Source organism: Gemella sp. 27098_8_92, from assembly GCF_041433685.1.
Taxonomy (GTDB): domain Bacteria; phylum Bacillota; class Bacilli; order Staphylococcales; family Gemellaceae; genus Gemella.
This window is the reverse complement of record NZ_JAPWBZ010000008.1, coordinates 1-57,671: the sequence shown is the minus strand read 5'-3', so window position 1 is coordinate 57,671 and position 57,671 is coordinate 1. Positions and strand designations below refer to the sequence as shown.

General features: G+C 30.5%; 51 protein-coding genes (1 of these 51 running past the window's edge). 10 read left to right on the top strand and 41 right to left on the bottom strand.

The features are described from left to right. The 3 genes in view from argS to O3802_RS06650 are tightly spaced (at most 17 nt apart) and all read right to left on the bottom strand, a layout consistent with a single transcriptional unit that may run on beyond the window. Nucleotides 1-129: the beginning of an arginine--tRNA ligase gene (gene argS / locus O3802_RS06660; RefSeq protein WP_371458833.1), read on the bottom strand. It extends 1,506 nt beyond the left edge of the window; only the first 129 of its 1,635 coding nucleotides appear in the window; its start codon is at nucleotides 127-129; its stop codon lies off the left edge, out of view. A 17-nt stretch (nucleotides 130-146) separates the two neighbouring features. Continuing rightward, complete coding sequence (locus tag O3802_RS06655) at nucleotides 147-527, bottom strand: hypothetical protein (RefSeq protein WP_371458832.1); 381 nt, start codon at nucleotides 525-527, stop codon at nucleotides 147-149. A gap of 2 nt (nucleotides 528-529) precedes the next feature. Next, nucleotides 530-2,443: an ABC-F family ATP-binding cassette domain-containing protein gene (locus O3802_RS06650; RefSeq protein WP_371458831.1), complete on the bottom strand. Its 1,914-nt coding sequence runs from the start codon at nucleotides 2,441-2,443 to the stop codon at nucleotides 530-532. Nucleotides 2,444-2,853: 410 nt separating this feature from the next. Between O3802_RS06650 and O3802_RS06645 the strand changes: the two genes are divergently transcribed. Together O3802_RS06645 and O3802_RS06640 are read left to right on the top strand one after the other, a co-directional pair. Then, nucleotides 2,854-3,519 carry a YdjY domain-containing protein gene (locus O3802_RS06645; protein ID WP_371458830.1) on the top strand — a complete coding sequence of 222 codons (666 nt, stop codon included), beginning with the start codon at nucleotides 2,854-2,856 and terminating at the stop codon, nucleotides 3,517-3,519. A gap of 69 nt (nucleotides 3,520-3,588) precedes the next feature. Beyond that, nucleotides 3,589-4,776: a VTT domain-containing protein gene (locus O3802_RS06640; protein ID WP_371458829.1), complete on the top strand. Its 1,188-nt coding sequence runs from the start codon at nucleotides 3,589-3,591 to the stop codon at nucleotides 4,774-4,776. A 61-nt stretch (nucleotides 4,777-4,837) separates the two neighbouring features. Here the strand turns inward: O3802_RS06640 and O3802_RS06635 are convergent, their stop codons facing one another. The 3 genes from O3802_RS06635 to O3802_RS06625 form a co-directional block, all read right to left on the bottom strand. Beyond that, entirely contained in the window at nucleotides 4,838-4,969 is a 132-nt protein-coding gene (locus tag O3802_RS06635) for a hypothetical protein (protein ID WP_371458828.1), read from the bottom strand. 167 nt (nucleotides 4,970-5,136) lie between these two features. Next, nucleotides 5,137-7,746 carry an FtsX-like permease family protein gene (locus tag O3802_RS06630; protein WP_371458827.1) on the bottom strand — a complete coding sequence of 870 codons (2,610 nt, stop codon included), beginning with the start codon at nucleotides 7,744-7,746 and terminating at the stop codon, nucleotides 5,137-5,139. A gap of 5 nt (nucleotides 7,747-7,751) precedes the next feature. Next, nucleotides 7,752-8,453, bottom strand: a complete 702-nt coding sequence (locus O3802_RS06625) for an ABC transporter ATP-binding protein (RefSeq protein ID WP_371458826.1) — start codon at nucleotides 8,451-8,453, stop codon at nucleotides 7,752-7,754. A 197-nt stretch (nucleotides 8,454-8,650) separates the two neighbouring features. Here O3802_RS06625 and O3802_RS06620 point away from each other — a divergent pair, with 197 nt between their 5' ends. Next, complete coding sequence (locus O3802_RS06620) at nucleotides 8,651-9,010, top strand: Spx/MgsR family RNA polymerase-binding regulatory protein (RefSeq protein ID WP_371458825.1); 360 nt, start codon at nucleotides 8,651-8,653, stop codon at nucleotides 9,008-9,010. 136 nt (nucleotides 9,011-9,146) lie between these two features. Continuing rightward, nucleotides 9,147-9,491 carry a 50S ribosomal protein L19 gene (rplS, locus tag O3802_RS06615; protein ID WP_371458824.1) on the top strand — a complete coding sequence of 115 codons (345 nt, stop codon included), beginning with the start codon at nucleotides 9,147-9,149 and terminating at the stop codon, nucleotides 9,489-9,491. 112 nt (nucleotides 9,492-9,603) lie between these two features. On the opposite strand, the gene O3802_RS06610 is transcribed toward rplS, so the two are convergent. The 16 genes from O3802_RS06610 to gnd form a co-directional block, all read right to left on the bottom strand. Beyond that, a complete protein-coding gene (locus O3802_RS06610; RefSeq protein WP_371458823.1) occupies nucleotides 9,604-9,903 on the bottom strand; it encodes a hypothetical protein in 300 nt (99 codons plus the stop codon). Next, nucleotides 9,903-10,595, bottom strand: a complete 693-nt coding sequence (locus O3802_RS06605) for an N-acetylmannosamine-6-phosphate 2-epimerase (RefSeq protein WP_371458822.1) — start codon at nucleotides 10,593-10,595, stop codon at nucleotides 9,903-9,905. Before O3802_RS06605 ends, O3802_RS06610 begins: the two co-directional genes overlap by 1 nt. A 4-nt stretch (nucleotides 10,596-10,599) precedes the next feature. Further along, on the bottom strand, nucleotides 10,600-11,427 hold the full coding sequence (locus O3802_RS06600; protein ID WP_371458821.1) for a carbohydrate ABC transporter permease: 828 nt from the start codon (nucleotides 11,425-11,427) through the stop codon (nucleotides 10,600-10,602). A 10-nt stretch (nucleotides 11,428-11,437) separates the two neighbouring features. Beyond that, entirely contained in the window at nucleotides 11,438-12,343 is a 906-nt protein-coding gene (locus O3802_RS06595) for a carbohydrate ABC transporter permease (protein WP_371458820.1), read from the bottom strand. Between the two features lie 73 nt (nucleotides 12,344-12,416). Beyond that, nucleotides 12,417-13,718 carry an ABC transporter substrate-binding protein gene (locus O3802_RS06590; RefSeq protein ID WP_371458819.1) on the bottom strand — a complete coding sequence of 434 codons (1,302 nt, stop codon included), beginning with the start codon at nucleotides 13,716-13,718 and terminating at the stop codon, nucleotides 12,417-12,419. A 73-nt stretch (nucleotides 13,719-13,791) separates the two neighbouring features. Continuing rightward, nucleotides 13,792-14,895: an ABC transporter ATP-binding protein gene (locus tag O3802_RS06585; RefSeq protein ID WP_371458818.1), complete on the bottom strand. Its 1,104-nt coding sequence runs from the start codon at nucleotides 14,893-14,895 to the stop codon at nucleotides 13,792-13,794. Nucleotides 14,896-15,491: 596 nt separating this feature from the next. Next, complete coding sequence (locus tag O3802_RS06580; RefSeq protein ID WP_371458817.1) at nucleotides 15,492-16,565, bottom strand: PTS sugar transporter subunit IIC; 1,074 nt, start codon at nucleotides 16,563-16,565, stop codon at nucleotides 15,492-15,494. Between the two features lie 318 nt (nucleotides 16,566-16,883). After that, complete coding sequence (gene eno, locus O3802_RS06575) at nucleotides 16,884-18,200, bottom strand: phosphopyruvate hydratase (RefSeq protein WP_371458816.1); 1,317 nt, start codon at nucleotides 18,198-18,200, stop codon at nucleotides 16,884-16,886. 65 nt (nucleotides 18,201-18,265) lie between these two features. Beyond that, the gene (gene tpiA, locus O3802_RS06570; RefSeq protein ID WP_371458815.1) at nucleotides 18,266-19,030 is read right to left on the bottom strand and encodes a triose-phosphate isomerase; all 765 of its coding nucleotides are present in this window, start codon (nucleotides 19,028-19,030) and stop codon (nucleotides 18,266-18,268) included. Between the two features lie 29 nt (nucleotides 19,031-19,059). Beyond that, nucleotides 19,060-20,256, bottom strand: a complete 1,197-nt coding sequence (locus tag O3802_RS06565; protein ID WP_371458814.1) for a phosphoglycerate kinase — start codon at nucleotides 20,254-20,256, stop codon at nucleotides 19,060-19,062. Nucleotides 20,257-20,353: 97 nt separating this feature from the next. Continuing rightward, entirely contained in the window at nucleotides 20,354-21,361 is a 1,008-nt protein-coding gene (gap, locus tag O3802_RS06560; protein WP_371458813.1) for a type I glyceraldehyde-3-phosphate dehydrogenase, read from the bottom strand. A gap of 21 nt (nucleotides 21,362-21,382) precedes the next feature. After that, nucleotides 21,383-22,420 carry a sugar-binding transcriptional regulator gene (locus tag O3802_RS06555; protein WP_371458812.1) on the bottom strand — a complete coding sequence of 346 codons (1,038 nt, stop codon included), beginning with the start codon at nucleotides 22,418-22,420 and terminating at the stop codon, nucleotides 21,383-21,385. A gap of 170 nt (nucleotides 22,421-22,590) precedes the next feature. Then, entirely contained in the window at nucleotides 22,591-23,220 is a 630-nt protein-coding gene (locus O3802_RS06550) for an exonuclease SbcC (RefSeq protein ID WP_371458811.1), read from the bottom strand. 83 nt (nucleotides 23,221-23,303) lie between these two features. Continuing rightward, complete coding sequence (locus O3802_RS06545) at nucleotides 23,304-24,266, bottom strand: asparaginase (RefSeq protein WP_371458810.1); 963 nt, start codon at nucleotides 24,264-24,266, stop codon at nucleotides 23,304-23,306. 161 nt (nucleotides 24,267-24,427) lie between these two features. Next, nucleotides 24,428-25,801, bottom strand: coding sequence for a glucose-6-phosphate dehydrogenase (gene zwf, locus O3802_RS06540; protein ID WP_371458809.1), 1,374 nt, complete (start codon nucleotides 25,799-25,801; stop codon nucleotides 24,428-24,430). After that, nucleotides 25,791-27,203, bottom strand: coding sequence for a decarboxylating NADP(+)-dependent phosphogluconate dehydrogenase (gnd, locus tag O3802_RS06535; RefSeq protein WP_371458808.1), 1,413 nt, complete (start codon nucleotides 27,201-27,203; stop codon nucleotides 25,791-25,793). Before gnd ends, zwf begins: the two co-directional genes overlap by 11 nt. Nucleotides 27,204-27,606: 403 nt before the next feature. On the opposite strand from gnd, the gene aldA reads away from it, so the two are divergent. Together aldA and O3802_RS06525 are read left to right on the top strand one after the other, a co-directional pair. Then, nucleotides 27,607-29,058, top strand: a complete 1,452-nt coding sequence (gene aldA, locus O3802_RS06530) for an aldehyde dehydrogenase (protein ID WP_371458807.1) — start codon at nucleotides 27,607-27,609, stop codon at nucleotides 29,056-29,058. 375 nt (nucleotides 29,059-29,433) lie between these two features. Then, complete coding sequence (locus O3802_RS06525) at nucleotides 29,434-30,777, top strand: sodium-dependent transporter (protein WP_371458806.1); 1,344 nt, start codon at nucleotides 29,434-29,436, stop codon at nucleotides 30,775-30,777. 110 nt (nucleotides 30,778-30,887) lie between these two features. Here O3802_RS06525 and guaB read toward each other — a convergent pair whose 3' ends face one another. The 16 genes from guaB to O3802_RS06445 form a co-directional block, all read right to left on the bottom strand. After that, nucleotides 30,888-32,351: an IMP dehydrogenase gene (gene guaB, locus O3802_RS06520; protein ID WP_371458805.1), complete on the bottom strand. Its 1,464-nt coding sequence runs from the start codon at nucleotides 32,349-32,351 to the stop codon at nucleotides 30,888-30,890. 7 nt (nucleotides 32,352-32,358) lie between these two features. After that, nucleotides 32,359-32,958 carry a xanthine phosphoribosyltransferase gene (locus tag O3802_RS06515; RefSeq protein WP_371458804.1) on the bottom strand — a complete coding sequence of 200 codons (600 nt, stop codon included), beginning with the start codon at nucleotides 32,956-32,958 and terminating at the stop codon, nucleotides 32,359-32,361. A 108-nt stretch (nucleotides 32,959-33,066) separates the two neighbouring features. Then, a complete protein-coding gene (hslO, locus tag O3802_RS06510; RefSeq protein ID WP_371458803.1) occupies nucleotides 33,067-33,942 on the bottom strand; it encodes an Hsp33 family molecular chaperone HslO in 876 nt (291 codons plus the stop codon). 121 nt (nucleotides 33,943-34,063) lie between these two features. After that, on the bottom strand, nucleotides 34,064-37,069 hold the full coding sequence (locus tag O3802_RS06505; protein WP_371458802.1) for a type I restriction endonuclease subunit R: 3,006 nt from the start codon (nucleotides 37,067-37,069) through the stop codon (nucleotides 34,064-34,066). 59 nt (nucleotides 37,070-37,128) lie between these two features. Next, nucleotides 37,129-37,716, bottom strand: coding sequence for a restriction endonuclease subunit S (locus O3802_RS06500; RefSeq protein ID WP_371458801.1), 588 nt, complete (start codon nucleotides 37,714-37,716; stop codon nucleotides 37,129-37,131). 32 nt (nucleotides 37,717-37,748) lie between these two features. Then, entirely contained in the window at nucleotides 37,749-39,026 is a 1,278-nt protein-coding gene (locus tag O3802_RS06495) for a restriction endonuclease subunit S (protein ID WP_371458800.1), read from the bottom strand. Beyond that, nucleotides 39,027-40,022, bottom strand: coding sequence for a virulence RhuM family protein (locus O3802_RS06490; RefSeq protein WP_371458799.1), 996 nt, complete (start codon nucleotides 40,020-40,022; stop codon nucleotides 39,027-39,029). It lies immediately after the preceding gene. Continuing rightward, nucleotides 40,015-41,592 carry a type I restriction-modification system subunit M gene (locus tag O3802_RS06485; RefSeq protein WP_371458798.1) on the bottom strand — a complete coding sequence of 526 codons (1,578 nt, stop codon included), beginning with the start codon at nucleotides 41,590-41,592 and terminating at the stop codon, nucleotides 40,015-40,017. Before O3802_RS06485 ends, O3802_RS06490 begins: the two co-directional genes overlap by 8 nt. 127 nt (nucleotides 41,593-41,719) lie before the next feature. Then, entirely contained in the window at nucleotides 41,720-42,493 is a 774-nt protein-coding gene (locus O3802_RS06480) for a type III pantothenate kinase (protein ID WP_371458797.1), read from the bottom strand. Nucleotides 42,494-42,683: 190 nt separating this feature from the next. Next, nucleotides 42,684-43,868, bottom strand: a complete 1,185-nt coding sequence (locus O3802_RS06475) for a helix-turn-helix transcriptional regulator (protein ID WP_371458796.1) — start codon at nucleotides 43,866-43,868, stop codon at nucleotides 42,684-42,686. A 33-nt stretch (nucleotides 43,869-43,901) separates the two neighbouring features. After that, entirely contained in the window at nucleotides 43,902-44,723 is an 822-nt protein-coding gene (locus tag O3802_RS06470) for an ABC transporter permease (RefSeq protein ID WP_371458795.1), read from the bottom strand. Then, nucleotides 44,723-45,943, bottom strand: coding sequence for an ATP-binding cassette domain-containing protein (locus O3802_RS06465; protein WP_371458794.1), 1,221 nt, complete (start codon nucleotides 45,941-45,943; stop codon nucleotides 44,723-44,725). The genes O3802_RS06470 and O3802_RS06465 overlap by 1 nt, the downstream gene beginning before the upstream one ends. Nucleotides 45,944-46,411: 468 nt before the next feature. Further along, nucleotides 46,412-47,821, bottom strand: a complete 1,410-nt coding sequence (locus O3802_RS06460) for a hypothetical protein (protein ID WP_371458793.1) — start codon at nucleotides 47,819-47,821, stop codon at nucleotides 46,412-46,414. Beyond that, on the bottom strand, nucleotides 47,814-48,686 hold the full coding sequence (locus tag O3802_RS06455) for an ATP-binding cassette domain-containing protein (RefSeq protein WP_371458792.1): 873 nt from the start codon (nucleotides 48,684-48,686) through the stop codon (nucleotides 47,814-47,816). The genes O3802_RS06460 and O3802_RS06455 overlap by 8 nt, the downstream gene beginning before the upstream one ends. After that, nucleotides 48,658-48,816: a hypothetical protein gene (locus tag O3802_RS06450; RefSeq protein ID WP_004633453.1), complete on the bottom strand. Its 159-nt coding sequence runs from the start codon at nucleotides 48,814-48,816 to the stop codon at nucleotides 48,658-48,660. Before O3802_RS06450 ends, O3802_RS06455 begins: the two co-directional genes overlap by 29 nt. A gap of 2 nt (nucleotides 48,817-48,818) precedes the next feature. Beyond that, the gene (locus O3802_RS06445; protein ID WP_004633454.1) at nucleotides 48,819-49,184 is read right to left on the bottom strand and encodes a GntR family transcriptional regulator; all 366 of its coding nucleotides are present in this window, start codon (nucleotides 49,182-49,184) and stop codon (nucleotides 48,819-48,821) included. 147 nt (nucleotides 49,185-49,331) lie between these two features. Between O3802_RS06445 and O3802_RS06440 the strand changes: the two genes are divergently transcribed. Next, nucleotides 49,332-49,898: a 5-formyltetrahydrofolate cyclo-ligase gene (locus tag O3802_RS06440; protein WP_371458791.1), complete on the top strand. Its 567-nt coding sequence runs from the start codon at nucleotides 49,332-49,334 to the stop codon at nucleotides 49,896-49,898. Beyond that, nucleotides 49,873-50,646 (top strand): class I SAM-dependent methyltransferase, encoded by a 774-nt coding sequence (locus O3802_RS06435; protein WP_371458790.1) that lies wholly within the window; start codon nucleotides 49,873-49,875, stop codon nucleotides 50,644-50,646. Before O3802_RS06440 ends, O3802_RS06435 begins: the two co-directional genes overlap by 26 nt. A 2-nt stretch (nucleotides 50,647-50,648) precedes the next feature. On the opposite strand, the gene O3802_RS06430 is transcribed toward O3802_RS06435, so the two are convergent. The 3 genes from O3802_RS06430 to O3802_RS06420 all read right to left on the bottom strand — a co-directional run bounded on the left by O3802_RS06430 (nucleotide 50,649) and on the right by O3802_RS06420 (nucleotide 52,062). Then, nucleotides 50,649-50,915 (bottom strand): UPF0223 family protein, encoded by a 267-nt coding sequence (locus O3802_RS06430; RefSeq protein ID WP_371458789.1) that lies wholly within the window; start codon nucleotides 50,913-50,915, stop codon nucleotides 50,649-50,651. A 10-nt stretch (nucleotides 50,916-50,925) separates the two neighbouring features. Further along, nucleotides 50,926-51,600, bottom strand: a complete 675-nt coding sequence (locus tag O3802_RS06425; protein ID WP_371458788.1) for a response regulator transcription factor — start codon at nucleotides 51,598-51,600, stop codon at nucleotides 50,926-50,928. Nucleotides 51,601-51,690: 90 nt separating this feature from the next. Further along, nucleotides 51,691-52,062 carry a VanZ family protein gene (locus O3802_RS06420; RefSeq protein WP_371458787.1) on the bottom strand — a complete coding sequence of 124 codons (372 nt, stop codon included), beginning with the start codon at nucleotides 52,060-52,062 and terminating at the stop codon, nucleotides 51,691-51,693. 334 nt (nucleotides 52,063-52,396) lie between these two features. On the opposite strand from O3802_RS06420, the gene O3802_RS06415 reads away from it, so the two are divergent. Beyond that, nucleotides 52,397-52,714 (top strand): DUF1904 family protein, encoded by a 318-nt coding sequence (locus O3802_RS06415; RefSeq protein WP_314039188.1) that lies wholly within the window; start codon nucleotides 52,397-52,399, stop codon nucleotides 52,712-52,714. A 564-nt stretch (nucleotides 52,715-53,278) separates the two neighbouring features. Then, a partial coding sequence (locus O3802_RS06410) for a peptidase (protein WP_371458786.1) occupies nucleotides 53,279-57,671 on the top strand: 4,393 nt, incomplete at its 3' end.

Below are 57,671 nucleotides of genomic sequence, written 5' to 3'. Positions count from 1 at the left end.
TTGCATTGCAACATTAGAAGAAAAATCACCATTATCAGTATTTTTAGGTGTCTCTACATAAATATCGATTCCATCTATTTTCAATGTTTTCAAGGAATCTTGTAGCAATTCTACTATTTTATTTTTCACTAAAGTAACCTCCTTACTTAACTACCAATATTTTTCACTAATATTTTCAATTTATTTTGTTGTTTTTCTTGATCAAAAAATATATTATAAATAATCTCATGCATAACTAGATTATTTCTTGCCAGTTTATTTATTTTCACAAGCTGAGTATTTAATTTTATAACACCATAAACAGTTGTGTAATCACTGCTTTTGCGACTATATTCTATAGACATTTTTGAATTGTCTTTCTCTATACTAACACTTTCTTTCATTTTGTCAATAAAAATTTCTATTTTTTTCTCATTTTTATCAATATATTGTATTTTTTCATAAGTATTTTCTACTATATACTCTCCTTCGCACTTTTCTTCATGTACTTTTTTATCATCTACATATGTTGTTATTTTAATTTCCATACTTATTGTATACTTTCTAATTCTTCCTCTATTTCTAACCACGAATTATTCTTTTCTTCTAGTTCTGAAGTTAATTCTTTTAGCTTTCCATTCCATTCTTGTGTTTTTACTACATCAGTATAGACTTCTTCTTTCATTAACTCTTCATTAACTATTTTAATCTTACCTTCTAATTCATCAATTTGAAAAATAAGTTCATCGCGCATTCTCTCTAATTTTCTTATACGACGTTTTTCTTCCTTACCTAAGACATAATCATTTACTTCTTTAACCTTTGTTTCAACAACTTTTTCTTCTTTTAATCTTTTAGCAATTTTCTCTTGTTCACGCTTTTCCAAGTAATAATCATAGTTTCCTAAGTATATATTGTATCCTTCTTCTGTGATATCAAAAACTTTATTAGCTATTTTATTAATAAAGTACCTATCATGGCTGACAAAAAGAATAGTTCCTTCGTAGTTTTCAAGCGCTTCTTCTAAAACTTGTTTACTAGTTATATCAAGATGGTTAGTCGGCTCATCTAGTATTAATAAGTTATTTTTTTCTAGCATTAGTTTTGCAAGTTGCAATCTAGCTTTTTCACCACCTGATAAATCTCTTACGATTTTAAGAACATCATCACCTCTAAATAAGAAGCGCCCTAGTACTGTTCTTACTTCCGCTTCTTTCATAAGAGGATATTCATCCCAAAGCTCATTTAAAATAGTCTTTGACGATTCAAATTCTGCTTGTTTTTGATCATAGTAACCTAACGATACTTTGCTTCCATATTGAATGTTTCCACCAAGTTCTTTTTGTTTTTTCGCAATAGTCTTAATCAGGGTAGATTTTCCTATACCATTTTTTCCTACAATAGCTAGTCTGTCTCCTTTATAGACTGAAAAATTATATTTTTGACCTACTTGTTCCTCGTAGCCAACCTGTAAATCGTTAACTATTAGTACATCACGTCCACTTTGTTCTTTAATTCTAAATTCTATATTAGCTGCTTTATCATCTTTTCTAGGATTATCAATAATCTCCATCTTATCCAAGACTTTTTGGCGACTTTTTGCCATCTTACTAGTAGAAGCTCTAGCTATATTCTTTTGAACAAACTCTTCAAGACGTTTTATATCTTTTTGCTGACTAACATATTCTTTTAAATTCTTTTCATAATCTTCTTCATATTGGTACAAGAAATTAGAGTAATTTCCTACATATTTCTTCAATTTACCAAATTCTAAATTATAAACAACATTGACCACCTCATCAATAAAATATCTGTCATGACTAACTATAACTATCGCTCCATTGTAAGATGATAAATAATTTTCTAACCATGCAACATTTTCCATATCAAGATGGTTAGTCGGTTCATCTAATATTAATAAATCTGGTTCACTTAAAAGAAGTTTCACCATTGATAACCTGGTTTTTTCTCCACCAGAAAAAGTACTTATTTTTTTATCAAAAACTTCTTTATCAAAATCTAATCCATACAAAACACTATCTATTTTACTTTTATAATGATAATCTTTATGTGTTAAAACTTGATTTTGCAATCTATCATATTTATCTAATAACCCTGGGTTGCTTTCTATATTTTCCGAAGTTAATTCATACGATATTTTCTCTAATTCTTTTTCAAGTTCTATAATCTCATTAAAACAAGTTATCATTTCTTCATATATAGATAAATCTTCTCTTACTATAAATTCTTGTGATAAATAACCTATTGTTGTATCTTTTGAAACAGTCCTTTCTCCATTATCAAAATCAATTTCACCAGAAATAATTTTTAGCAATGTACTCTTCCCTGCTCCATTGCGTCCTACAATAGCAACTCTATCTTTATCATTGATTTCCATTTTCACATTAGAAAAAACTTCATTAACTACGAAGTTCTTTGTTACATTGTTTAGCTGAATTAACACACTCTATCTCCTTTCTTTATTTTTCATTTTTCACCATAACTGAAATATTATATCATAATACGCTTTAAAACGCTAATATTCACAACACTTTTCCTCACATTTTAGTTTTATTTTAATTGATATTTATTCTCAGTTAATTTCTAGAAAGTCAATTTTATTTTTTATATTTCTAAATATAATTTTTATATAATTTTATTTAAGTTCTACTTAATATCTTTTTTTTAATAAACTTAATAAATACATCACTTTTTCTGCACATAGTTATAAGAAAATATTTATTGTTGGTTTTTCTCTTTATTCTAACTTAGTATGCTATAAACTTGTTATTTTCCCATATTTTATTGTTACAAACTTATTAAAATGTTATAATACAAATATAAAAATTATTATTTTTGGAGGAGTTTTTTATTATGAAACTTAAAAAATTATTATCAGTTTTTATAGCTGCAGGATTAGTTTTTACAGCTGCAGGATGCGGTAGCAAATCATCTTCAAATGAACCAGCTGACTTTGTAGCAGGGGTATCACTAGATAAACCATTAAAAGTTGATAAAGAAGCCGGAACTGTTACAGTTCTTACTAAAGTTAATGGTAAATATTTTAATGAACCTACTCGCCACAACTCTGTAGAACAAAGTGGAACAAATGGTGCTAAATCTGTTTTCACTGCATATGTTAAACCTGAAGATTTCTACAATGCTCTTATCGAAATCGGTGCTAAACCAGGGGAAAACATGACTATGAATAATGCTACTACTACTCACGTTGAAGGTACACCTATAAAAGTTGAAGTAACTTGGAAAGGGGCTGGAAAAAACTATGATATAAATGAAGTAGTAAAAGATAGCAACGGCAAACAAATCAACTTCCGTTTCGGCGGAAACTTAGCTATGGCTAAAGAAAAAAACACTGGTTGCTTATCTTGTTTAGATAGCTGTCCAGTAGGTATTATCTCTAATGATGCTTATACTTATGGAGCGGTAGAAACTAGAAAAGAAGTTAAATTCACTGGTATTGACAATGTTCTTCCTGAAGACGGAACATATATTGCAACTATTTACAGTATAAAAAAATAGACACCTAACAATAGTCAGAGTTGAATCAATACTCTGGCTATTGTATAAATAAAGCTTAGGAGAGATTTAATGAAACGTTTAAGATTATTATTTTATTTTACAAGTGTCGGTATCGCAATTGGATACTTCTTCGCATTTCTATTGTTCTTCTTTGTTCAATTTGAAATGTTAGCCGACCAAACTCTTGTTATATTTGTTTGGACAGTTTACGGAATTATGACCGGATTATACTTCAAACGTATTAATCGTAAATATACATTCTTTATTATAGAAGGTATTATTATTGGCGCTGCTCTTATTACTGGTAAAATTACCACCTTACTTTATATAGCGCGTGAAGTACTACACGCTGGTAGCCTGAGTCAGATAAAAGTTCCTTTCTTAATTGGTTTAGCAATTGTCAACTTAATCAATATTTACATTATTATGACTCTTCCTAAATACCAAAAAGTTTACACTAAAGAAGAAAGAAAAGCTTTAAAAGAAAAAGAAGTTAAACTTAGTGACCTTCGTGAAGTAAATCCAGAAGAACTTAAAAAAGAAAAAGCTCAACGCAAAACAGCTCGTTATATCACTATCGCTGCTTTCGCTATTTTCTTCTTAGTTTACTTTACTGTTCCAAGTTTCAAACAAGGTATTAATACAGCATTCGCTACTTTATCACAATTTGATACTAATGCAGTTATTGAATATTTACGAGGTTGGGGAGCTTGGGCTGCTGTTGTTTCTAGTATCCTTATGGTTTTACAATCTGTTGCCGCACCTATTCCAGCATTCTTAATTACTTTATCTAATGCTGCAATCTTCGGCTGGGTTATTGGAGCTATTCTTTCTTGGTCATCAGCTATGGTTGGAGCTGCTGTATGTTTCTACATTGCGAGAGGACTTGGTCGTGACGTTGTTGAAAGATTAACAAGTAAAGGAGCTATGGCAAGTATAGACGTATTCTTCGAACGTTATGGTGATAAAGCTATCCTTATCTGTCGTCTATTACCATTCGTATCATTCGACTTTGTAAGTTATGCTGCAGGTCTTACTAACATGGGATTCTGGAGATTCTTTATTGCAACAGGGATCGGTCAACTTCCAGCAACAATCGTTTACTCTTATGTAGGGGGAACATTATCTGGTGGTGTCCGTAACTTGTTTATCGGACTAATGTGCTTATTTGCATTATCTATCGTTATCGGTATTATGCAAAGGGTTTACAATGATAAGCATAAAAAAGAAGAAGAACTTAAAGCTTCTGAAAACTAATAAATTCAAAAAAGAATTCGAAGAAATCATAATTATTTCTTCGAATTCTTTTGTTCTTAATTTATATAGATAATCCTTTTTGTGTTAGTCGTTTTAAAAAGAAGAAATTCTCTAAATCGATAATTATCTCGTCTCCTTCAAAATTCAACCTAGGATCTATGTATACCTCAAAATCATCAATCTCATACTTCATATAAGTATCTCTAATAAAGTTTTCTATTGTTGAAACCTCAACAGTTCTATTTACTCTACCACCTCAGCAAAATTGCTCGTAATAGATACAAATTATTTGTTTTTTATTTTGTGCTTTTAAAAATTGCTGTGCTTTTTCTGTAATTCTTATTTCCATACTATATACCTCTATTCTATCGCTTTTAGCGATTCTACCATATTTACTTTTTTTAATCTTCTATGCATTATAGCCATAACAAATATTATTATTACTAATGTTACTCCAGTTGATAATGCATATACTGCAATAGGCACCCTACTACTAAACATCATAGTTCTACTTGCTAATTCTAATATTATTTTCAAGTATAGTCTGTACGCTATATAATTACCAATAACAATACCTATTATGCTCAAATAAAATATCTCCCTAAATACGTAAATTGTTACTTCACGCGGATAAAAACCAAGAACTTTAATTGTTGATAATTCTCTTTGACGTTCTGAAACATTAACATTTATTAAATTATAAAGCACCACAAGCGCAAGGGCTAATGAACATAAGACCATAACAACAACTATTATATCTAATCCACTAATAAAATTATCAAGATTTTCTTGGATTTTTGAATTATCACTCACATTCGCTACATAGGGATTATCTTGAAGTTTACTCGCCATTTTTTCTACTTCATCCGAATTATTCATTTTTATTATAAAACTATTGTCAGAGTATGTTTTATCAAATACTTTAGAAAAGTATTCTCTATCCATATATAAGATATTCCCAAAATAATTTTTATTAATAGCTCCTATCTTTAATGTATATTCTTTTTCATTTATAATAACTTTGAAATTATCACCTACTGATAAATTATATAAATAGGCTAATTTTTCATTTATTACAATGGAATCTTTAGGTAATTCTATATTACTTCTATTATCCATTAACGTTATATAATCTTTATAATCATTTCTATCTAAGGTTACTAATTGAGCTGTATCTAATACCTCATTATTTTTTTCTACTGTAGCTTTTTGAACATTGACCTTCGTAAAGTTTTCTACATTAGAATTGCTTCCTATTTCTTTAGAAATCTTATCGATGTCTTCTTTTTCTGCATAGGGGTTATACGTCGCTAAAACATCAATTTTATTAATTATTTTAAATTGTTCATTAGAAATATCTATAACACCAAAACGAATAGCAAATCCAATAAACATTAATGTCAGACACCCCATAACTCCAAATATAGTCATAAACATACGAACTTTATAACGAAAAATATTTCTAAAGGTTACTTTCCTTAAAAATGATAACCTCTTCCAAATAAAACTTACATTTTCTAAAAATATTCTACTTCCACTACTAGGTGCTTTAGGACGTAATAAATAAGCACTTCTTTCTTTAAGATTTTTCCGAAGTGGGATAAACACCGCCAATAATATACACAAAATAGATATTAAAAATGCTAAGGCTATGATGTGTAAATTATAAACTATATACGGTTCTTTCAGTGTGAAAAATCTCGAATATGAATTATATATTATTGGGACAATAACTAAATACCCTGCAATAATTCCTAGAATTGTTCCTATTACAGTTGACACTCCGCCGTAAATATAATATTTTTTAAAAATTTCTTTATTAGAATATCCTAATGCTTTCAATGTTCCTATACTGGTTCTATTTTCATCTACCATTCTAGTTAGGGTTGTCAACGATACTAAAATAGATACTGAAAATAAAAATATTGAAAAGACATTCGCCAAGAATGATAAACTTCCTGCTGAATCAATAAACTCTGCATAATGAACCAATCCTCTAATATTTTCGACATTAAATCTAGGATAATTAGTTTCCTCAAAAGCCCTTTTAGAAACTTCTAATTTTTTTTTATTATCTTGTAGTTGCTTTTTCGCTTCATTTAATTTCGAACTTTGTTCAGTATATCTTTCTGCATCGACATTTTTTAACAGTTCTAATCTCTCCAAATTAGAAGCTAATTCTTTTTCTATAGAAGCTAATCTTTTTTCGCTCTCTTTAATTTTTTGAGATGTATTAGACTTATAATTTTTTTCATCAACTAGTTTTCTTTCCTTTAATATATCTATAAGTTGATCGCGACTCTTGTTAACTTCTTCTATATATTTTTTATCGCTATATTTATATGATATACCTTTTAGCTTTATATTTACTCCTGTTGCGTTATTAAATTGGAAATTTTCTTTATTTATATATCCAAAATAACTATTATTTGTAGGATTATTATTAGACACTTCAATATGATCTGCACCATGGACATACCCTACAACTTTATATGAATAATTTCTTAATTTTTTTTCTTCACTTTTATCATCTACTAAATTTACCGTATCGCCGATTTTATAAATTTTTCCCAATGAATCTACTACGGCTATTTCATTGTTGTTTGTAGGTAATTTCCCCTTAATTACCTTCGGTGTAGCTAATTCTTTTGGTAGAGTCTCTATATCAATACTATTAGTACTATTTTCTAGCTTATAATTTTTTTTGTTATATGTTTCTAGTTTATCTATATTTTCTAATTTTCTTATTTCATCAATGTCACCATCATTGATTCCAAAGTCATTAGTTACCCTTAAATCATATATATTATGTTGTTCTAATGTCTTATTATAGGTATTTACCATCGCTGGCGTTGTTTCTTTAAGCCCTATAAAAACAAAAACACCTAAAAACATTATAATCATAATTGACACAAATTTAGATTTTGTTTTTGAAATTTCTCGTATTATATCTTTATTTAATGCTTTCATAACTTCTACCACTCAATTTCATCTATATTTTTTGGAGTCTGATTAATAAAAACATTTTTTACTTTAGCATCATAGATTTCTATTACTTTATCCGCTGTTTGAGCTATCGAACTATTGTGAGTAATTACTATAACTGTCTTTTTCTCATTCTTACAATATTCTTTTAAAATTTTTAAAATATGTTTTCCTGTTTTATAATCTAAAGCACCCGTAGGCTCATCACAAAGTAATATTTTCGGATTTTTAGCTATAGCACGTGCTATAGCTACACGCTGTTGTTCTCCCCCAGAAATTTGACTCGGAAAATTATTAACCCTATTCTCCAAACCAACTAATTTTAAAATCTCTAAAGCATCTTTAGATTTTTTTACTATTTGATTAGCTAATTCTACATTTTCTAAGACACTAAGATTAGGTATTAAATTATAGAATTGAAAAACAAAACCTATATCTTGACGACGATATTCTGTTAGCTCTTTCTCATCAATTCCAACTATCTCTTTACCAAAAATATTTACACTCCCTGAAGTTGCATTATCCATTCCGCCTAGTATATTTAATAACGTACTCTTCCCTGCCCCACTAGGCCCAAGAATAACGACAAATTCACCTTCTTCTATCTCGAAGCTTATTTTATCATTAGCAATTACTTTATTATCAGATTTTCCATATTCTTTTACTAAATTACTAACTATTATCTTTCCCATAATACATACTCCTTTGCTTTTTACTATAGTATATCATAATCTATTATCAATTATCTTAAAAGTTGTTTATGGAGAACAAAAATACTTAAATATTTACCTTAAACAAATTTCTTTACATGAATATCTAATAATATTATAATAACAAATACCTATAATTAATACTTTATTAATAAAAGTTAGAAAGGAGCTATATGTTTATGTTATATATTTATGAATATCCTTCATGCTCGACATGTAGAAAAGCTAAAGAACTATTGACCTCTCATAATATTGAAGCTACATACTTCAATGTGAAAGAATCTACATCAACAGTTGAAACTTTTAAAAAACTAATTGAGACTTTTGATTTACCACTAAAAAAATTGTTTAATACAAGTGGTTTAGTATATAAAGAACTAGATCTTAAAAATAAACTAGATACACTATCTCTTGATGAAGCATTAGAATTACTACATAATAACGGTATGTTGATAAAACGTCCCCTTGCTTTTGACTTTGAAAATGATATTCTATTATTAGGTTTTAAGGAAAAAACTTGGGAAACTGCACTTTTGTAAAAAAACAATATAATTTCTATTGATATTTGATATAAAAAATGTTATAATTGGAAAGATGTGAAAACATTAAATTACGATGTTCCTCTGTTAATCAAGTATTAGTAATGAGCATTTTGTAAAAAAAGGAGAAAGAAAAATGAGCAAAATCATTGAAGCGATTACTAAATCGCAATTAAGAACAGATATTCCTGAATTTAAAGCTGGGGATACAGTAAGAGTACACGTTCGTATCGTTGAAGGTGGGCGTGAACGTATCCAACAATTTGAAGGAGTAGTTATCAAACGTCGTGGTGGAGGTATCTCTGCTACTTATACTGTACGTAAAATTTCAAACGGTGTTGGAGTTGAAAGAACATTCCCTGTTCACACTCCAAAAGTTGAAAAAATTGAAGTTGTACGTAAAGGTAAAGTTAGACGTGCTAAATTATACTACCTACGTAACTTACGTGGTAAAGCTGCTCGTATCAAAGAAATTCGATAATAAGAGTATAAATAAAAGTCCTATTACTATACGTTTTAGGACTTTTTATTTTATTTATATAATAACAAGGTACTTATATAACAAACGCTATATAAGTACCTTGTTTTAATCTTTACCTACTTTTTATTTTTTGTTTTATCCTTCTATATAGATATACTATTATATTCATTACAATACTAGCAAATACCACCGGCATATATACGTTTAAAACCGATGCCCCAACTTCTTTACCTTGTATCATTTTGAAATATATACCTAAAACTAATACTATTAAAGCCACAGCATTTATCAAAAGTGGAGATAACCACAATTTTTTAAAAGCAATATTCAGAATATGCGTTATAAACCATGATCCTAATATATACCATTTACTATATGTATACCAATATGCAAGTAGATATAAAATATACATTATTTAAGCTCCGCTAAAAATCTTGAGGTGATTTCTTGGGGCCTTGTTATAGCTCCACCTACTACCATGCAATGAGCGCCCGCTTCTAATGCAGCTTTTGCTTCTTTTGGTTCATGAATTTTCCCTTCAGCTATAACTGGTATTTTTACATTTTTTACTATTTCTTTAACTAGGCTAGGATCAAATTTTTTTGATACTGTAGTATATGGCGTGTATCCATTCATTGTAGTCCCAACAAAATCTACGCCTGCTTTTTCAGCCTCGATGGCTTCTTCTAGGTTTGAAATATCTGCCATAAGAACTATACTTGGATATTTCTCTTTTATCTCTTTTACAAACTCACTTGGCGTTTTCCCGTCTCCACGCTCTCTATTAGTGCAATCAAGAGCTATAATATCGGAACCCACTTCTACAAGTTTATCTACTTCATCCATAGTCGCTGTTATATATGTTGCATACCCTGGATAAGATTTTTTAATTATTCCAATAACTGGTAAATTTGTTTGCTCTTTTATTTGTTTTATATCTACAATACCTTGAGCTCTAATAGCTTTTACACCAGCATTTTTAGCTGCTTGAGCCATAAGACACATTACGCCACCTTCTTCACGATAAAGTGGTTCTCCTGGTAATGCTTGGCAAGAAACTATAAGCTCTCCACGTAGATATTCATATAATTCTTTTTTGTCCATAATCTTATCCTTTCACGGCTCCCAAAGTAACCCCTTGAGTAAAGTAATTTTGGAAACAAATAAACACAATTATCATTGGTAGAGAGGCAAGTGATGCCCCTGCCATTAATAGCCCATAATCATTTGAAAACTCTTGTCCTTGCGCTAAAGCTGCAAGACCTAACGGTAATGTTGACATATCTGGTGTATTTGAAAAAATAAGTTGCGAGAAGTAGTCGTTCCAACTTGCGATAAATGTGAAAATCGCTAACGCCCCTATACCCGGTTTAATTATCGGTAATGCAATGTTTGTAAATGTTCTAACTTCACCACAACCATCAATTCTTGCAGATTCAAGCAGTTCACGAGGTATAGCTTGAGAGAATTGTCTCATTAAGAATACCCCAAAAGGCCATCCTACAGCTGGTAAAATCAAAGCATAATATGTGTTCATTAAACCAAATTCAGTAATTAAGTTTAATAAAGGAATTAAAATAACTTGTTTTGGTAATGCCATAGCTGCAACAAATACCATAAAAATTACTTTTACTCCTGGAAATTGTTTTTTAGCTAATGCATATCCTGCTAATGCAGAAGTAATACAAACTAAAAGTGTTGTCATAACTGAGATAAATACTGAGTTAAAGAACCATCTTAATGTATTTGGTGTAAATAATTTTTCATAGTTTTCTAAAGTTGGTGATGTTGGCCACCATTCTGGCGGAATAGTAATTGCCACATCTTGTAGCTTAAACGATCCTGTAGCTATCCAATAAAATGGGAAGATAAAGAATATCGTTAAACCTAGTAAAATAATTATAGATATGATTTTAAAAATACTAATATTTTTCATGTTCTTCCTCCTAATCATCATCACTAGATAAGAATTTAAACTGTAGGATAGAAATTATACCTATAATAACTGCAAGTATAATTCCCATTGCACTTGCGACACCATGGTTACCATTCTTAATAGCTGCTTCATATACTAAATACATGATTGTACTTGTTCCATAGTTTGGCCCTCCTGCTGTTAATAGCTGGATTAAGGCAAATATTTGGAATGAGTTAATTGTTGTTACTACAACAATATATAATGTTGTAGGTTTAATTAATGGCCAAGTTATTTTTGTAAATACTTGCCATTTAGTTGCGCCATCAATTTCTGACGCTTCTAATAACTCTTTTGGAACGTTACCAAGAGCTGCAACATATAGAATTATCGGTTGACCTAATGATGTCGTGATAAGTATCGTTATAATCGCATATAATGCAGTCTTAGGATTTCCTAGCCAATCAACATTCTCACTAATAAGATGCATAGATTTGAACACATAGTTTAAAATACCATATTCTGGGTGGTAAATCCATGCCCATACAACTGTTACTGATACTACTGATGAAATAGCTGGAATATAGAATACTCCACGGAAGAACGATCTTACAACCGCACTCTTATTATAAATTGTTACGGCAACAAAAATCGATACAACAACTACTATAGGAACTGCAACTACTGTTACAATAACCGTATTAACAAGAGATTTCATAAATGGTTCATGGATTGTTGCTCCATTACCACTAAAAAGTAAATCTGAATAGTGTTTTAAACCAACGAACACTGGGTTCTTCTTAGCAAAACTATATAATGACAATTGTAATCCACGCAACATTGGAACTAAAACAAATGTTATAAAAAACAAACTAACCGGCAGTATAAATAAATACGCACTAAAGTCTATTTTTCTTTTTTTCTTTATAGCTTTCATAGGACCTCCTCAAATATATCAATTATTTTATATAAAGAAGGGATAGAAGCAAGTCTATCCCTTCATCGTCAAATTATAATGCTTCTTTTATAGTTTTATTTGCATCTTCTACAAATTTATCTAACCCTTCTTTAGGTGTAGTTTTTCCGTTTAACACACCTTGAACCATATTGAACCATAGAGGTCTCATTTTAGCAAATCCAGGTATTGTATTGTAGTAAGGTCCGAATTGATCTGTTAAACCTTCTGCAAATTTAAGTTCTTCTGAATCGTATAATCCTTTTTCATCCTTTTTAGCTGAGAAGTTTCCAGAAGCTAATAGAGTACGTTTACCCCATTCTTTATCATTAATCATAAAGTCAACGAATTTTTTAGCTGCTGCCGCTTTATCTGCATCACCATTATCAAAGATAGCTGGCCCTGCTACTAGGTATTCATATTTAGCTTTTCCACTATTGTTAGGGAATGGTAAGAATTTGTAGTTGAAGCCACTAGCGTGTGATGCTGCAGTACCTGGAGAGAATAAGATTGTAGATGCTGCTCTACCTGATTTGAAAGCTTCTAATGCATCTTTAGCTTCTAATGCAACCCCTTGTCCTAAAAGACCTTCGTCGTAAGCTTTTTTAACCCATTCTAATCCTTTAACACCTTTTTCATCATTAATAGTATATTTTGAAACATCTTTGTCTGTAATCCATGAATCGAAAAGGTTAGAAACAAATGCTCTTGGCCCTTGGTCTCCTGCTTGTGATTTAGTATAGAATAGCGCTGGAGTAATGTTTGGATCTTTTTCTTTAACAGCTCTTAAGAATTTTTCATATTCCTCTACTGTCCAGTTTCTACCTGGTTTATCTAAAGGTAGTAAGTTTGTTACTCCTAATTTGTCTGTTAAATCTTTGTTAACACCCATTAAGAATGGCGCTACCCCTTGTGGATACATGTAAAGTTTATCTTTATAGCTTGAAGCTTTAACTGCTGCTTCATTTAATTTTGATTTATCTACATCATCTAAAGGTACTAATAAATCTTTTGCAGCCCATGCAATAACACGCCCTGGAGCATCATAGATTACATCTGGTGCAGTTTTAGACTGAATAGCTGTTTCAATCTTAGCAGGTCCATCTGTGAATTCAATTTTTTGATACTTAACTTTAATATTAGGGTTTTTAGCTTCGAATGCTTTAATTAACGCTGCATCGAAATCCTCTGTTTTACTAAATTCTTTATCTTTTGTAAATTGAGGGAAATCCCAGTAAGTAATTTCTACTTTTTTATTAGGATCTGCTTTTTTCTCTTCCTTTTTTCCTCCTACACAACCTGTAAGAATTAATGCAGTTGTAGTTGCTGCAACTAACAGTTTGTTTATTTTTCTCATAATTTGAGTCCTCCTTGTTTTTTTGTTTTTTATAAATTTGACGTCTAAGTTAAAATATTTTGTTAAAACTATATTATTCTAAAATACTTAATTCAGTTTCAGCATCAAAATAGTGTGCTCTATTCATATCAAGAGCAAATGTAATCTCATCACCCATCTTAATATTTTGTCTTGAGTGAACAATAGCTTTTACGTTTTCTCCGTTAAGATCTGTATGTACAATATACTCTGATCCTAGTAGTTCAGCTACTATAACTTTTGAAGTTATTTTAGCATGTGAATATGTCTCAAGAACTAATGGGTCATTAGAGATATTTTCTGGTCTTATACCTAAAACAACTTCTTTACCTTCATAACCTAATTCTTTCAATCTAGTATAATGTCCTTCAGGAATTTCTATAACTCCTCCATCTTTTGTTTGGAAATTATGTTCTACTATTTTCCCTCTTAAAAAGTTCATTGTTGGGGCACCAATAAATCCTGCAACAAATAGATTTTCCGGATGGTCATAAATCTCTTTTGGACTTCCTACTTGTTGAACAATACCTTGTTTCATTACAACAATTCTATCCGCCATTGTCATCGCTTCAGTTTGGTCATGTGTTACATAAATTGTTGTTGCTCCTAAAGTATTATGGATTTTGATAATTTCAGCTCTCATATTACTTCTAAGCTTCGCATCTAAATTTGATAATGGCTCATCCATTAGGAATACTTTTGGACTTCTTACTATTGCTCGTCCAAGCGCAACCCTTTGTCTTTGTCCACCAGATAATGCTTTAGGCTTTCTATCTAATAATTCCTCTAAACCTAAAATCTTCGCAGCTTCTTCCACTTTAGCTTTTATTTCTTCTTTAGGAACTTTTCTAAGTTTCAATGCAAAAGCCATATTATCGAAAACAGTCATATGTGGATATAATGCATAACTCTGAAATACCATTGCAATATCTCTATCTTTTGGTTCCACATCATTTACCAACTTATCTCCAATATAAAACTCTCCTTCGGTAATATCTTCAAGTCCTGCAATCATTCTTAGTGTTGTAGACTTACCACATCCAGATGGACCAACAAATACAACAAATTCTTTATCTGCTACTTCTAAATTAAAGTCTGTTACGGCACAAAATCCATTATCATATTTTTTATATATTTTTTTCAGTGATAAACTTGCCATGCTGACCTCCTAAATTTTTATTGTATATTTAATGTGTCAACCACATATTATCACATAATTTTAATTTTGTAAAGGCTTTATTTTTTTCTATTATAACATTTTTTACTTAGCTGTTTTTATTATTTTTATATTTTAATAGAACAATTAACGAACCAATATATTATATAATATCCCTTTTTAACACCTTTTTTTATTCTTTTATAGTTAAAACAAACAAAAACAAATAAAAAATAGATTTGGTAATATCTATTTAAATTTTAAACAAAATTACTCATATCATAAGTTAACACATTAATACTACAACATAAAACTATTCTTTTATAAATTGTTCTTTACATAGTTTTTAGTAAACCACATTATACTACTCTATATCATCTCAACTTATCTACATCTATTTATTTATTAATATTCCATAATAAAGACTTTAATTATCTAATAATATACCGAGTTATCCTTATTTTATCAATTTTGATTATACCAACTCTTATACTTATATTAAGTATTATTTTTACATTATTAATGCATATGAAATATAAAAAATAGAAGTCCCCTCAACTTCTATTTTTCATATTTTTTATTTTCTTCCTTATTATAAATTATAGGTTCAATTTATAATCTTCAGGTTTAACATAGTTTTTCTTTACCATGTAATAATATACTGCATAAGATAATACTGCTGGCAAGATAAAATGTAGTATTACTATCTCTATCAATAGTATCATATGATTTGTATAACCTGACATCGTTTGCCATGTCATAAGTTGTCCTACAAGTCCAGATGTCCCCATTCCACCTCCTGCAGGATTATTTTCCATCTTGCATACCAATGTCGCTATTGGCCCAAGTATAGCACTCGCAACTATTGGAGGTATCCAGATAACTGGTTTTTTCATTATATTTGGAACTTGCAACATAGAAGTCCCCAACCCTTGAGCTAAAAGGCCATTCCAACCATTTGCTTTAAAACTTATTACTGCAAAACCAACCATCTGCGCTGCACAACCTACCGTTGAGGCACCCGCTGCTATTCCTGATAACCCTAAAATAATAGATAATGCAGCAGAGCTGATAGGTAATGTTAGTATAATACCCATTATTACAGAAACAACTATTCCCATTATGAATGGCTGAAGTTCTGTTGCTTCACGTATAAATGTTCCTAATATATTCATTCCATTTTTCAAATATGGTCCAGTAAAATATCCAACTATTCCTCCGATAACGATTGTTACAAATGGTGTAACTATTATATCAATCTTTGTTTTTCCAGAGACTAATCTCCCGATTTCTGCGGCTATAACTACAGCTATAAAGGCACCCAAAGGATCTCCAGAGCCATTAATAACCAGTTTACCTTGCTGAATAAGACTATTTGTCCCTAAGTTAGAACCAAAGGCACCTAAGAACCCTACAACTCCTGAGGCCAAAACTACTAATCTAGGTGCTTTAAGTGCATAAGCTATACCTATCCCTATTACCGGACCAGTAAGTGCCATAGCTATTGTAGCAACAGCTATTAGAAATGAAGATATTCCTCCACTTAAATTTATAGCTATTTGCTTTATAATAAGTCCTATTATAAGTGTACAAAATAGCCCTAAAGCCATCCCGTTCAATGCAACAATAAAGTATCTATTAAATAATTTTGATACTAAACTCCCTTTTTTCATATTAAAAACCCTCATCTTTCTTAATTTTCTAATAAATATGAAGTAGTCCCTTATTAATAACCTAATATAGATTTTTTATTTTAATATTATTTTAATAATTTATATATTATTTCAATCTATTAAAGGTATATCTTGGCTACACCCTTAGATATTAGTATATATTTTTGTTTTCTTATTCATTATATAAATACTTACTCATCTTGTCAAATATGAAGTGTAATACATCCCTATATTTTACGACCCAATTATTACCGCTCTATACATTTCAATGTACTATAAAAAAGGCTAATGCATTTAGTCATTAGCCTTTTATGTTTATTATCGTTTGATGTTGTAGAACGCACGAACACCTGGGTATTCAGCTGTTTCGTATAACTCATCTTCAATACGTAATAATTGGTTGTATTTAGCAATACGGTCTGTACGGCTAAGAGAACCTGTTTTAATTTGTCCAGCATTTGTTGCTACTGCGATATCTGCGATTGTTGCATCTTCAGTTTCTCCAGAACGGTGAGAAATAACTGCTGTGTAACGAGCGCGTTTAGCCATTTCAATAGCGTTTAGAGTTTCAGTTAAAGTACCAATTTGGTTAACTTTGATTAAGATTGAGTTACCAACACCTTTTTCGATACCTTCTGATAGTTTTTTAGTATTTGTTACGAATAAATCATCACCTACTAATTGTACACGATCACCGATACGTTCAGTAAGAAGTTTCCATCCGTCCCAGTCGTTTTCATCCATACCATCTTCAATAGTGATAATTGGATATTTGTTTACTAATTCTTCTAAGTAATCAACTTGCTCAGCTGAAGTACGGTGTGCTCCACCTTCTCCTTCGAATTTAGCATAGTTGTAAACTCCGTTTTCGTAGAATTCTGATGATGCACAGTCGAATCCTAAGAATACATCTTTACCTGGCTCAAGTCCAGCAGCTTTAATAGCTTCTAAGATAGTTTCTACTGCATCTTCTGTTCCTTCAAATGTTGGAGCGAATCCACCTTCATCTCCTACTGCAGTTGATAAACCACGAGCATGTAATAATTTTGCTAAGTTATGGAATACTTCAGCTCCCCAACGTAAAGCTTCTTTAAATGTTGGAGCTCCCACTGGTAAAATCATGAATTCTTGGAATGCTATTGGCGCATCTGAGTGAGATCCACCATTAACAATGTTCATCATTGGAGTTGGTAATTCTTTAGAGTTAGTTCCTCCTAAATATCTATATAGAGGTACTCCTAATGAATCTGCTGCAGCATGTGCTACTGCTAAAGACACACCTAGAATAGCGTTAGCCCCTAGACGTCCTTTGTTTTCAGTTCCGTCAAGTTCGATCATAGCATAGTCAATAGCTACTTGATCAAAAATATCAAATTTACCTTCTAATAAAGGTGCGATTTCTTCATTAACGTTAGTTACAGCTTTAGAAACACCTTTACCTAAGTAGCGTCCTTTATCACCATCACGTAATTCAACAGCTTCATATTGTCCTGTTGATGCTCCTGATGGTACTAATGCACGTCCAAATGCTCCTGATTCGGTTGTTACTTCAACTTCTACAGTTGGATTACCACGTGAATCTAAAACTTCTCTTGCATATACTTCTGCGATAATATCAAATGTTTTTGCTAACATTAACTTTCTCCTTATTGTTTAATTTATAATTTTATTATACTATAATTTATTTTGTTTTGCTAAAATTAAGCTAATTTTCCGCCTTCTAAAAGCGCTAAGAATGAATCAACTTTAAGCGATGCTCCACCTACTAATGCTCCATCTACATCTGGGCAAGCTAGGTATTCTTTCACGTTCTCAGGTTTTACTGAACCACCATATTGAACACGCACTTTGTCAGCAACTTCTTTTCCGTAAAGACCTTCTACAATGTCACGCACTGCTTTACACATTTTTTGTGCATCTTCTTTAGTTGCAGATTTCCCAGTTCCAATTGCCCAAATTGGTTCGTAAGCAACAACAAGTTTCTCCGCTTGCTCTTTTGTTAAACCAGCAAGGTCAACTTGCAATTGAGAAGTAATAACTTCTACCGCTCTTCCAGCTTCATACTCTTCTAGAGTTTCACCACAACATACGATAGGTACTAAACCATTTTCGAATGCAGCAATAGTTTTTTTGTTAATTAATTCATCAGTTTCCCCAAAGTATTCACGTCTTTCAGAGTGACCTAATATTACATATTTAACACCTAAATCGTTTAATACATAAGGAGAAATTTCTCCTGTGAATGCTCCACTTTTCTCAAAGTGACAGTTCTCAGCACCAATCGCTAATTCACTACCCTTAATTAATTCTACTAATGCTTCTAAATGAGTAGCTGGTGCACAAATAGCTGATTCTACTGAAGATGCTGCTGGAACTTTTGTTGCAACTTCTTTAGCAAACTCACGCGCTTCTTTTACTGTTAAATTCATTTTCCAGTTTCCTGCGATAAATGGGATTCTTGACATAACGTTACTCTCCTTGAATTTTTAAAAAATTATTTATTTGATAATGAGTCAATACCAGGTAATACTTTTCCTTCAAGATACTCTAAAGATGCTCCTCCACCAGTTGAAATATGAGAGAATTTTTCAGCGTATCCTAGAGAAATAGCAGCAGTTGCACTATCACCACCACCAATAATAGTAGTAGCACCTTCTAAGTTTGCAATTGCTTCACAAACCCCGATAGTCCCTTTAGCAAAGTTTGGCATTTCAAACACACCCATAGGTCCATTCCAAATTACAGTTTTTGCTCCTTCAAGAGTTTTCTTGAATAGTTCAACTGATTTCGGGCCAATATCCAACCCTTCCTCATCAGGTTGAATATCTCCTGCTGCAACACGGCTTGGTGCATCGTTAGAAAATTCTTTAGCAACTACTGTATCAATAGGTAAAACAAGTTTATCTCCAGCTTTAGCCATAAGCTCACGAGCATATTCAACTTTATCATTTTCACAAAGTGATATACCTATTTCCTTACCTTGTGCTTTCATGAAAGTATAAGCCATACCTCCACCGATAATTACTTTATCCGCTTTTTCTAATAAGTTTTCAATAACAGCAATTTTATCGGAAACTTTAGCTCCACCTAAAATTGCTACCAACGGACGATCTGGATTGTCTACTGCTCCACCAATAAATTTAATTTCTTTATCAACTAAAAATCCAGAAGCAGAGTTACCTTCACCAATATTAGATGCAATCCCAACATTAGAGGCATGGGCACGATGCGCTGTTCCAAACGCATCATTAACATATACATCCCCTAATGAAGCCCAGTATTTTGCAAGTTCAGGATCATTTTTAGATTCTTTTTTGCCATCAACATCTTCAAAACGAGTGTTTTCAAACATTAAGATTTCTCCATCTTTTAATCCTTTTATCGCTACTTCCAATTCAGCCCCACGAGTTTCAGGTACGAATTTAACTTCTTTACCTAATAATTCTGATAATCTTACAGCTACTGGCGCTAAGCTTTTTGAAGCTTTATCAGCTTCTTCTTTCACACGTCCTAAGTGAGAAAATGCAACAACTTTTGCACCTTGATTTAACGCATACTCTATTGTCGGTAATGCTGCTGTAATACGATTATCGTTAGTAATTTCTCCATCTTTTAAAGGCACGTTGAAATCAACACGCATTAACACCGTTTTCCCTTGTAAATTACCTAAGTCTTTGATAGATTTTTTCATGGAAAGCTCCTTTTTAAAAATTTATTAGAATATATGAGACAAGATATAAGTTTGGTAAACTTATATCTTATCTATTCTTCCTATTATCTATTATAGATTATTTTATTAATCCTGCAAAGTATTTTAATGTTCTTACTAATTGAGAAGTGTAAGACATTTCATTATCATACCAAGAAACAACTTTAACTAATTGTTTGTCTCCAACTGTTAATACTTTTGTTTGAGTTGCATCAAATAATGAACCGTATTCGATTCCTACGATATCTGAAGAAACGATTGGATCAACATTGTATCCAAATGATTCGTTAGAAGCAGCTTGCATTGCAGCATTAACTTCTTCAGCTGTAACAGTTTTTTCAACTACTGCTACTAATTCTGTTAATGAACCTGTTGGTACTGGTACACGTTGTGCAGCTCCATCTAATTTCCCGTTTAATTCTGGGATTACTAATCCGATTGCTTTAGCAGCACCAGTTGTGTTAGGTACGATGTTTTCAGCTGCTGCACGAGCACGACGTAAATCACCACCACGGTGAGGAGCGTCTAGTGTATTTTGGTCTCCAGTATATCCGTGAATTGTAGTCATTAATCCTTCAACTACTGTAAAGTTATCGTGTAAAGCTTTAGCCATTGGAGCTAAGCAGTTAGTTGTACAAGAAGCACCTGAGATAACTGTTTCTGTTCCATCTAGAGTTTCATGGTTTACATTGTATACAATAGTTTTAACATCGTTTCCACCTGGAGCTGAGATAACAACTTTTTTAGCTCCTGCTTGAATGTGAGCTTCTGCTTTTTCTTTAGAAGTGAAGAAACCAGTACATTCTAATACTACATCGATTCCTAATTCTCCCCATGGTAGTTCTGCTGGGTTTGCGTTAGCAAATCCTTTGATTTCTTTACCATTTACTACTAAACTTCCGTTTTTTTCTATAACTTCACCTTTAAAACGTCCTTGAGTAGTATCATATTTTAATAAGTGTACTAATTGATTAACTGGTGTTAAGTCGTTAATCGCTACTACTTCAATTCCTTCTACGTTTTCAATTCTTCTTAATGCTAATCTTCCAATACGTCCAAATCCATTAATTGCTACTTTTACTGTCATGTTTTAGTTCCTCCTAAAATTTTATTTTAATTTTGTTATAATTTTTTTGCAAATAGCCTCATCAATAATAAGCGTTGCATTTGCAGGTTTTGTACATAAATAACTAAATACTGCATCCGCTTTTTCTTCTCCACCTACTATTGTAAAGACATTACTAATGCCATCAACATCTTTAAAACTCATCCCTATGGTTGAAGTTTTAAATATTTCTTTTCCGTCCTTATCAAAATAACTTCCAAATGATTCAGAAACGGCCTTTTTATCTTCTAACACTTTTAAAACTTCCATAGATGACTTTCTTCTATGAGCCATTTCAAAAGCATTCCCTATACTATGGATTATAATCGATGTTCTATCTATAACATCAAGCGCATTTTTTACAACAGGCTCTTTTACAAGCTCTTCTAATGCTTTTTTTCCTATATTATCTGGAGCATGTAGTAGTTGATAACCATGCCCTGAGTTATTAGCCATTTTTGCCGCAATATCATTAGCTTGATATTCGGTATTTACAACTGATAAACCTCCTCTTATAGGTGTTATAATAACATCTTTTTTATAACCAAATGTTTCATTGGCTTTTCCAGCAACGTAATACATTGTACTACCACCACTAACTCCAATAACACATTCTTTAGTTATTTGTTCATTGACTTTATCTAAAAGCAACTCTGTCATCTCTGAGCGAGTAACTTCACTAGTAACAAAATCCCCTGCTACAACATAAACTTGTTTTACTGAGAAATGTTTTTTAATTATATTTCTTTCCTTAACAAAACTATCATTCATTAAAGATGATTTTACTTCTAAAAGAAATTCTTCTCCTTTTTCAGTGATATTCATCCCCGTCGTATGTTTTGTAATTAAACCTAATTTAGATAATACGTCACATTCCGTTCGTAATTGTCTTTCCGTCATACTCACAAAATTTAATAATGTCTTTCTTCCTACTGGTTGATTAATTTTTATCGTAATCAACAGTTCATACCGACTATTAAATTTTATAAGCATTTCGGGTATAAGTCTACTTTGTATATGTAACAAATGTAAAATATCCATACTTACTTATCCCCTATTCATTGAAAATTTATTATTTGGACGTTTTCAGTCCTGCTAGGTCATTCTTTGACCAATGAGTTGTAAAAAAATAAACTTTCTGATTAGATTATAACAAACGCCCATAAAAAAATCAAGACTTTTTATTATAATATTATCAAAAAATTTATTTCTTATTTTAAAATTGATAATAACTCTACCAATATAATAAAATAAAACACAAAAATCATTTCATATTCTTTATAATCTACTGGTAAATCAGAAATATACTGACTAGGATAATTTAATTCAATATCTTTTTTTAACTTATCGATATTCAAATTACAAAAATTATATCTAGTAAGAACTAGGTTTAGTTCCTCTACATTATAGTAAAATATTTTTCTTACCTTTGAGAAAAATAATCCGTCTGATAATATAATATTTTCTATTACAGATAAAACAGATATTAATTCTTTTTCAGAAGATTTCTGATCTTTTAAAATTACCTCATATAAATTCTCCAGAAGTAATGCTGGTATATTGTACTTAAGTTCTAGTTTACTAAAATCAACCTTTAATATACCTTTTGATTTTAATGTTTCTTTGCTAGCTGATTTCTTTACTAATTCTCCACTTTTTTCTTTTTGTACAAAAACCACTAATTTGTCTTCTATTTCAACAATTTCATCTTGCTTAAATTCTACTTTATTAGCTAAATTTTCTAATGTTTTTTCCTCATTTAACTTTTGATAAGGACGCTTAAATTTATTATCTTCTAACAGATAAAACCCCTTATATGATTTATGATATTTAAATTTCAAGATTACACCTCTTTCCCCATAAAATTCCTTATTATACTATCATATTTCCTAGAATTATTCAACTTAATTTAATTATAGAAACTCTAAAATAGCTCTTTTAATTTACATTTATCTATATTTGCCTCTAGTAAAACTAAAAGCTTTATACGGGCTTTTTGACCACTTAAACCTGTTGTAAAAATAACACCCTCTTGGCAGAATCTTTTCCCTCCACCTTCATAGTCATAAACATCTTGCGTTACTCCATTAAATGCTCTTGAAACAAAAACAACGGGAATGTTCTCATCAAGCAGTTGCTTTATTGCTGGTACAGTTTTAGGTGGCAGGTTGCCTGCTCCTAGCGCCTCTATAACTAAACCATCTGCACCTAGTTTACGAACAGCATCAATAAGTTCACCACCCATTCCTGCATAGGCTTTTAATAGATACACTTTTTTCCCAATAGTATTTACCTCATAATGTTCTTCCTTTAGTAATCTTTGGAAGTAAATAACTTCATTTTTTGATACTAGCCCTATTGGCCCAAAAGTCGGCGTTTGGAATGTGGCTACGTTTGTAGTATGTGTTTTAGTAACATAAGTCGCAGTATGCGCTTCATCATTCATTACAACAAGTACTCCTTTATCACTACTCTCATCACTAACTGCAACAACTAAAGAACTTCTAAGATTCGCCAATCCATCCGCTCCTATTTCATTACTAGAACGCATAGCCCCTGTTATTACTATGGGAATATTAACATTTAATGTTAATTCTAAGTAATACGCCGTTTCTTCTAGGGTGTCAGTTCCATGCGTCACTACAACACCTTCATACCCTTCATTAACAGCTTTTAAAATACGCTCTTTCAAATTAAACATTTCACGTTCTGTAATTTGCGGAGAAGCAAGGTTATATAAATTCTCCATATTTATATGACATATATGAGAAAACAGCCCTTCCCCTATATTTATAGGATTATTTTTTGTTGGCGAAACTTTTCCCGTTGTATGATCTTCACTCATAGAAATCGTTCCACCTGTATTTAATATCAATATTTTTTTCAAAACTAATTCTCTCCTTAACTATTATTTTATCCAAAATAATACAATCCATAACTTATTATACTATACTTATACTATTGCGTAAACTTCAAATAGACATTAAAAGTAATTTTTAAATTTTTCTAAAAAAGATGTGTTACAAAAATTGCAACACATCTCTACTTTTATCTTATCCAATCAACAAATTCATTCGCTTTTCCAGGCCCCATTGATCCTTGTTTGTAAGTATACATTGGCGCCCCCTGTTCATAATATTTTGCCAATAACTCATTAACAAAAGTCCATGATACAACTATTTGATCCCATTGAGAGAATAATGCACGTTCTCCTTTAAAACACGCATCTAATAACCTCTCATATGCTTCAGGTGTATTTATTTTATTTTCAAGAATACAACTCTGACAAAAATCCAGAGAAATCTGTTGAAGTTCTTGTTCTGTTCCTGGTTTTTTAGCATTAAATTGGAAATAAACACCTTCATCCGGTTGAATCTTAATTATCAACACATTACCGGGAGTATCCCCTACAGCTTTAAATTGAACAACAACCTGAGTTTCGCGGGTCTTCATTTTCTTACCTGTCCTAATAAAGAATGGCACCCCTTGCCAGCGCTCATTATCAATAAATAATTTTAACGCTGCATAAGTCTCAGTCTTAGAATCTTTAGAAATATTTTCCTCATCTAAATAACCTTCGTATTGCGCCATCACCAGACTATCATTTACATTAGTAACAGGTGCTAATTTAGAAAGAAGATTGTATTGGCTATCGTGAATTCCACGACTTCCATCTTCCTTCGGTTCTTCCATGGCTACTATCGATAAAACTTGTAATAGATGGTTTTGTACCATATCTTTAACGGCACCACTCTTATCATAATAACTAGCACGTGTCCCCACCCCAACAGCCTCTGCTGCTGTAATCTGTATGTTTTCTATAAAATCTTTATTCCAAACACCTTTGAAAATAATATTTTTGAAACGTAAGGACAAAATATTTTGAATCATTTCTTTCCCTAGATAATGATCTATATGATAAATTTCTTCTTGACTGAAAAATTCTGCCAACTTATCATTAAGTTCTCCAGCTTTTTCTAAATCTTCTCCAAATGGTTTTTCTATTATAACCTTAGCATTATTTTCTGAACAATATTTTTTCAATCCATTAGTAATAGTTATAAAGAATGATGGAGCAACAGCATAGTAATAAATATGTTCTGTAATTCCAAGCTCTATATAAAATTCTTGTAGCAATTTATAATCTTCTACATTGGTCATCTCCATTTTAAAGTAGATAATTCTCGAAGAATATTTTTGGAAATCACTATCATCAAACTTTGTTCTCGCATGTTCTTCCACCCAATTTCGTACTATGCTAATATAATCTTCCTGGCTATATGGTCTACGTCCAATTACAATAATTTTAAATTCTTTATCTAATTTCCCAAGAACATCTAGATTATACAAGGCCGGCAATAACTTTCTATAGGTTAAATCTCCTGTTCCACCAAATAGTGTAATTGCACTTTTATTTTTCATTGTTTCCAACCCAGTCATAGTGATAATTTCCTTCTTTATCTGTTCTCTCAAAAGTGTGCGCTCCAAAGTAATCACGTTGTGCTTGGATTAAGTTAGCTCCACTTTCAGCAGTGGTGTAAATATCTAAGTATGATATAGCTGAAGTCATAGCACTTAATGGTAATCTATTAGTAATTGCCAATGCAGCTACTTCACGTAAATTATCTTGTCTTGTTTCAATAATATTTTTGAAAAATGGATCAAATATTAAGTTAGCTAACTCTGGGTTATTTTGGTATGCCTCAATAATATTTTGAAGTATTTTCGCTTGAATAATACACCCGCCACGGAAAATTTTTGCAATTTGTGAATAATCAAAAGTCCAATTATATTCTTTTTCTGCAGCTTGAAGAAGTTTGAATCCTTGTGCATAAGAAACAATTTTTGAAATAAATAATGCGTCACGAACAATTTCTTTAAGATGTTCTTTATCTTCAACAATTGCGTAAGGTTTACGAGCAAACTCTTTTTCTGCACGAACACGCTCTTCTTTAAGGTTAGACATATAGCGACCATTTAGGGCTGCTGTAATTACAGAAACATCAATTCCTAAATCAATAGCTTGCTCGTTAGTCCATTTCCCTGTACCTTTTTGTTGAGACTTATCTAAAATTTTATCTACTAAATAGCTTCCATCTTCTTCTTTAACCTTGAAAATATTAGCTGTAATTTCTATTAAGTATGATTCTAATTCACCTTTATTCCATTCTTCAAAGGTAGCTTGTAGTTCTTCATTGCTAAATTCCCCTAAGTGTTTTAGCACTTGATAAGCTTCAGAGATTAATTGCATATCTCCATACTCTATACCATTATGAACCATTTTTACGTAATGTCCAGCTCCACCTGTTGAAGTATAACTACAACATGGAATTCCATTAACTTTCGCCGCAATTGCTTCTAAAATCGGACGAATTTCTTCATATGCTTTTTCATCACCACCAGGCATTAAAGCAGGTCCGAATCTAGCCCCTTCTTCTCCTCCTGAAACTCCAACACCAAAATAATTAATTCCTTTTTCTAATAGCAAGTTATATCTTCTTTGCGTATCCTTGAAGAAAGAGTTACCGCCATCAATAATGATATCCCCTTTGTCTAGGATCGGAGTAAGTTGATCAATAAGACTATCAACAGCAAAACCTGCTTTCACCATTAAGACAACTTTTCTTGGTTTTTCTAATCCATCTACTAATTCTTGTAAAGAATATCTTCCTACAACATTTTTATGTGGATACTCCTCTAACATTTTGTCAACAACAGACGTTGTTCTATTGAACACCGCTACTTTAAATCCATTGTCAGCAATGTTTAACGCTAAATTACTTCCCATTACCGATAATCCAATAACTCCGATATTTTGTTTCATTACTAAACCTCCTAGTTTTTCTTACTTTTAAATTATACCACTAAATACAATATTTGTGGTAATAATTTTACTCAAAAAATTTTTTACTATAACTCGCATATAATATTTTAGAAAAATATACGATAATCACAACAATATAATAACAATAACTTACAAACAAAAATCTCTTAAATCAAAACAAACAGGTGTCATATCCCTTTAAATTTATTATAATTATATCGTATTTTTATTTACAGTTATATATTAAATTTTTTACTAAAATTACTATTACCTAACTTTAAATAGCTAAATATTTACTAAAAAACAAACAAAATATTTGTTTTTTAATTTTTTTTACGATATAATTTTATAAAAGTAATGATAACGTTTACTTTTTAAAATCATATCATAAAGGAGAACTACTATGACTGAAGTTAAAATTTTAAAAATGTTCATAAACGGGGAGTTTGAAGAACATCTTAATCACGAGCATCTTAAAGTGTTAAATCCAGCTACCGAGGAAGTAATCGCTAAAATTCCAGCTGGTAACTGTAAAGATGTTGATCGTGCTATTAATGCTGCTGATGCTGCACAAAAATCATGGGAGAAACTTCCGGCCGTAGAACGCGGAGAATATTTACGTAAAATCGCTAAAAAAATTCGTGAACGTGAACCAGAAATTACACAAACTATCGTTAATGAAGGTGGAAAAACTTTTGAACTAGCAAAAGTAGAAGTACTTTTCACAGCTGATTATATGGACTACATGGCAGAATGGGCACGTAGATACGAGGGAGAAATTATTCAAAGTGATAGAAAAGATGAGCATATTCTTTTATTCAAACGTCCTTATGGTGTAACTACTGGGATTCTACCTTGGAATTTCCCATTTTTCTTAATCGCAAGAAAAGCTGCACCTGCATTACTTACTGGTAATACAATAGTTCTTAAACCTAGTCAACTTACACCAATTAACGCTCATATCTTTGCTGAAATTTGTCAAGAAGTTGGTTTACCAAAAGGTGTACTAAACATCATTCACGGTCGTGGATCAGTAGTAGGTAACAGATTGGCATCTCACCCTAAAGTTGGTTTAGTAAGTTTAACAGGTAGCCTTGCTGCAGGACAAGAAGTTATGAAAGCAGCTGCTGATAACATCACTAATGTTTCATTAGAACTTGGAGGAAAAGCTCCAGCTATAGTTTTTGAAGATGCAGATTTAGAACTTGCAGCAAAAGCAATTGTTGCTTCTCGTGTTATCAACTCAGGTCAAGTATGTAACTGTGCAGAAAGAGTATACGTTCATGAAAGTATAAAAGAAAAATTCGAAGAAGCTTTATTCAACGAACTTGATAAAGTTAAATTTGGAGATCCAAATAAAGAACGTGGTTTGGATTACGGGCCACTTATTGAAAAACGTGCATTAAAACAAGTGATCGAAAAAGTTGGTTACGCTGTTAAACAAGGTGCTACACTTGCTTACGGTGGAGAAGTAGACAAAGAACAAGTAGGATACTTCTATGGACCTACTGTTTTAACTGATGTAACAAATGACATGATTATTATGAAAGAGGAAATATTCGGACCAGTAATTCCTGTTGCGACATTTAAAACTTTAGATGAAGTAATAGATTACGCTAATGATTCTGAATATGGTCTAACTTCTTCAGTTTATACTAAAAATCTTAACACTGCATTTAAAGCTATTAATGGCTTAAAATTTGGTGAAACTTATGTTAACCGTGAAAACTTTGAAGCAATGCAAGGATTCCATGCAGGGCGTCGTAAATCAGGAATTGGTGGTGCCGATGGAAAACATGGATTAGAAGAATACTTAACTACTCAAGTAGTTTATCTTCAATTAGATAACGACTAATAAATATATTATAAAGGAGGCCTTAATGGTCTCCTTTATTTTTTATAACTAATTTCACAAAAAAAGTTGACAAATTGTCAGAAAAATGATAATATTTTAACAATAATTAATTAAGGAGCTACTCAAAATGAAAATTTTAGACTTAACTAAAAAAGAATACTTTTTCGTGCCATTTTAGAAGCACTTATATCTATGTTAATTGTAGATGTAAGTGCACCGACACCGTCATCTACAATGGCTAGTTAAGTTTTGTTTACAGCCATTAGTATAAACTGAATGGCTTTTGAGTAATATTATATATTTTTATTAAGGCTATTTAGTTTTTACTGAATAGCTTTTTGTATTAATAATGTATTATGTTAGGAGGAAAATTTTATGTCAGAAAAATCTCAATGGGGGTCTAAAATAGGATTCATACTTGCTTCTGCAGGTTCAGCAATAGGTCTTGGGGCAGTTTGGAAATTCCCATACATGACTGCTGCCAATGGTGGAGGAAGTTTTTTATTAATTTTCCTTATTTTCACACTTTTAATAGGGCTTCCACTTTTACTAGCAGAGTTCGTCCTTGGACGTGGTGCAGCAGTTTCAGCAGTTAAAACTTTCGGGAAACTAGGGAAAAACAAAAAATATAATATCTTCGGAATTATTGGTGCATTCGCATTATTTGTACTATTATCTTTTTATAGCGTAATTGGCGGCTGGATACTAGTTTATCTTGGTATTTCAATAGCAGATGCTTTGGGTATTTATTCTACTAGCGATTATGTTGCACTTTTTAGTACTATCATCTCTAATCCGTGGATTGCTTTAGGAGCTCAGGCGATGTTTATTCTATTAAATGTCTTAATTGTATCTCGTGGTGTCCAAAAAGGAATTGAACGCGCATCAAAAATTATGATGCCAATGTTATTCATCATCTTCCTAATTATTATAACAAGATCATTAACATTACCAAATTCTATGGCCGGAGTAACTTACTTCTTAAAACCAGACTTTTCTAAAATTACTACCTCAGGATTATTATTCGCATTAGGACAATCGTTCTTTGCACTTTCTATCGGAGTTACAGCTATGCTAACTTATGCATCGTACTTAAATAAACAAGTTAACATGGTTCAATCTGGAGTTTCAGTAGTTATAATGAATATTGCTGTCTCTATTATGGCAGGACTTGCTATTTTCCCAGCTATGAGCTCATTCGGTATGGAATCTGAAGGTGGCCCAAGTTTATTATTCATCGTTCTGCCACAATTATTCAACAATATGGCTTTTGGTAAAATTTTCTATATTTTATTCTTAATATTATTCTTATTTGCAACTATTACTTCATCAGTTGTTATGTTAGAAATCAATGTAGGAAATCTTACAGATCAAAAAAATACTAATCGTACTAAATGGAGCGTTATTGTTGGTATACTTACATTTGTTTTCGGTATTCCATCTGCACTTTCATATGGAACACTTGCCAACACACTATTCTTTGGTAAAACATTCTTCGATTCTATGGACTTTTTAGTATCAAATATCCTAATGCCACTTGGTTGTCTATTCTTATCAATTTTTACAGGTTATGTATTAGACAAAAAAGTAGCGATGCGTGAACTTCATGTTAAAGAAGATAATAAAGTAAGCTTAGGCTTCTTCAAAGTATGGTTATTCTTACTTCGTTACATCTTACCAATTATTATCGCGATTGTTTGTTTAGCACAATTTTTCTAAACTAAAACAATAAACCTAGAATAAAGATTCTTTCTTTACTCTAGGTTTATTGTTTATTTTAAAATAAAGATAGCAGTTTTTTATTAACTCCTATCTTTACATTTTATTTATTATTTAGAATAGTTTGGACTTTCTTTTGTGATTTGAACATCATGTGGATGAGATTCGATAAGTCCAGCGCCTGTCATACGTACAAATTGTGCATCTTCACGAAGTGCGTGTAGATTTCTTGAACCAGTATAACCCATACCAGCACGAAGACCGCCGATAATTTGGTAAATAGTTTCTGCTACAGCACCTTTATATGGAGTACGTCCTTCGATTCCTTCTGGAACCAGTTTCTTACCATCTTCTTGGAAGTATCTATCTTTAGAACCTTTTTCCATCGCTGAGATTGATCCCATGCCACGATATGCTTTAAATGTTCTTCCTTGGAAAATTTCTAACTCACCTGGAGATTCTTCACATCCTGCAAGCATAGAACCTAACATTACTGCATGTCCTCCAGCTGCGATTGCTTTTACTACATCACCTGTATATTTAATACCACCATCAGCAATAATAGTTTTTCCAAGTTCTCGAGCTACAGTTGCACAATCATAAATTGCTGTGATTTGTGGTACACCTACACCTGCAACAACACGTGTTGTACAGATAGATCCTGGCCCAATACCAACCTTAACTACATCTGCTCCAGCATTAAATAAATCACGAGCAGCTTCTCCAGTCGCAACATTACCTGCGATAATATCTAATTCTGGATAATTTGTTCTTAAAACCTTAACTGCATCTAACACTCCTTTAGAATGTCCGTGAGCAGTATCAACGACGATAGCATCAACTCCAGCTTCTACTAAAGCATCAACACGAGCTACTGTATCATTAGTAATTCCTACTGATGCTGCTACTAATAGTCTACCTTTTTCATCTTTTGCTGAATTAGGATATTTCGCTAACTTTTCAATATCTTTAATAGTAATTAATCCTGTAAGTTTTCCTGCTTCATCAGTTAAAATTAATTTTTCAATTTTATGACCACGTAAAATTACACTTGCTTCTTCCAAAGTAGTATTAGCTGGCGCTGTAACCAAATGTTCTTTTGTCATAACTTCACTAATTTTAATATCAAAATCAGTTAAAAATCTCATATCACGATTAGTTATAATACCTACAACTTTCATATCGTCTATATTATTTACAATTGGTACCCCTGAGATTTTATATTGTTGCATCAAGCTTTCAGCTTCGTCTACTAAACTATCTGGAGTTAGGAAGAAAGGATCTGTGATAACCCCACTTTCCGAACGTTTAACTTTTCTTACTTGCTCTGCTTGCTCTTCAATAGACATATTTTTATGAATCACACCTATTCCACCTTCACGAGCCATAGCAATCGCCATTTTGTATTCAGTAACCGTATCCATAGCTGCTGAAATTACTGGAATAGATAATTTTATCTTGTCTGTTAAGCTAACTTTTAAATCAACTTTTTTAGGTAATATATCGCTTTTAGCTGGCACTAATAGTACATCATCAAATGTTAAACCTTCTTTTTGAAATTTATTCTCCCACATTATCCTCTTATCCTTTCTTTATTTCGTCATCTGCTACATTAAACTTCACTTCATTATTCTCAAGAGAGGCGATTCTACATAAAGAGCAAATATTCACATCTTTTTGTTCTAATAATTTACGACCATTTTGGAAACTTTTCTCGACTAAGATACCCACTCCAACAGTTTTGGCTCCAGCCTTTTCAACTATTTCCATAAGACCAAGAGTCGCTTGACCATTCGCCAAGAAATCATCAATTATAAGAATATTATCCTCTTTATTTATGAATTTTTCTGAAACTACTATTGTATTAGTTACATTTTTTGTATAACTATGTACTTCTGCGGTATAAATATCATTATTTTTCAAAGTTGCCGGCTTACTTTTCTTCGCAAAAACCATCGGCACTTTAAAAAAATGTGCAACTAGAATCGCAGGGGCGATACCACTTGCTTCTATTGTAAGAATCTTCGTTATTTTTTCTTTCCCAAAATACTCATAAAAAGATTCTGCCATTTTCATCATTAGACTAGCATCTATTTGATGATTTAAAAACGAATCAACCTTTAATACATTATTGTCATAAACTTTACCATCAGTGACAATCATTTCTCTTAGCAGTTCCATAATATCTCCTTGATATAATTTAAGTAATTTTACTTATGATATCAAACTTTTTATAAAAATTCAAGAGCTAGACGAATTGTTACTCATCTAACTCTTTTATTCATAATTTTACTTTAAGTTTTCTAATAACTCTGTTATTTCTTCTTTTGTAAAATGATATTTTTCCTTGCAAAATGCACAGACTAATTCAGTAGACTCTTCTTGAGAAAGACTCTCTAATTCCTCACGACCTAATGTAACTAAAGCATCTTTATAGCGTTCTTTTGAACATGTGCATTTAAAGACAACATCATTTTTACGTAAAATACGATAATTCTCTTCTCCTTCAAACAAAATATCTGCAATTTCTTCTGGAGTCTTTCCTTCATGAATAAGTGTAGATATAGGTTTTATATTAGAGATTACTTTTTCTAACTTTGTTATTGTTGCATCAGTTGCTTGAGGTAATACTTGAAGAATAAAACCTCCCGCAGCTATAACTGAATTATCAGTATCAACAAGTACTCCCAATGATACTGCTGATGGAACTTGCTCACTTGCTGCAAAATAATATGTAAAGTCTTCAGCGATTTCTCCTGAAACTATCGGAGAAGTTGTCGTATATTTTTCATTTAAACCTAAATCACGTACTACGGTAATATTTCCACCGCCTACTACACCTTTTACATCTAGTTTTCCTTGGGAATTACTTGGAATATGAACTTGCATATTTTTAGCATATGCGGTTGTTTCTCCAAGCTCATCTGACGAAGCGTATATTGTTCCTATTGGGCCATCTCCACGAACTGCTACATCAATTCTATCTCCACTCTTTAGCATAGCTCCCATCATAGTTGTTACAGTCGCAACACGCCCCGTAGCTGCAATTGCTGTTGGATAAGCATTATGACGTTTTCTGATTTCTTCTACTAAATCTGTTGTCTTTGTTACAAAAAATCTAATCTCATCATTAAAGGCTAGACCTCTGATTAAATAATCTTTCATCAAAATAAAAGTCCTTTCTGAATCATTTTCTAATTACTAAGTCACTTACGATTTTTTATTATACAGGGAATAAGGATTGTTGTCTATTAAAATAATTAACAATCTTAATGCTTACTTAATTTTATATACCGACAAACACTTTAACTATATCTTTTAATTTTTTCAATACAGATTGTTTCTTAGCCTCTCTAGCCCCACCTCGTCTCGAAATCGATGGTAACACTTCATCCAATGCTGTTCCACCTTGAACCACTTTCCCTTTACTTATAGATTTTTCAATAAATTTCTTAGAATCTTCTTTTAAATTTTCTTCCGCAATAAGCTCTTCTATTTTTTTCTCTTTTTGTGCTTTAGCATATTTATAAAACTCTTCTATTATCTCTTCATTGCTAGTGAATTCTGTTATATCCGTACGATTGATAAATTCAATTATTAAGTGTTCTTTCGCTCGTGTTCCCAAAGAAGAGCGTATAAGGCGACGAATTTCTTCTTTTAGAATCTCTATATCTCCTTGTTCTTTAGCTTTTTCCAAAATTAATGTAAGTATATAGTCAAGATTAACTTCCTCTGTTTTCAAAAGCTCAATTTGAAACTCAACATCGCTAAAATCAACATTAGAGTCTCCTTTATCTAGATGAGGTGATATTTTTTTATTTCTAATCTCTATATATACACTCTTCATATCTTGTTTTAATCTATCAGGAATTATTTTTTCAAAACCACTAAATTCATCATAGTTACGCAAAATATTTTCTTTTTTCAAAATCTCACCAAATAGTTTAGCGAACTCCTTCTGCTCTTTTTCTGATGTTATCTGTGTTGGCTCTGGAAATCTTTCGATTATTTCTTGACATAATTCAGCATAACCCCTTACAGTACTCCCCGTTTCATCATCAATAAATCCATTAATATAGTCATCATAACTACGTTCAACTATTATATTAATGCTATTTTCATCTCCAAATAGCTTTATTGCATCTTTCGTAGCTTTTTCTAGATTCCTAAAACAAACAATATTCCCAAAAACTTTTACCTTATTTAGAATCCTATTTGTTCTAGAAAATGCTTGAATCAAACCGTGATAACGTAAATTTTTATCAACAAACAAAGTATTCATCGTAGGAGCATCAAACCCTGTTAAAAACATTCCAACTACAATCAGTAAATCTACCTCTTTATTACAAACCCTACTTGATAAATCTTTATAATAATTTTCAAAACCATTTCCCTCAATTGTAAAGTTAGTTTTAAAATACTCATTATAATCAGCTACTACTTTTGTCAAAAATTCTTTGGCAGTAGTTGACATAGCAGACGGGGTAAGACTTTCTTCTTCTATTTCTCCTACTACTTTTTTTTCTTCATTTGGAGAATAACTAAATATAGTTGCCACTTTCAACTTCTTATTCTCCGGCAAGTTTTCTTGTTGTTTTTGGAATTCTTCATAATACATCTTAGCCGCCTCTACACTTTGAACCGCAAACATAGCATTAAAGCCATTTAACCTTTTACTTTTCACTGTATATTGAGTGTTACGATAAGTTTTCATATCAAAATTATCTAATATATATTTTGTAATCTCCGAAATACGTTCTGGATGAAGTAACATTTGCTTTTCAAGAACTTTTAACTTTTCTTCGTCAGTTTCTTCTTCTGACTTTTTAAATTTCGGATTTATACTATTATAATCTATTTTAAACTTCAATACTTTGGCATCACGAATAGCATCAGTAATTACATAACTATGTAACTGAACTCCAAAAATATCAGCGGTCGTTTGGCTATCTAATGAATTTTCTGGGAAAATCGGTGTTCCTGTAAATCCAAATTGATAATAATTTTTAAATGCTTTTTGAATATTTTTTTGTGCAAGCCCAAATTGTGACCTATGACATTCATCATAAATAAGTACACAATGTTTGTTATAGATTTCATGACTTTTATTACTTTTAACAAACTCATTTAATTTTTGAATTGTAGTTACTACTATTTTATTGTCTTGTTTTTCAATACTTAATTTTAATTCTTTAGTGTCCTTACTTCCATTTACACTATCTTTCTGGAACTTCTGATATTCCCGCATAGTTTGGTAGTCTAAATCTTTTCTATCTACTACAAAAAATACTTTATCAATATAATCTAGTTCTGTTGCAAGTCGCGCTGATTTGAACGATGTCAAAGTCTTCCCTGATCCAGTAGTATGCCAAATATAACCACCTGCTTCTACGCTACCAGCCTTTTTATTTTCAAAACTCGAATTAATTCTCCATAATATTCTTTCTGTAGCCGCTATTTGGTAAGGACGCATTATAAGTAGCACATCTTTAGCATTAAAAATACAATATTTTGTCAATATCTCTAGTAAGGTTCTTTTTTCAAAAAATGTTGCTGTAAAATCTTCCAAATCTGCGATAATTTTATTTTTCGCGTCGGCCCATTCACATGTAAATTCATAATTACTTTTATCACGTTCAGTAGTATTGGCAAAATATCTCGTATAAGTTCCATTCGAAATAACAAAAATCTGAACAAATTTATACAACGAATTATCAATATTGAAACTCTCATCTTCGTATCGTTGAATCTGACCAAAAGCTTCTCTTATATTAACGCCACGCTTTTTAAGTTCTATATGAATCAGTGGCAATCCATTAACCAAAATACTAACATCGTATCTATTTTTGGCTACACTTATTTGATTTACTACTTGAAGATAATTATTATATATATTTTTTTTATCTATAATTTTTATATTTTTTAATCTACCATTATCAAATATAAAATCATAAATATGGTTTTCTTGGATTTTACGAGTTTTTTCTACTATCCCATCATTAGGTGTGTCTAAATACTCTAACAAAAACCTCTTCCATTCACTATCACTAAATTTTACATCATTTAGTTTTTCTATTTGCACTCTAAGATTTTCATACAACTCAGCCATAGTCGTAATATCAAGTCTTTCATATCCTTGAGCGACTAGATTATTTATCATATTTTCTTCTAACTGAGCTTCTGTTTGATATTCTTCTACTCTTCTCTCAGGCTTTTCAAAATTAGCTAAAACTATTCCACCTGTCATCTCTGCAATAGGTAAGGTATTGTACTTTAATTTCTCTTCTGACATACTTTCACTCCTTTTCTTATTTTTATCACCTTTATTCCCCATTATAATCCATATTAATATTATTTTGGAAAGCTTAATAAACATTCTCGCCAGTATTCATATTGTTTCTGGCGTTGTTCAATTTCTTTAGATAATCCCTCTTTAATATTATTTACTAAAGTATCAAACTTATCAAGAATATTTACTATATGTTGTTGAACGTGAAGAGGGGGAAGAGGGATTTTATAATTGTCAGTTACCCCAGTAGATATTTGAGGAAGTTTCCCTGAAATAGCTCTACTTCTAAAATACTCTATATTGGTTTTCATGTAATAATATAAGTACTTAATATTATTTTTATCACTTATTGAGTATGACCACATTTCATTTTTATGAGTAAACATTTTGTCAAAGTACTCAAAATCAATGGTACCTCTCGATTTCACTATAACACTAGGTTTATCAACAATATTCTCTCTTCCAACTATTTCTTGATATAAATAAGCTACAGTATTCCCACCAGCAAAAACTTTTACATCTCCATCTTCTGTAGTTAATTCTTTCATCTGTTTGGCAGTAATATTAATTCCTTTTTGCCTCTTACAGAAATCAGAAATTCTTTTCCACTCTACCTTATCCTCAATATCCACTTCAACAATTCTAGCCACTTTTTGTAGAATTTCATAGTATAGATTAGATATTATGTGCGTGCGTGCGTGCTATCACATTCTACATCGAATGTCAATAGTTTTTCTCGATAATATTCATATTGTTTTTGTCGCTTCTCAATTTCCTCTGGTAACAATCCTTTTGTATCTGCAAGCAATATTTGAAACTTATCTAACACTTTCACTATTTTATTCTGAAGTGAAATAGGGGGAAGTGGAATTTCAAACTTTTCCATATCATTAGCATGAATTCTAATCATCTTTGTTCCTGTAGCCTTTTTTTCTTTTTGTCTTTGAAAATTATTTGTTTGAAAACAATATGCAATATATTTTGGATTTTGCTGAGTACTATAACTATACATATCTCCTGAAAATCCAACTTCTTCATCACCTAGCCAGACAACACTTTTTCCAACATCTTCTATATTTTCTGACGTAGTCGCTATTAAAATATCATTTTTCTGCGCTTTTCTTAATTTAAAGAAAATTTCATCACTTACATATGATAAAACTTTCTCAGCTGTAAACCCATACTTAGTATAAATTTGTCCATAATGGATTACTGGATTCCCTTTATCTTTAAAATCTTTTTTCTGTAATCCATTACCTCTAGTGAATTCACCAATTTCTCCTAAAGTAACAATTTCTAACTTTCTATCATCTTCCATTTCTTTAGTTATTTTATTTAGGTACTCTTCACTTAACAACTTATCTCTATAATAAGTATATTGCTTAGTACGTGACTGAAGTTCCGACTGAAGTTCCGACTGAAGTTCCGTAACATAATTTGTGAATTTGTCAAGTATTTCTACTATTTTTTCTTGGGTTTCTAGTGAAGGAATTGGGATATTAATTTTTTTAATAGCTTCTGAACTTAAATTGGGTTGTGCACCACTCCCAGTAGCTAAAGAAAATAATTCACTTTCTATATTATATAAAAAATGAAATAAAAATCTTCTGTTTACTATACTCTTATCAGGAATAAACTTTCCTACTCGCTGATTTAAATAGCCTATTCTATCCTCGTACTGATATCCTATTTTCCCTGTTGTTGCACCAGACATCGCTACTAAAATATCATTCTTTTCTACTTTATACCTATCTAATTCTGGGTAGTCATCTAATTTTATATACTTCAAATCATCAAATATCACTTTTCCTGAATTAATATTAGTGATCCTTATTACAGCTTCTCCATTTTGAGAGAACAAACTACTTTTAAATGCAAATCCATTAATAAATTCACACACTTCCCCTAACTTCTTCCATTCTACTTTTTCGTTTTTTAGGAGTTCTAATATGTTAGTCACTTACTTCCCTCCTTTCTTCGCTATTTTTTCTATATTTTTTATTTCTTCTAGATAATCTTTCTCTACTGAGGTTAGAGTATGATCTGAATACTTTTTGTATTCTTCATCTACTTTTTTCTCCATTTGTTTACGCGACACTTTCCCTGCATTTTCTAATATATTTTCACCTGTTGCTTGCAATATATTATCTACATGTTTTATCCAATCAGCCATTGTCATAGTTTTTTCTCGTTCTGCTTGTCTTTCAGCAAAGTCTAAATATCCAGATACAAGTTGATTTAAACTACGTAATTCTTTTTCACTCAAATAATTTTTTGCTGTTTTAGCTTCAGTTAGTGTTGGTAAGTCTCCTTTAAAAGTTGTCAACCCCATAAATTCCTTATTGCCATCAACTCTATCATATATTAACTCACTAGCTGTTTGATTGTGTATTGCATAATGTATTTTGTTTTGAACAGTTGCAAAGAAACTTTTAGCTTCTTTACTATTTTTATCATAGTCTATTGATGTTGAAAACAAGTCTAACACTTGACGGTAAAATACTTTTTCACTTGAACGGATATCTCGAATACGTTCTAAAAGTTCTTTGAAGTAATTACCCCCTCCAAAGTTTTTAAGACGATTATCATCTATAGCAAATCCTTTAATTAGATATTCTTTTAACACTGTAGATGCATATTTTCTAAACTGAACTCCACGTGGTGAACGTACTCGGTATCCAATAGCAAGAATCATATCAAGATTATAAAAAGCAATGTTTCTTTCTATCTCTCTATTTCCTTCTTTTTGAACTGTCAACTGATAGTTGACAGTTGAATCTTCACTTAATTCACCATCTTCTAATATAGCTTTTATATGCTTGCTTATATTCTGTTTTGTCGTTTGAAAAAGTTCGGCAATTTGGAGTTGATTAAGCCATACTGTTCCATCTTCTAATCTAAAGTTAATTTTTGCTTTTCCATCTTCTGTATTATAAATAATTATTTTATTACTCATTACTTTCAAGCTCCCTAACTATCTCATCTATTGAGGCACGAAGTTCATCTATTTTTTTCACAGTTTCTTCAATTTCTTTATTTAATACTTTAATATCTATTTTTTCTCTTGTATCTTCTTTTTCTACATATGTTGATACTGACAAATTATAGTCATTTTCAACAATTTCTTTTGTCTCCACATATCTTGAGAAATATTCTTTATCTGCTCTACTGCGAAATTCTCCCATAATATTTTCAATATTTTTTTCTTCTAATATGTTATTATTTGTTTCTTTTTTAAACTCTTTTGTCGAATCAATAAATAACACTTTGTTTTCTGTTTTATTCTTAGCAAGAACTAAAATACACGTTGCGATTGAAGTACCAAAAAATAAATTATCCGGAAGTTGAATAACACAGTCAACAAAGTTATTATCTACAAGATATTTTCGAATAATTCTTTCGGCACCTTTTCGATAAAAAATTCCTGGAAAACATACTATAGCTGCGCGCCCTTTACTTGATAAATAGCTTAATGAGTGCATAATAAACGCAAAATCAGCATAAGATTTCGGTGCTAATTTCCCAGCTGGAGCGAATCGCTCATCATTAATAAGAGTTGGATCTCCATCACCTATCCACTTAATAGAATATGGTGGATTAGAAACTATTGCATCAAATGGTTTTTCATCAGTATGTTGTGGATTTAAAAGTGTATCCCCTCGTTTAATAGAAAAATCAGCGTAATTAACATTATGTAAAAACATATTCATACGAGCAAGGTTGTAGTTAGTCATATTAATCTCTTGACCAAAATAACCATCTTCTATTTCAACACCCTCAAATTTACGCATTTGCAAAAGTAAACTCCCACTACCACATGTTGGATCATATACCTTATTAATTTTAGTTTTCCCGTCTACTACTATACGTGCAAGAAGGCGTGATACTGTTTGCGGTGTAAAAAACTCTCCACCAGACTTTCCTGCATTAGATGCATAATTAGAGATTAAATATTCGTAAGCATCCCCAAAGGCATCAATATGATTATCTTCAAAATTCCCAAAATTAAGTTCGCTAATCCCTACTAAAATATTAGTTAACTTTGTATTTTTTTCTTGAACTGTTTCTCCTAAACGATTGCTTGTAAGGTCTACATCTCTAAATAAACCTCTTATATCTTCTTCCGAACCATGCCCTATAGCACTACCTTCTATTTCTTTAAAAATATTATCAAGTTGAACATTAAGATCATCCTGCTCATTTGCTGTTTTTACAACATTCTCAAAAAGTTGACTTGGTAAAATAAAAAATCCTTTTTCCTCTACTGTTCCCGCCTTAAAATATTTCAAAGCTTCTTCGTCACTTATATCAGCATAATTAAACTCAACATCTCCTGCTTCATACTCCGCTTTGTTAAAGTAATCTCTCATATTTTCAGAGATAAATCTATAAAATAAAATTCCTAGTATATATTGTTTAAAATCCCAGCCATCTACTGCTCCTCGAACATTATCTGCTATCGACCAAATCTTCCTATGTAGTTCTGCACGTTGAAGACCTTCATTATTTTCTCTCTTACTAGCCATTATTTTTCTCCTGAATTTTTATTAATCAATACTAATTATATCATAAACTATCCCTTTTACGATGAAAAAAAGGCACGAAATTATTCGTAGCCTTTTTTTACTTCAATAATTAGTTTATTATTTTGACCTACTTTCCTTTATTCATTTTGTAAAGTTCTATTATTCCTTTTAGCGTTAACTCTTCATCTACAATATCAACCGATGAGCTATATTTCGCAATAAACTTCGATAACCCACCTGTTAGGACAACTTTATAGTCCCCACCTAAATCTTTTTTTAGATGAGTTATAATATTTTCAAATTGCCCTAAAAATCCGTAGAAAAATCCTGCTTGCATTTGACTTGTCGTATCCATTCCTAACGATGTAGAAACGGCCTCTAATTCTATGCGAGGTAACTTTGCAGCTTTTGAGTAAAGAGCTTCTGCACTTATGTTCATCCCCGGACAAATTACACCTCCATGATAATTCATCTCACCATCAACACAATCAAATGTTGTTGCCGTTCCAAGATCAACAATAATAGCCGGTAAATAACCACTAACCTTTGCTCCAACTATATCAACAACCCTATCTGCTCCTAGCTTACTGCTGTAAGGTGCTGGAACTTTTATTCCTGTTTTAATGCCAGCAGAAACTATAATTGGTTCTTTTTTGAAATATTTTTTACTTAGCAACTCTAAAGCAAACATCATTTTTGGGACAACACTTGAGATAACCACCCCATCAAAGTCCTCAAACTTAATATTTTTATCTACGAAAAAGTTTCTAATAATAACATATAGTTCATCCTCTGTTTTTGTATTATCCGTTGCGATACGCCATGAACAAAGTTGTTTATAATCACTTCCAAAAACTCCAAGGACAATATTTGTATTCCCTACATCTAATGCAAAAATCATCGTTTATCTCCTAAAATTTAAAAGTCACTTTATTATATCATATTTCCTAAGAAATATTTAGTGCTAATAAAATATTTTTCTCTCACTTTTATTTGTATAAAATTTGGAGTAGTCACTATATTATAAGCTTCTAAATATCAATCGTTCTAAAAAAATAAAGCTGAAAATATTCAGCTTTATTTCTTATATTCTATTTTCTAGCTTTAGAAAGTGATTCTCTATATTTAAGAGGTGTCATTTTAACTAATGTTTTAAAAATTCTAATAAAGTAACTTGTGTCGAAATAACCTATATAATCTGCAACCTCAGAAATAGAAAAATCAGTATTAGCAAGTAAATAACATGCATTAGAAATACGTTTGTCATGAATATAATCTACAATACTAATTCCCATATCTTTATTGAAAATTGAAGAAAGATAGCTTTTATTTACTCCTAAGTAGTCACTAACATTATCCAAACTAATTTTTTCTGAAATACGATCATTAATATAAGCAATACAGTTACGAACAACAGCTTGTTTATCTTTATATTTATTTCTATCTACTAAAAGACAATAACTTCTAATTACATCTTCTGATAAATCGTAGTTGTCAAGTTTGTTTTTAATCTTAACCCACAGTTCCTCTACACCTAGATAATCTTCACTGTGTTGTTCAAGCGCATATCTTAATAGATCATTCATATTATAAGATTTTCTACGTTGAACATTAACCCCTTGTTCTACATTATCTTCTTCTACACCATGGTTTCTTTGGCGAAGGTCAAACAACATATTCACGCGAGAAATATTACCATCTACTACCGCTTCAAGAATTTCACGTTTGAATTTAACTTCACTTTCTAAAATACTATTTAAGTAACTATTTTTTCTTGATGATGCTCTACGAACATTTTTTACGCTTGAATCTTCTACTAAAATAATAGCATCTAAAAAGTCTACATTTTCATCTTCCACCAATAATTCTACCAAGTAGTTAAATTTCTTTCTTGGAGTAATCGGTAATGAAAAATATACATCACAAATCAATTCGCTAATACTTGCTCCATATTTAATAAGCGATTCTTGGAATAATTTAGTTGGAATAAGATACTCTAAAAATGGTGTAATTAGGTAAAATTCTTCATCATTATCACTCGGAATAAATAAACATGAAATACCTAAACCACTTTGACATTTAACTAATTTATCCTTATGTAATCCATCTTTAATTTTTGGTAGATTTCTCTTTAAAAATCTACTGAAAATACTGCTTAATTGTTCTTCTCCTAGGTTTAGACGAATATCTTCATCAGTATATTTATATGTCAAAACGCTACCATTCAAGTCTAAAATATCTTTAATACGCTCAATTTTTTTTAGCGAACTTCTCATCTCGCCTACCTCCTCTTACAAATGGATAAATTTTTAATCTATAGTAATATCTCTTCTTGCATTAATAATATATGAGATTATGAAAAATACTGCGCTGTAAGCTACTAACATAATAATTAATGCATTAGCATTGTCAAATTTAAAAATTTCTTTAACCAAATTACGAGTTGCTTCACTTTCATAATATTTACTAAATAATGGAACATCAAACATATGGTATTTAGCCCAAGACCACTTCGTTACAGCCCACCCAGTGATAGCTTGAATAATACTCATTCCTAATAGACTCACCATGACTAACACAAGTGAAAGAATTTGTGTTTTAAACACTACACAAAGTAAAACTACCATAGCAATAAAGAATATCATAGTCGCAAGTTCTGTTAAGCTTGTAATTATAAGTTGTTTCGCTACTGTTCTTCCAAAATATCCTTCTTCCAGAGTTTTATTTAATTGGTTTAGTCCTATTTTTTTGTTGAAAAATACATAGTATTTCAAAGCAAAATCAAAAGCTATTCCTAAAACAAAGAAGATAATATAGTTAATAAAACCTAAGGCTATTTTCGCTGTTAGTATAGCTGAACGTGATTTTGGTCTTGTATATAAAAACTTAACAGTTCCTTTTGAATATTCTTGAGATAAATTATTCGCAAGCATTATAAGTGTAAATACTCCACCTACAGCTGCTGCAATCGTAGTTATACTAGTCATTATTTTTAATGGATCGAAATTTTCTTTAAAATACGATTTTTGAAAATACCCATATGCTGCTATTATCGCAAACATAATAAGCATATATATCCAAGTTGTTATCTTTTTATAATCTTTTATAAATTCATTAAATAATAGTTTCATTACTTATTCTCCCCTCCTGTGATTTGTAGGAAACGATCCTCTAGCGATGTAGTTAATTCACGAATAGAATCTAATTCTACATTGTTAGTTACTAAGTATGTAATTACTCTAGCTTTATCTTCTCTAGAAATATTTTCAAAAATAAATCCGTCTTCTGTCAATACATAACGAATTCCTAGTTCACGAATTAATACTTCTGCTTTTTCAACATCATATGTTGAAATTAAAGTTTTAATTGTTTCATCTGCCACAAGATTATCTAATTTATCATCAGCAATAATTCTACCTTTTTCAATAACAATAACTCTATCACTTACTTTCTCAATTTCATCTAGTAAGTGAGAAGAAATTAAAATTGATACTCCTGTTGCAGCTATTTCTTTTAACTTATTACGGAAGTCTTGAACACCTTGAGGGTCTAAACCATTTACCGGCTCATCTAATATAAGTATTTTCGGATCATTTAATAAAGCTTGCGCTAGTCCTAAACGTTGGCGCATACCTAATGAATAAGTTTTTACTTTTTTTCTAATAACTTTGCTCAATCCAACAAATTCTACCAGTTCCTTCATACGAGCACGACTTACTTTTTTACCACATACGCGTGCCATTTGTTTTAGGTTTGACCATCCTGACATATAGTTATAAAATTCAGGAGTTTCTATCATAGCACCTACTTCTTTAAGCATTTTTACTTTTCCTAATCCAAGTGGTTTTTCAAAACAATAAACTTCCCCTTTAGTCGTCTTTGTTAATCCAACTAACATTCTCATTATTGTTGTTTTACCACTTCCGTTAGGACCAAGAAGTCCTATAATTTCACCCTCATGCATATCAAAACTAATATCTTCAACAATTGTTTTTAAACCTATACGTTTTTTTAAGCCTAATACTTCTAAAACAGGTTTTCTATCATCTTCATTTTTTTCTGGAAGAATTTCTTCTTCAACCTCTTGTTTTATTAAAGCTTGCTTTAATTCATTGCGATCTAAAACCACTGTTTCTTCGTAATCATTTTCTTGAGGTTTTTCTAACTCTTCTTTCTCTACAAAATCCACATTTGATTCTTCATGATGCTTTCTTGTAAAAGTAGATCCCCCTTCTATCTCTACTTGCTTTCTTATTTTACTTAATAATGCTGCATAATCTTCTGATTTTGCACCCGTATTTGTTACTTCTTCATCTCTTAATAGTTCTTTGTTTTCATCTGAATTTGTCATTATTCGCAGAAGATTCCTTTCTTATAAATTTTCTTTTATATTATACCATACTTAAACTATTATTTCCATCAAATAATATATAATTATTTTTTATTTTATTAACTAGATTAATTCTAATATTTTTCTATCTATATCAAAATTTCTTTTATTTTTGTTTACATAATATAAACCTATGTAGTAAAAAACTTTTGTAGCCCATCACTTTATATTAAAGCTGTATTTACTGTATCTTAAAATTTTGATTATACTTGTACATACTAGAAAATAAAATTTCTAAACATTACTCAATATTTTTTCATATTATAATATAATTAAATTTTCAAAGAAAAGATATATTTATTTTTACAATAACCCCCTATATTTTAAGAATTTAACCTCATTTTTGAAATTACACTACTAACTTTTACATAAAAAGATGATTATACTTTATTAGTATAATCATCTTTCTTCTATTAATTTTATAAATATCTAGATTCTTATAGAAAAACGACAAATCTTCCAAAGAATATAAGGAACCAATGTTAAACTTATCGCTAACGATAATATGCCGTTTATTCTAAATGTTTCGAAAAGAATTATTAAAGAAAATGCTATTACACCTATTAATAAAATTAGATATCCTAAAATTTCTACCTTAGCAATAGAGAAAAACATCCCTTCTCTTTCAACATTATGTCTTTTGTATACTTTACTCATAATTATTGCAAATACCGTCAACACCCCTAACCATAAGTATATATAGCCAGGTTGCTCATATTTGAAATAGTAGAATATCGGCATATGTCTTGGATTAAATGCAGCAGGATTCTCCAACCATCTCTCTTTTCCTAACGCTCTCATTAGCAACTCCATAAAACCTAGCAAATAGCCATATGATGTTAGAACTGGAATGTATAAAGCTCCCATACTTACTATACTACCGCAAAAACTAGCAAAGATTGCACCCAGTAGGATTAACCCTATCCCTAAATAAAATGTTTTTGAATATGCACTGAAGGCAGTACCTATATTATAAATATCACCTAGTACACTTGCTTTTACAATAAATATATTCACTATGCCCACCAATATTGAAGCAACTAGTAATATTAGTAAACTTAAGATAAGTTTTGCGAAATATACCCTCTCCTTTTTAAATGGCAAACTTGAAACAAATTTTCCAAAGCTTGTATGGTACTCCGCCCCAAATATTAATAGTACAATCAAGGTTATTAGTATATAGTATCCTATATTTGTATCTATTGTATAAAGGGTTTCTTTAATTTCTAATTTATCTTTCCCTAAATTCTCTTTTGTAAAGTCAAAAATTTTAATTTGGCTATAACTCATAACTGGTCGATAAATTTTATTTAACTCATATTGAAGCTTCACATGCTTTTCACTACCTGGTTGCTCAGCCAAAAATTCACGATACTTACCTGTGTATTCTAACTCTTCTTTTTTTAGATACTTTTTATATTCTTCACGATAATCACTATAAGCGAAGCTTAAGTTAGTTTGAGGAGTATAAAAAGGTTCTCTTCTCAATACAGGATATTCTGTTAAATATGCACCTACAGCATATCTATGCAAAAGATAATCATAGCTTTCTTTTGAAATTTTCCCATTATAACTTCCTACATAGTTACGTTTCTCTATATCTATCTTTTGATATTGTTGATTTTTTTCCTCTTTATTGTTCAATCCACTAACTTTTTCACGAGATGCAACTCCGATATTTTTTTCAAATTCATAACTAGCTATCTCTTGTTTCAATCCATTTAACTGCTTAGATGCTGTCAATGTTGTAAAAAGTGTGAATCCTAGTAATAAAATAATTATAGCAATAAAATATTTCTTCACATAAATTCGTATGATTTTCAAAATATCTCTAATCATTTTCTGCTCCCCCTTTATTATTTATAATAAATATATCTTCTAAAAGAACCGGCAGTTCATCACATTGTAATGGTGCGCTTTCTTGTATTAAATCTCTAGTTTCTTCAAAGCTACCACGCACTAATACTATATAAACTCTACCTATATTACTTACTATTCTCACACTATCTAAATTAGCAAACTCGTCTGGAATCTTATCTTCATACACCAGTTGATATTTGCTATATGCCATCTTATCAACCTCTTTCCCATATTTACCTGTTGTATCTATGTATATAATCTTATCGCTAATATTTTCTAAATAATCTAACTGATGGCTACTTACCAGTATCCCTACACCACTATCTTGAGCTTCTATAATATAATTAATAATAAGTTTTATATTTATTATATCTATTCCGTCTAATGGCTCGTCTAATAGTAAAAAGTTTGTTCTACAGGCTAAACCTAAAATCACTCCAAAAATTACCGTCTGACCTTTTGACAGTTCTGTTACTTTTTTATTTAAAGAAATTTTATTTTTTTCTAACTCTTTTTTTAAAAATTTTTCATCAAAATTATCATAAGCTAGCTCGTAGTATTTTATAATATTTTTAATCTTTGTATATTTAAAATAATCGAACTTATCAGGAATATAAATTATATTACTTTTTAAATTATTTTGTTCTATGTTAACACCATCTATAGTAATTTCTCCCGTATCCAACTGATAAATTCCAGTTATTAATTTTAGAAGTGTTGTTTTCCCGCTACCATTTCTTCCTACTAAAGAAACAACTTCTCCGCTTTTAACTTCTAAATTAATATTATTCAAAACTTCTTTCTTTTCAAATTTTTTACTCAGATTTTTTATTTCTAACTTCATAGCTCTCAACCTCCTTATACCTTGATATAACTTTTTCTTCCAATTTTTCTTTTGATAATCCAATAAAACGCCATTCTAATAATATTTTTTCCAAAATTGTTTCTAATTTTTTCTCACTAACTTTTTCCATATTTATTTCTCCATAAATACTTCATCTATTTTTTTTATCAAATCTTCTTTTGTAATTCCACAAATCTTCGCCTCTCTCACCAATTCTTCTAATAAAGTATCTATTAGCTCATAATTAGGTTTTATGGCGTCCAAATTTTCTGTTATAAACGTACCACGTCCTACAATCGTTACTATTATTTTTTCTTTTTCTAACTCCTGATACGCCTTCTGAACTGTACTAATATTAACATTTAAAATTTTAGCAAATTCTCGAATCGATGGCATTTTATCATTTTCTTTTAACATTCCTTTTGTTATTAATTTTTTTGTTTCATCTACAACCTGTTTGTATAAAGGCTTCTGCGAACTACTATCTAATTTAAACATAATTTACCTCCTTCCAGTTATAAAAATCCTAAGTGTACTGTTTTCCACCATACACTTCTTACACTTTAAGTGTACCACATAGAGCCATACATTTCAAGTATTTATAAATATCTTTATTCATGGTATAATTACCACGAGGTGATTGCTATGAAACATGCTCTTAGGAAGAAGTTTCTACATATTAGAAATAATCTTGATACAACATACCAAATTCAAGCAACAGAAAAAATATTCAAAACATTAGAAGAAAGTGATATTTTTAAAAATTCGCAAAAAATATTTATTTATATTGGTTTTGGAAGTGAAATTCAAACAGAATATCTTATTAAAAAATATATAAACAGTAAAGAAATCTTTGTACCTAAAATAGTAAGCCGTACTATGAAATTGGTAAAAATAAAAGATTGGGCTGACCTCTCTGTAGGTCATTTCAATGTTCTCGAACCTATAAAAAATGACTTCTATACCGGGGGGATAGATCTTGTTATTACACCATCAATTGTTTTTGATAAAAACGGCTATCGTCTAGGATACGGTAGGGGATATTACGATAAATATTTTAGTGAAAATAAATATAAAACTAGCATTGGTTTATCTTTTGAGAAACTACTTCAAGAAGAAATTCCCACTGAAAAACACGATAAAAATGTCGATTTAATTATTACAGAAGAAAGGATTATAGTTATTAATGAAAAGCATAGTAGTAACTACTAGTGTAAAAACAAATAATGAACTTAATGAAAAAGCTCATAATATTGCAAAATTTCTTAATTTTAATTACATCCCTCGTAACAAAAGAACAATTAAGCAAATGTTAATACAAGCAGATGGTGTCGTAGTCGTTTATAAAACTAAACTTAGTTATTTTGAAGGTGATAAAGAACTTTTCTTCCATTTAGATACTAGTGCTTTGAAGATAAAAAATAATGATAACGAACCTTTGATAGAAATAATAGGTAGTGAAAAGCAAAGCATTTTGGATTGTACGATGGGGCTTGCTGGCGATAGTATTATTCTTAGTTTCTATAAGCACAAAGTTACGGCTCTTGAAAAGAATAAAATTATTTATTTAATCGTAAGCAATGGCCTGAAAAATTATATTTCTCATGATGAAAAAATAAACTCCTCTATGAGAAGAATAATCACGCATAATATTGATAGTGTTAAATTTTTAAAAAACTGTCCTGATAATTCTTTCGATATAGTTTATTTTGATCCTATGTTCTCTCATAATATAAAAGAATCAAAAAACTTAGCTGGTATCGAAATACTGGCAAATCAAGATTTTCCTACTGCTGATTTTTTAATTGAAGCAAAACGTGTCGCAAAAAAGAAAGTTATAGTAAAAGCTCACTTTAAAGATGATATTTTTGAAGAATTTAACTTTATTCGCTTAATACGTAAAAATACTAAATTCCATTACGGTTATATTGACACCAATATAGAAAAAACCAAGAACTAAGTCTATAACTTAATTCTTGGTTTTTCGTTTTTCATTTCTTTTGTGGTTAAATACCCATCATATCCTGTAATTTCTTTAAAATCACGATATAAAGAGTTCTCTTCTGACTTTGCACGAACAATAGATTTAAAGTCTTTATAAACCTTTTTATACTCTTCTAACTCTACTCCTTTTAGATAACATTCTTCTATAGTATCTAAAAATTTAATAATAATAGTTATCTCGTCAGATGTATATAATGTGTAATCTATAGGATAATCAAATTCCATATATCTTTACCTATTCAAAAGTATATCCAACACCACGTACAGTTCTCAGATTTTTGTCATAACCAATTTTTCTAAGTTCTTTACGTAATCCTGAAATATAAACTTCAATAGCATTGATTGTTGTTTCAGAATCAACACCCCAAACACGATCAAATATTTCTTCTTTTTCCAAAACAATATTATTATTAATCACAAAGAACGATAGTAATTCTAAATACTTTCCTTTAATTGTATCTAGTGTACCTGCATTAGAGGTAACAAGTTCATTTTTTAAATCTAACACAAGATCCTTATATGTTACTTCGTTTTCAGCTTTAAGATTACTTTCTCTTTGTAATAGATTAGAGATTGTAGTCGTCAAAAGAGAAGTGTCAGCCACACGCGGAAGATATTCCGTTACTCTGTGTTTCATGACTCTAGCTTTTTCTTCTGTAGATTCAGCAATAGTAAGCACAATAACCGGTATTTTAAGCTCTTTTTCTTCACGGATATAATCTAATAAATCTAATCCACCTTTTCCAGGTAGGATACTATCAGCAATCACAAAATCATAAATATTATTATCTATAAGTTTCTGTCCGTCGAGCCCATTATAAGAAACATCTACATCAAATTTATCTGCAATAGCAGCCTTCAATGATGAAGCTAAAAATTTATCATCTTCTACTATAAGTGCTTTAAGCATTAATAACTCCTCCTTTTATTTTTTTATTTACCTTAGGATATTATTTTATAACTTTTCCAAAAAAAATACAACTAAAAAGAAAAATATATTCTACTTTTTTTTAAGTATTTTTACGAAAAATAATATTATAGAAATTATAATTCCAAATAATACTCCTCCACTATCTATCAGTACATCAATAAAATTTCCATCACGCCCTATAACAAACGTTTGATGAAATTCATCACTTACCGCATAGGAAAAACAAAACAAAAAACTAGTAAAAAGAGTTGTCTTAAATTGTATTTTTTCTTTTCCTATTTGAAATATACTAGAAAAATAAGCAAAGGCAAAAAATCCTAAAATTACATATTCACTAAAATGTCCTAACTTTCTTATAAATAGGTTGCTAGCAAGTTTTGTTGATTCTACTCCAGGCTGACTAGAAAATAAAAATATACCAATACAGACTAAAATTAGCATTGCTAATGAAAAGTATTTTTTATATAAAATTCTAATAAAAATTTCTCCTTTAATAATTATTTAGCATCTTCTTTTATAATTTAATCATATCATATTATTAAAATAAATGATATGATTTGTAAGTAAAATAAACAAAAAAAATACTTTTTCTTTTTAAAAAAACTTCTTTAAAATATGAAAATAAAAATAGTTTTCAATGTTTTACAGATATATTTACATTATTTACTATTTTTCTCTCTTAAATCATATTAAAAATTTAAAATTTTTTAACAAAAAATGAATCTTATATGATATAATAAAAGAAAACGAATACAAAATTTGGAGGTCTATTATTATGCCAAGAATAGTTGCTAGAGGAATTAAAAAAGAAGACTTAAAAAAAGTCAGCGCAGAGCTTTTCGATACTATTGCAAAAATTATCGATCGTCCTCGCGGTGCTTTTACACTTGACTTAGTTGAAAGTGTTGCTATCTTAGACGGTGAAGAAATTAGTCGTGCTAATATCGAAATTGGTTGGGTTGCTCGCCCTGTAGAAGTTTGTGAGAAAGTTGCAAATGCAGTTGGCGAAATTATCAAGCCATTAGGATACGAAACTGTTATGGTTTCATTCAAGAGCATTGACTTAGCGTACGAATTTACTTTTACTAAATAACTAAAAATACGAGAGTATACTTATTACCACTATACTCTCGTATTTTTTATTATTAACTTTTTCACATACTATTTATATATAAATTTTAAAATTAATTAACTTTTTGACTCTTTTGCAATCCATTTTTTATTTACTATCTGGAAACCTATATACTATCATTAATATCGTCTTTCTATATTTGGTAATATTTTTTGATTTAATTATTTTTTCTATTTTTCCATAAATTAGTGTCTATCCATATAAAATAATAATCTCTATATCCCCCTCTAGTTCTTCATAAAGATATATGTCTACTTTTCTTATTTTCTCTATAAATAAATTTATTGATTATACTTATTATACCTATATAATTTTTTAAAAAAATTATTGAAAATTCTATAAAAATATAATATATGTACTGTATTTTTTATTAAATTTAAAAACTCTTTCTCAAAAAAATCTAAAAGATAGTGATAATCTCTTTCAATTAAATCGTTTTTATGTTATATTTAGTATAAACAAAATTAAAAAACAATTTAACCAAACTAATTTTTGTTAAATTGTTTATATATAAGGAGAACAATAATGAAAACAAATAAGCTATTAAAATCTAGCCTGAGTGTTGCTTTTGCGTTAACAGTTGCTTCTGTAACAGCTGCGGCTTGGCCTACCTCACCTACCCACAGTATCGCTAAAGCTGATTTCGGAGATACTGCCGCCTCAGAAAAAACAAAAGGTGAGTTAAAAAAACTAATAGAGGAAATCTTTAACGATAATAATATTACCAATCGTTATTTAGGAACAACATTTTTCCACAAAACTTCAAACTTTCCATACTATCACGTAACTTTTGAAAATCACTCTGTTCCTGAGGACGTAATTGATACAACCCCATGGTACAATATGTGGGGAGAAGCTGCAGAGGCTAAAGCTAAGCTAGACGCTAATTCTTTTACTGAAAAAACTGCTAGAAATGCTATTAATACCCTTAATTACTATACACAACTTTATAATTTTGATATTAATCATGAACTAAAAAATGATGGTTTTTATACTACTACTGACTTTAAAACCCCTACTATGATTCAATCATATAGTGATGGGCAACAAAACTTTTATAGCAAAGTTAAAGATAATAACGATGATATCAAAAATCTATTTAAAGACAACCTTATTGGTATTTATAAGCAAGGGCAAGATATTGAACTAAATCTTGTCGCTAATCCTAATAAGGTTACAAAAATAATTAGTTTTTCTGTTAATAAAGTATCTTCTATAGAACCTAAAATTAATCTAGGTCCTACTCCTCAAGATCAAAGACAAATCGCCTTTAGTATTCCTGGGGAATTAAAAGCTGAACAACTGGTTATTACTAATATGATTTACCTAGACCAAAATGGTACGAAAAAAGAAACAGGACCTTTTGCATTAGATATAAATTATAAAAATGTTGTATCAAAAGGTAATACCATACCTAAATATAGAGAAAAACTAAATGAAAAAATCCAGAATTGGATAGATCGTGGTGCAAAAGTTAATGAATGGTTATTAACAAAAGAAAATAATAAAGATAATGCCGCTGATTATAGTCAACGAGAAAAAATAAGCGAAGCTATCACACAGTTAAAAGAATTAAAACGTTCAAGTGATGCGAGCTATGATAAACTATACAAAATAGCTACTCCTATTCATGAAATAGAAGATACAGCTACTTTAAGGGAAGTCCTAGATACTAAAGTTGCTAAACTTTTAGAATACTTCGATCTTTACAAAGAAGATGTATACACAAAAGAAAGTATTGCTAAATATAGAGAATATATAGAGAGTGTTCCAAAACTAAAAAATAATAAAGATATTAAACAATTAGTTCAACTAATAAAAGAATTTGATAATGCCACATTTACATATTTAAGATTTAATACAGATGAGTTAAAACGATTAGTCTCTATTGCTGAAAGTAGAAATAAAGATGAATATAACATTGTATCTTTAGAAAAATTCACTCAAGCACTTAATCATGCAAAAGATTGGATTAACCAAACCGAAAGCTATCGTCCACAAATAAACGAAACATCTGAACATGTAAAAAATCTGACTAATGCCATTAATGGGCTGATTAAAAAGAACGGAGAAAAAGGTGAACAGGTTCCTCCAAAAGAAAAATCTAAACCTACCGAATCTAGACCTTACTCTGTACCTGCAAAATTTGTAGAACGTGGAACTACTAAGCCTTTTGGTCTTTATGGTAGAGACTATTCTCAAGTAATCAAAAATGTTTCAATTATTGATAAAGAAAATGGAAGAAGTGAAGTTACATTAACATTTGAGCCTACAACTACAAATTATGGTGCAACAGATATAGCTCCTATAGGAACAATTCAATATAATAAGCTTGGAACAATATCAGATGCTGAAGTCTTAGAAACAGGCACTACTAGCGATAATATTACCTATCCTAAAAAAATAAAACTTTTAGTTTATTCTGATCAGAAAAATATCGCTCTTGAAGGCATTTCATTTAAAGATAGTTATAGTTTATCAAATAATAAATGGCTAGCTCCTCTTGATTTATATTTAGATTACAGCGCAAAATCTGAAACTAGCAAAGAAGAAGAGAAAAATCCTCTAAAAGAAGCTCTGAAAGAAAAAATAAATTATTTGGAATCAAAAGAGATTTCTGAAAACTATAAATCAATACCAGAAAGATTAAAAACAGGACTAAATCAATTAATTCCTCAAGTAAAAAATATTATAAATAAATCAGTTGTAACAAAAGAGGAATTTGATAAATATACATCTCTACTTTCTGAAGAAACAAATAAATTAGATAAACTTGCTAATCTTTATCAAGCATTAACCGCTACTAAAGATACATACAATAATTTCTGGAAAGAGAATACTCACTATACTATAGAAAGTAGAAATTTAGTTAAATCAAAACTAGATGAATTAGAAAATACAATAAATAAACTTGTAGCCTCTGATATAGAGGGCACAAGTGAGAAATTCACTGATGAATACGGTAAAGAAGGAACGGCTATAGTATATAAAAAAATAGATGAACTTACAGGAGGACTTCAACATTTAGGAGATTACCTACGTATTGATACCACTGCATTATCAAATGAAATTTCTAAAGCTGAAAAAGCATATGCTACAGCAAAAGATAGTTCTGCTAAGCGCACATTAAAACAATTAATTGATGAAGCAAAACAATATGTTGAACATTCTAAACTAACACCTGAATCTCCTGACACTGATGATCAGGTTAATACTGACTTAACAGATTATTATACTGAACAATTTAAGTTTGCGATTCAAGATTTAAATAATTCACAATCTGAAGATAATAAAACATCTTCTACTAGAGATGAGCTTGCTAAAAAAGTAAATCAAGTTTCTCTTGTTACAGTTGGTAAAAAAGAGCCTTCAGCATTTGTTACACTAACTAATGAGCTTGCTAAAGCAAAAGAAGTTTTAAACAATAATGAAGCTAGCGAAGACACCCTTAAAGATGCTTTAAACAAACTTTCTTCTGCCCTAGATGCATTTAATGCTTCTGCTGATGCTAAACAAACACCTCCAAATACTGATAATCCTGCAAATGATAATAATATATCTAAAACACAATTAGAAGCATATTTCAAAAAAGCTGATTTAAGCGGACTTTCTTCTATGAATTCTGTTCTTAAAAACGCTTATCTAATTACAGAAAATGGAAAGAACTATATAGAATTAGAACTACAACCAATGCTTGGTGACAAAGATCAACCTATTGGTGTATTAAGCAAACTGACTACATTTGAAAATAATGAAGAAAAAGATAACGTTGAAGTTTTGAATACTGCAACTGTTAACATTACTTTTGGTAATACAACTCAAGAATACAGCTATCCTTCTAAAGTTAGAATACCTATAAACGGTAAACCTACTGAAATTAAAGTAAATACTTATGCAAGCAGTGCCGTTTTCGGTGATAACCAACATAAAAATCCTGCAGTCTTAAGCCTTACTTACCCTAAAGATAACTCTATTATAAGTGCAGACAAAAAACAATTAAATGCTTTATTTAATGCAACAACAAGTAAATATTATGATAGTTGGAACAGAGTTTTCAAAAATAATAACTACGAAAAAGATCTTGTTATAGTAAGAGATTTTGGCGATAAGATTAACGAAGCTCAAAAAGTGTTGAATAATAATTCAGCATCTAAAGATGAAATATCAAAAGCATTTTCAAATCTATATGATGTGAAATTCCAATATGATTTACTTATTGAACTAAGACGCTCAAATGCTGATACACTAGCAAACTTCAACACTGATAAAGATAGTAATAATTATAGCGTTGAAAGCATAAACAAAATAGATTCTTACCTTCAAGAAAAAATTGATAAATTAGAAGATTTAGTACACAACAATTACAAATCACAAGAAATTAGTCAATTATTTAATGATGTAAGAAATTATTATACTATGCTACGTTATAATATCACCGATTTAGAAGCTACTGTTAAAACTGCTGAAGAAAAAATAAAATCTGGAAAATATACAAAAGATTCAAAAGAAAAAGTTACTACGGCAATCAATAACGCCAATAACTTTATTAAAAAAGCAAAAGAAACACGTAATCTAGAAGATAGACGTAGTGACCTTAAAAAAGAATTAGAGTCTGCAGTAGCTAGTCTAGTAGTTGATACTAATACTTCTCCTGGAGAGCAACCTAACAAAGATGACAATAAACCTTCACCTACAGATATCCTTAAGGCTCAACTTTTAGTTCCGTTAGAAGCAGCTAAGATAATAGCGCATGATGATCAATTAAAAACGGATATTAATAAAGAAGCCCTTGATAAATATAGAAGTATTATTGCAAATGCACAAAAAGTCTTTGATAATCCTAAATCTTCAGCAGAAGAGATAATCAAAGCTATAAATGATTTAGGTAGCGGTCTAATAGAGTATACAAATAATAAAT

Bases quoted from the DNA above. Each gene is read 5' to 3' on its own strand.
- O3802_RS06655 (WP_371458832.1), bottom strand. From the start codon at position 527: ATGGAAATTAAAATAACAACATATGTAGATGATAAAAAAGTACATGAA.
- O3802_RS06645 (WP_371458830.1), top strand. From the start codon at position 2,854: ATGAAACTTAAAAAATTATTATCAGTTTTTATAGCTGCAGGATTAGTT.
- O3802_RS06640 (WP_371458829.1), top strand. From the start codon at position 3,589: ATGAAACGTTTAAGATTATTATTTTATTTTACAAGTGTCGGTATCGCA.
- O3802_RS06635 (WP_371458828.1), bottom strand. From the start codon at position 4,969: ATGAAGTATGAGATTGATGATTTTGAGGTATACATAGATCCTAGGTTG.
- O3802_RS06630 (WP_371458827.1), bottom strand. From the start codon at position 7,746: ATGAAAGCATTAAATAAAGATATAATACGAGAAATTTCAAAAACAAAA.
- O3802_RS06625 (WP_371458826.1), bottom strand. From the start codon at position 8,453: ATGGGAAAGATAATAGTTAGTAATTTAGTAAAAGAATATGGAAAATCT.
- O3802_RS06620 (WP_371458825.1), top strand. From the start codon at position 8,651: ATGTTATATATTTATGAATATCCTTCATGCTCGACATGTAGAAAAGCT.
- rplS (WP_371458824.1), top strand. From the start codon at position 9,147: ATGAGCAAAATCATTGAAGCGATTACTAAATCGCAATTAAGAACAGAT.
- O3802_RS06610 (WP_371458823.1), bottom strand. From the start codon at position 9,903: ATGTATATTTTATATCTACTTGCATATTGGTATACATATAGTAAATGG.
- O3802_RS06605 (WP_371458822.1), bottom strand. From the start codon at position 10,595: ATGGACAAAAAAGAATTATATGAATATCTACGTGGAGAGCTTATAGTT.
- O3802_RS06600 (WP_371458821.1), bottom strand. From the start codon at position 11,427: ATGAAAAATATTAGTATTTTTAAAATCATATCTATAATTATTTTACTA.
- O3802_RS06595 (WP_371458820.1), bottom strand. From the start codon at position 12,343: ATGAAAGCTATAAAGAAAAAAAGAAAAATAGACTTTAGTGCGTATTTA.
- O3802_RS06590 (WP_371458819.1), bottom strand. From the start codon at position 13,718: ATGAGAAAAATAAACAAACTGTTAGTTGCAGCAACTACAACTGCATTA.
- O3802_RS06585 (WP_371458818.1), bottom strand. From the start codon at position 14,895: ATGGCAAGTTTATCACTGAAAAAAATATATAAAAAATATGATAATGGA.
- O3802_RS06580 (WP_371458817.1), bottom strand. From the start codon at position 16,565: ATGAAAAAAGGGAGTTTAGTATCAAAATTATTTAATAGATACTTTATT.
- eno (WP_371458816.1), bottom strand. From the start codon at position 18,200: ATGTTAGCAAAAACATTTGATATTATCGCAGAAGTATATGCAAGAGAA.
- tpiA (WP_371458815.1), bottom strand. From the start codon at position 19,030: ATGTCAAGAATCCCATTTATCGCAGGAAACTGGAAAATGAATTTAACA.
- O3802_RS06565 (WP_371458814.1), bottom strand. From the start codon at position 20,256: ATGAAAAAATCTATCAAAGACTTAGGTAATTTACAAGGGAAAACGGTG.
- gap (WP_371458813.1), bottom strand. From the start codon at position 21,361: ATGACAGTAAAAGTAGCAATTAATGGATTTGGACGTATTGGAAGATTA.
- O3802_RS06555 (WP_371458812.1), bottom strand. From the start codon at position 22,420: ATGGATATTTTACATTTGTTACATATACAAAGTAGACTTATACCCGAA.
- zwf (WP_371458809.1), bottom strand. From the start codon at position 25,801: ATGAAAAATAAAAGTGCAATTACACTATTTGGTGGAACAGGAGATTTA.
- gnd (WP_371458808.1), bottom strand. From the start codon at position 27,203: ATGAAACAAAATATCGGAGTTATTGGATTATCGGTAATGGGAAGTAAT.
- aldA (WP_371458807.1), top strand. From the start codon at position 27,607: ATGACTGAAGTTAAAATTTTAAAAATGTTCATAAACGGGGAGTTTGAA.
- O3802_RS06525 (WP_371458806.1), top strand. From the start codon at position 29,434: ATGTCAGAAAAATCTCAATGGGGGTCTAAAATAGGATTCATACTTGCT.
- guaB (WP_371458805.1), bottom strand. From the start codon at position 32,351: ATGTGGGAGAATAAATTTCAAAAAGAAGGTTTAACATTTGATGATGTA.
- O3802_RS06515 (WP_371458804.1), bottom strand. From the start codon at position 32,958: ATGGAACTGCTAAGAGAAATGATTGTCACTGATGGTAAAGTTTATGAC.
- hslO (WP_371458803.1), bottom strand. From the start codon at position 33,942: ATGAAAGATTATTTAATCAGAGGTCTAGCCTTTAATGATGAGATTAGA.
- O3802_RS06505 (WP_371458802.1), bottom strand. From the start codon at position 37,069: ATGTCAGAAGAGAAATTAAAGTACAATACCTTACCTATTGCAGAGATG.
- O3802_RS06490 (WP_371458799.1), bottom strand. From the start codon at position 40,022: ATGAGTAATAAAATAATTATTTATAATACAGAAGATGGAAAAGCAAAA.
- O3802_RS06485 (WP_371458798.1), bottom strand. From the start codon at position 41,592: ATGGCTAGTAAGAGAGAAAATAATGAAGGTCTTCAACGTGCAGAACTA.
- O3802_RS06480 (WP_371458797.1), bottom strand. From the start codon at position 42,493: ATGATTTTTGCATTAGATGTAGGGAATACAAATATTGTCCTTGGAGTT.
- O3802_RS06475 (WP_371458796.1), bottom strand. From the start codon at position 43,868: ATGAGAAGTTCGCTAAAAAAAATTGAGCGTATTAAAGATATTTTAGAC.
- O3802_RS06470 (WP_371458795.1), bottom strand. From the start codon at position 44,723: ATGAAACTATTATTTAATGAATTTATAAAAGATTATAAAAAGATAACA.
- O3802_RS06465 (WP_371458794.1), bottom strand. From the start codon at position 45,943: ATGACAAATTCAGATGAAAACAAAGAACTATTAAGAGATGAAGAAGTA.
- O3802_RS06460 (WP_371458793.1), bottom strand. From the start codon at position 47,821: ATGATTAGAGATATTTTGAAAATCATACGAATTTATGTGAAGAAATAT.
- O3802_RS06455 (WP_371458792.1), bottom strand. From the start codon at position 48,686: ATGAAGTTAGAAATAAAAAATCTGAGTAAAAAATTTGAAAAGAAAGAA.
- O3802_RS06450 (WP_004633453.1), bottom strand. From the start codon at position 48,816: ATGGAAAAAGTTAGTGAGAAAAAATTAGAAACAATTTTGGAAAAAATA.
- O3802_RS06445 (WP_004633454.1), bottom strand. From the start codon at position 49,184: ATGTTTAAATTAGATAGTAGTTCGCAGAAGCCTTTATACAAACAGGTT.
- O3802_RS06440 (WP_371458791.1), top strand. From the start codon at position 49,332: ATGAAACATGCTCTTAGGAAGAAGTTTCTACATATTAGAAATAATCTT.
- O3802_RS06435 (WP_371458790.1), top strand. From the start codon at position 49,873: ATGAAAAGCATAGTAGTAACTACTAGTGTAAAAACAAATAATGAACTT.
- O3802_RS06430 (WP_371458789.1), bottom strand. From the start codon at position 50,915: ATGGAATTTGATTATCCTATAGATTACACATTATATACATCTGACGAG.
- O3802_RS06425 (WP_371458788.1), bottom strand. From the start codon at position 51,600: ATGCTTAAAGCACTTATAGTAGAAGATGATAAATTTTTAGCTTCATCA.
- O3802_RS06420 (WP_371458787.1), bottom strand. From the start codon at position 52,062: ATGCTAATTTTAGTCTGTATTGGTATATTTTTATTTTCTAGTCAGCCT.
- O3802_RS06415 (WP_314039188.1), top strand. From the start codon at position 52,397: ATGCCAAGAATAGTTGCTAGAGGAATTAAAAAAGAAGACTTAAAAAAA.